The organism is Erwinia sp. Eh17-17 (assembly GCF_039675725.1).
Lineage (GTDB): Bacteria > Pseudomonadota > Gammaproteobacteria > Enterobacterales > Enterobacteriaceae > Erwinia.
This window is the reverse complement of record NZ_JBDFQT010000001.1, coordinates 172,263-228,797: the sequence shown is the minus strand read 5'-3', so window position 1 is coordinate 228,797 and position 56,535 is coordinate 172,263. Positions and strand designations below refer to the sequence as shown.

Sequence of the window (56,535 nt, the reverse complement as noted above, 5' to 3'; positions counted from 1 at the left end):
GACTGGCTGTTCTGCGAGTCATTCATCAGCAGCTGAACGCCTGGGTTGTTCTTGGCTTCTTTCTCAATATCCTTGCGCACGACGGACATAAAGTTGTCGTCGTATTTGTAAATGGTGACGCCGATACGGGTATCAGCTGCCTGAGCAGTTGCGCCAAACAGCATGGTGGCCACCAGGGCGCTGAGAGTGAAAACCTTCTTATTCATGGTATCTCCGGTTTTTGTAGGGTAGTACTCAACGCCGCGTACCGGCAGATGACCAGATACGGAGCGATCAGTTGGGTGGCGGTGACGCGAAAGGTTAATTCCAGGATCAGCGGCACCGACAATGGTTAACATCAAACCCGACTTCCCTGTACGGAATGCTTCCTGAATGCTGTGTGTGTGAAACTGTTTCACAGGGCGGCAAAAGTACCATCATAAAAGGCTCAACTGCCGTTACATAATGTTTCAAACCCTGTAGGACGCTGTCATCATAGAGAAGGCGTTGTTAATTAACTGTGAATTTACTCACAGATTGGAAACGGTTACATCTCAGATTCGCCTGAGTTAGTGACGGCCGCCACATTTTGTCGGGTTGCAACGGAATGCCGCCGTACCAGGGTGGGCATAAAGCAGTGACGGGCGCTGCTGTCCAGCTCGCCAGCGGCCCCTTTTAACGCCAGTTCGGTGGCCAGTTTAGCCATAGAAACAATCGGGTAGCGCACCGTGCTCAGCTGTGGGTCGGTGTAGCGCGAGATAGGAATGTCGTCGAAACCCACCACGGACAGCTGCTGCGGCACCGCGATGCCGTTATCTTTCAGCGCGGCCAGTGCCCCGGCCGCCATGCTGTCGTTATAGGCAAATACCGCCGTCAGATGCAGATTACGCCCCAACAGCTCGACCATGGCCGCCTCACCGCCCTGTAAATCCGGCTCACCGGCGGCACACCAGCTCTCGACTGGCGTGACGCCCTGCTCGCTCAGCGCCTGCGCCCAGCCGTCACGCCGCTGGTCGTTATCTTCAATCGGATGTACAGAACCGAGGTAACCAATGCGCTGATGCCCGTGCTGTTGCAGCATACGCATCGCCATCAGCGCACCGCTGACGTTGTCCAGACAGACGCAGCGATGGGCAAAGCCGGGCACAATACGGTTGACCAGTACCATGCCGGGAACCTGCTGCATCAGCGAGGCAAGCTCCTGGTCACCCAGGGCTTTTGCGTGGACAATCAGTGCGTTACAGCGTTGACGAATCAGCACTTCGATGGCGTGGCGCTCTTTATCCGCCTGGTGATAGGAGTTGTTGATAAGCACATGTTTTTGCAGGCGCTGGGCCACGGTATCAACCGCTTTCACCAGCGCGCCAAAGAAGGGATCGGACACGTCCATCACCACCACGCCAATGGTGTCACTGACCTGAGTGGCCAGCGCCTGCGCGTTGGCATTGGGGCGGTAGCCGAGTCGTGCAACCGTTTTCAGAACGGTCTCGCGCGTGTCACCGGTCACCGCGGCACTGTTATTCAGCACCCTGGAGACGGTCGCCACGGAAACGCCCGCCTCACGGGCGACATCACGAATGGTAATCATCGGCGATCACCACAGAAGCTTAATTTTTGCATAGCCTTTCCTGACCCAGACGCATTCTGGCGTCTATTCTGTCAGGCGGCAGCCGCAGGCTACGTGAATTCCGTCACAGGCTTGAAAACGGTTACATACAAATTTGTAACCTTTGTGACGAATATCATCTTCCGCTGAGTGTTCGATCCTCCTGTTTCACTCCGGCACCGGTAAGACGCCGCCACAACCACTCGACCGGGCCCTGGCGGAAGAAACGCAGCCAGCAGACGGAAAACAGCAGGTTACAGGCCCAGACCAGCGGGACAATCAGCAGAAGTTGCAGGCGATCGAAGTGGTTAAACAACGCGAAGTGGTTAAACAATGTGGTACAGATCAGGGTCTGTAACAGATAGTTGCTTAACGCCATGCGGCCCACTGACGTCACGGCGCGGCTCAGACGCCAGCGCTGGATCTGCGGCCACCAGCCGAAGCACAGTGCGGCATAGCCCAGCGACTGTAAGGGCGCGCTGATTTCGCGTGGGACCTGCAGGAAAAAACCGGCCCAGCGGAAGTCCCATTTGACGTGCCACTGTAACGCAATTGACGTGGCCTCAATCAGCATGCCCAGCATCACCAGCAGCGCCCCGGTGCGGCGATAGTGCTGCACGCTCCAACTGCCGCGCAGCCAGCCCGAACGCATCAGTGCGGCACCCAGCATCATCAACCCGGCCAGCTGCCAGCCATACTGTGCCGCCAGCGCCATCAGCGCCGAACCGAGCATATCAAGGCGATTTATCGCGGCTTCCCAGCCACCCTGAGTGCGCCAGAAGGTTTCATACTGTACGTCGGCGGCGCCGGGCAGCCACGAGCTGTTCGGATTCGGGCCGGACGCCATGCCCAACACCACCAGCACCGCACTGCCAATCAGATACAGCATCACCCCGGTATTGAACAACTGACGGGTAGTGGCAACATCGCGGATCATGCGCCAGGCCACCAGCCCGGTCAGACCATAGGCCAGCAGAATGTCGCCCTCCCACAGCAGCGCAGCGTGCAGAAAGCCGAAAATGACCAGCCAGGAGAGGCGCGACTGTATCCAGCGCTTGCCGCGCGGCAGCAGCAGCTGCAACCCGGCACCAAACAGGATGGCGAACAGCGTCAGGAATTTTGCCTGGGCGAAAAGGTCCATGGTCGCCCACACCAGAAAATCAGAGAGTGACGGCAGACCCTGCCAGGCAGGATTGAGGTAGGCGGCCTTCGGCAATCCGAAGGCGGTAATATTCAGCAGCAGGATGCCGAGGATCGCCATCCCACGCACAAAATCCAGCGGAACAATACGGGGCATGACGGCTATCCTGTAGGGGCCAGACATCCTGACCCTGAATATTAACGATGGCGTACCGAACGCAGGAATTCCTGACGGGTATTCTGGCTGGACTTGAACAGCCCGCCCAGCGAGGTGGTGGTGGTGGCGCTGGTCGCGTCGCGAATACCGCGCGCCTTAACGCAGTAGTGAACCGCATCAATGGATACCGCCACGTTGCTGGTCCCCAGCAGGGTCTGCAACGCCACGAGGATTTGCTGCGTCAGTCTTTCCTGCACCTGCGGGCGCGACGAGAAGAACTGCACGATACGGTTGATTTTCGACAGACCAATCACTTTCTCTTTCGGGATATAGGCCACGGTTGCCTGGCCGTCGATAATCACAAAGTGATGCTCGCAGGTGCTGGTCAGCGTAATGTCACGGACCGTCACCATCTCATCCACTTTCATCTTATTTTCGATGACGGTGATTTTCGGGAAGTTAGCGTAGTCCAGCCCGGAAAACACCTCATTGACATACATTTTCGCGATCCGCTGCGGAGTTTCAGCCAGACTGTCATCTTCCAGGTCGAGATTCAGCAGCTGCATAATCTCGGTCATATGACCGGCGATCAGCTGCCTGCGCGTGTCATCGTCCATTTCACGTACGGGTGAACGCAGTGGGGTTTCCAGGCCGCGGGCAACCAGCGCCTCGTGAACCAGTGTGGCTTCCTGACTTAACGTCGCCATATGTTTCTCTTCTCCGGCAGGGTGTGACATGCCAGGATAAACAGTCCTGGCGAATTCTGAGGCGCTATTTTGGTACACATTGCGAGTGTAATCCAGTGAATCAATTTAATTGGCGATGAAACCGTTTCATTCAGCCGGCTCCTCACGCCGCCACACCAGCAGGCCTGCGACCAGCAGCGCGACCCCCGCCACATACAGCGCCGGTTCCAGCCGGTGCGTCAGTGCGGTGGAGATCGCCGACAGCAGCGGCCCCACCAGCTGACCAATGGCATAACCGGTAGTCAGCAGTCCGGCGAGGTAACGCGTGTGCAGCGGAGCCAGCTCACGGGCATATTGCAGAGAGAGCTGCACCACGCAGAGGAACCCGCCGCCGACCAGCGCGGCCCCAAGCGCCAGCCCGCCCAGACCGGGGATGATATCTGATGCAAACACCCCGACTGCCTGTACCCACAGCACCAGCGCCAGACGACGGTTGCTGTTCCCCAGGTGACGGGTCAGGATGCCGGTGACAATCCCCACCACGGCCGCGCCGCCGAACACCGGCCAGACAAACTGGCTAATCAGGCCGGGAAAACGCGTGGTGGCCATCTGCGCCAGAAAAGTCGCGGGCAGGATGTAACCAAACCCGGCCAGGCTGTAGCTCCAGACCAGCCGCTTCAGGCCTGCGGTGAGGCGCAGCGGCTCCGGTGCCGTTTCCGGGCGATGCAGCTGCCCGCTGCGCGGCAGCGTACGGGCAATCACCAATACCAGCACCAGCGCCAGCAGGCCGTAAGCGACCCAGGCCCAGGCCGCGCTGACCTGTTCACTGTGCAGCCACACCGCCAGCATGCCGCTGAGAAATATTCCGGTGCCCGGACCGGCAAACACCGCTGCGCTCAGTCCGGGGCGCTGATGACGATGCAGCTGCTCGTTGCTCCACGCCGCAATCAGCACCATCGCCCAGCCGCTGGCCCAGCCGATAAGAAAACGTACCACACCGTGCTGCCACGGGCCGGAAACCCATGCCGACAGCAGCGTCAGCGCTACTGCCCCCCAGACGCCGGCCTGCAAACGCCATTCGACGCGGCGGGTGGCGCGCATGGCATCAAATGAACCACAGAGGTAGCCAAGATAATTCAGCGCCGCCACCACCGCCGCACTGGTGAGTGAGAGCTGGTGCTCACCAATCATCAGGGGCACCTGCGGAGTAAAAGCAAAGCGCCCGATGCCCATCGCCACCACCAGCGCCAGAAAAGCACACAACGCAACACGTACTGCCATTTTAAACTCCCGGCCGATTTTAAGTTGCCATCAGCATGAGTGATGGTTAGAATCACAAAAAGTGAATAATACTAACGAAGTTGCTTACAATAAGAGAACAAATGGATCTGACTCAACTTAAAATGTTCTGCGCGGTGGCCGACAGCGGTTCCGTGGTGCGGGCGGCGGAGCAGTTACATCGGGTGCCATCGAACCTCACCACGCGCCTGCGTCAGCTGGAAGAAGAGCTGGGCACCGATCTGTTTATTCGCGAAAAGCAACGTCTGCGCCTGTCCCCGATGGGCCACAACTTTCTCTGCTACGCGCAGCGCATTCTCGCCCTGAGCGAAGAGGCGCTGAACATGGCGCACGGCGGCAAACCCGCCGGTAACTTTGCCCTGGGGTCGATGGAAAGCACCGCTGCCACGCGCCTGCCTTTGCTGCTGGCCGAGTTTCACCAGCGCTATCCGGTCGTGAACCTGGCGCTCAGTACCGGCACCTCTGCCGAAATCATCGAAAAAGTTCGCATCGGCACGCTCGGTGCAGCGCTGGCCGATGGCCCGGTCAGCGGCGACGAGCTGAACAGCTGCGTGGCGTTTCAGGAGCAGATGATCCTGATTTCCAGCCGGGAACATGCTCCGATAGTCACCCCGGACGATGCCGCAGGCAGCACGCTGTTTACCTTTCGCCCCGGCTGCTCTTACCGCACCCGCTTTGAGAACTGGTTCCGTGAAGCGGGCGTCCAGCCGGGCAGCGTGATGGAAATTCAGTCTTACCACGCCATGCTGGCCTGCGTCGCCAGCGGGTCAGGGCTGGCGATGCTGCCTGAAGCCGTGCTGGCCCAGATGCCGGGCCATGAGCGCGTACGCCAGCACCCGCTGCCGCCTGCGCTGCGCAAGACTGACACCCGACTGGTCTGGCGGCGGGATGCGTTTACGCCCAACGTCGAGGCACTGAAGTATCTGATTATTGAACAATTTGATGAGAAGTCCAGCGATTAACTGCTGTTTTCGTCAAGCCTGGTTACGCTTATTACACAATTCCGAATGACAGGAGCAACACATGCAGATGATTAAAACACGAGCCGCCGTCGCCTGGGGCCCTGGTGAACCACTGAAAATTGAAGAACTCGACCTGATGCCCCCGCAGAAAGGTGAAGTTCTGGTGCGCATCGTCGCCACCGGCGTCTGTCACACCGATGCCTACACGCTGTCGGGCAAAGATCCTGAGGGCGTGTTCCCTGCGGTGCTCGGCCACGAAGGCGGCGGCGTGGTGGAAGCCATCGGTGAAGGCGTGACCAGCGTGGCCGTGGGCGACCACGTGATCCCGCTGTATACCCCGGAATGCGGTAAGTGTAAGTTCTGTCTGTCCGGCAAAACCAACCTGTGCCAGGCCATCCGTGCCACCCAGGGCAAAGGTCTGATGCCAGACGGCACCACCCGTTTCTTCAAAGACGGCCAGCCCATTTTCCATTACATGGGCACCTCGACCTTCTCTGAATACACCGTTATCCCTGAGATCTCGCTGGCAAAAATCAGTAAAGAAGCGCCGCTGGAAGAAGTGTGCCTGCTGGGCTGCGGTGTTACCACCGGCATGGGTGCCGTGACCAATACGGCCAAAGTGAAAGAAGGCGATACCGTGGCGATCTTCGGCCTCGGCGGCATCGGCCTGTCGGCGATTATTGGGGCAAAACTGGCGAAAGCGGGTCGTATCATCGGGATTGATATCAATACCAGCAAATACGACCTGGCCCGTAAGCTGGGTGCCACCGACCTGATTAACCCGAAAGATTTCGATAAGCCGATTCAGGACGTGATCGTTGAGATGACTGACGGCGGCGTCGACTTCTCCTTCGAATGTATCGGTAACGTCAACGTAATGCGTTCAGCGCTGGAATGCTGCCACAAAGGCTGGGGCGAATCCGTGATTATCGGCGTGGCCGGTGCCGGTGAAGAGATCGCCACCCGCCCGTTCCAGCTGGTGACCGGGCGCGTCTGGCGCGGCTCTGCCTTCGGTGGCGTGAAAGGCCGTTCGCAGCTGCCGGGCATTGTGGAGCGCTATATGAACGGAGAGTTCCAGCTCAACGACTTCATTACTCACACCATGGCGCTGGAAGAGATCAACGAGGCGTTCGACCTGATGCATGAAGGAAAGTCGATCCGTTCCGTGGTGCATTTCGCTAAAAAATAAGAGAGGAAAGGATGCCATCTACTCTGGAACTCCTGGAAGAACATCGCCTGTTTGGCGGCTGGCAGCAGCGCTATCGCCACCCGTCCGTCAGCCTGAACTGTGCGATGACCTTCAGTATCTTTTTGCCAGGGCCAAAGAGCAGTACGCCACCGCCGGTGGTGTACTTCCTGGCGGGCCTGACCTGTAGCGACGAAAACTTCAGCGTGAAGTCCGGCGCGCAGCGCGTGGCGGCCGAACTCGGTCTGGTTCTGGTGATGCCGGATACCAGCCCGCGTGGAGAAGACGTGCCCAATGACGAAGGCTACGACCTCGGTCAGGGCGCAGGTTTCTACCTGAATGCGACCGAAGCGCCGTGGGCTGAACATTTTCGCATGTATGATTACATCAACAGCGAACTCCCTGCCCTGATTGCCGGTAATTTCAACGTCAGCGATCGTCAGGCGATTATGGGGCATTCGATGGGGGGGCACGGTGCTCTGATGATTGCACTGCGTAATCCGGGCAAGTTCAGCTCCGCCTCGGCGTTCGCGCCGATTGTGAACCCGCTGGAAGTGGCATGGGGACAGAAAGCGTTCCGCGCCTATCTGGGTGACGATATCAGCAGCTGGCAGCAGTACGACAGCTGCTGGCTGATGCGCAACGGCGGCGCGCAGCTGCCGATGCTGGTCGATCAGGGGGACAGCGATCAGTTCCTTGCCGACCAGCTGCGCCCGGAGCGGCTGGAAGCGCTGGCAGAAGAGTTGAACTACCCGTTAACCGTGCGGATTCGGCCGGGGTACGATCACAGCTACTTCTTTATCGCCAGCTTTGTGGAAGACCATCTGCGTTTCCACGCCAGGCACCTGCTGGCATAAAAAAGGGCCGGGACAGAAGGCCAGTAAAGGCCGACCGAAACAGAGGGTCGGCCATGACGGGGGACCTGCTGTTTCGGTCGCCCCTGCATCAAAACGCCGGTGATTCCACCAGACCATCGATCAGCACCTGCGGCACGCCCTGCGAACAGCGCTCAATCCGCCCTTTGACGCCATACACCCGCGCCAGACTGTCCGGGGTAATCACCTCTTCCGGTAAACCATCCGCAATCAGCTCACCGTTTTGCAGCATCAGGACGTGTTCGCTGTGGCGCAGCGCGATATTAATATCGTGGACCACCACCACCGTGACAATGTTACGCAGGCGGGTTTCACGCCGCACCAGATCCATTACGTGAAACTGATAATTCAGGTCCAGCGCACTGAGCGGTTCATCCAGCAGCAGCAGCTCCGGGCGACGGATCAGCGACTGCGCCAGCCCGACCAGCTGCTTCTGCCCGCCGGAAAGCTGATCAAGATAGCTCAGCGCAAGATGCGCAATCCCCAACTGTTCCAGCAGCGCCATCACTTCGGCTTCGCTGCTGGCGTTGCTGCGCCCGCCGCTGGCGCGCTGCGCCACAATAATCGACTCCAGCACGTGCAGATGTACGCCCGCAGGCAGCGACTGCGGCAGATAGACCACGCGTGAGGCGCGGCGGGCAAACGGCAGCGTCATCAGGTCTTCACCGTTGAGCCACAGCTCGCCCTGGGCACGGTTAAGCCCGGCCAGGGAACGCAGCAGCGTTGACTTGCCGCAGCCGTTTGGCCCCAGCAGCACGGTAATTTTCCCGCGCGGCAGCAGCGGCACATTCAGGTTGCCGATCACCTGGCGTTTAGGATAACCGGCGTTAAAGCCGTTAATTTTCAGTCCCTGCATCAGACAGTCCCCCGGTGGCGCAGAATAATACTCAGGAAGAACGGTACCCCCACCAGAGAGGTCACAATACCTACCGGAATGATCACGCCAGGGATCAGGTTCTTCGACACGACCGATGCCATCGACAGCACCAGCGCGCCGGTCAGGGCGCTGGCCGGCAGATAGAAGCGGTGATCTTCACCAAAAATCATGCGGGCGATATGCGGGGCGACCAGGCCGATAAAACCAATCGGACCGACGAAGGCTACCGCCAGCGCGGAGATCACGCTGATGCGCAGCAGCGTCACCAGGCGCAGGCGGCGAACATCAATACCGAAGCTGACCGCACGATCTTCACCCAGCCGCAGCGCCGTCAGTTTCCAGCTGCTGAGCATCGAGAAAGGCACCAGAATCACCAAAGCCACGCACAGAACGCCGAGTTTGTCCCACGAGGCGCGCGCCAGGCTGCCCATCGTCCAGAACACCAGCCCCTGCAGGGTGTCTTCGCTGGCGATAAACTGCATCATCGAGACCAGCGCATTGAAGGTGAAGACCAGCGCGATACCGAACAGCACCACGCCCGATGTAGAGACCTGCGTCCAGCGCGTCACCGCATCCAGCATCAGCGCGGCCACCAGCGCAAACACAAAGGCATTAGCGGAGATAAACCACTGGTCGGGAATGCCCGGAATACCGATGCCGAGCACAATCGCCAGCGCCGCGCCAAAGGCTGCCGCAGACGACACGCCGAGCGTAAACGGGCTGGCCAGCGGGTTATTGAGGATGGTCTGCATTTCCGCACCGGCCAGGCCCAGCCCAAGACCGACCACCACCGCCATCAACGCATAGGGCAGACGAATGTCCCAGACGATGACCCGGGTTCCGGCATCCACCGACTCCGGCGACAGTAGCGTCTGCCACAGCACCGATAAAGACAGCCCGGACGGACCGAGGGTAAAGTCCAGTATCAGTGAGGCCAGGATCGCCAGTACCAGCACGGCCATAATCAACAGTCGGTGACGCAGCAGCTGGTGATAGCGCCCCATCGCCCCTTCAGGCGCGACGCTCGCAGCGTGCTGCACAGATTCCCCGGATACACTCATTATCAATACCTGCTCAATGTCTTTTTATGCCGCTTAAAATAAAGCAAATGATAATACTTATCAGTAATATTTTCAGTCTGTTTTCATAACATAAAAAAAGGCGCGGGATCCGCGCCTTTATTTTGCTATCCCGACAGGGTTACTTTTTGAACGTCGGAAATTCCATCTCGCTGTACTTCACGAAGCGCGTTTTGCGCGTCAGTTTGAAGCCAAACCAGATGATCAGGAACAGCGGGATCCCGATATAGGTCGCCGCCACGCCGCCCCAGTCGATGGTATCAGACAGGAACGCCTGATAGTTCTGACCCAGGGTAATGATCAGGCAGAGCACAAAGGCGAAAATCGGCCCGAGAGGGAAGAAGCCTGAACGGTACGGCAGGTCAGCCAGATCGCGGCCCTGGGCGGTGTACCCTTTCCGGAAACGGTAATGGCTGATGGCAATCCCTAACCAGGCAATAAAACCGGTCATCCCGGAGGTGTTCAGCAGCCACAGATACACCGTCTGGTTACCAAACATTGAGGTCAGGAAGCACAGCCCCGCGACGATGGTGGTGGCATACAGCGCGTTACGCGGTACGCCGCCTTTCGACAGCTTCGCGAAGATGCGCGGCGCTTTCCCTTCCGACGCCAGGGTGTAGAGCATACGGGTAGAGGCATACATGCCGGAGTTCCCCGCAGACAGCACGGCCGTCAGGATTACGGCATTCATCACCGCCGCTGCCGACAGCAGGCCAGCGTGCTGGAACACCAGGGTGAACGGACTGACGCTGATGTCTTTCACATCGTTGCGCAGCAGGCTTGGGTCGGTATACGGGATAATCAGGCTGATGACCAGGATGGCGAACACATAGAACAGCAGGATGCGCCAGAACACCTGGCGAACCGCACGCGGGATGTTTTTCGCCGGATCCTCTGATTCACCGGCGGCAATGCCGATCAGCTCGGTGCCCTGGAATGAGAAGCCGACAATCATCGCCACACCAATCATCGCCGCAAAACCACCGGAGAATGGCGCATCGCCAATCTGCCAGTTATGCCAGCCCGCACTTTCGCCACCGCGCATAATGCCGGTAATCATCGCCACGCCGACGATGATAAAGATAATCACGGTGGTCACTTTGATCAGCGAGAACCAGTACTCCGCTTCACCGAACCCTTTCACAGAGATGTAGTTCAGCAGGAAGATCAGTCCCAGGAACAGTGCGCTCCAGATCCAGCCCGGCGTATCCGGGAACCACCAGGTCATCACCAGCTGTGATGCCACCAGGTCAACGGCGATGGTGACCGCCCAGTTGTACCAGTAGTTCCAGCCCAGCGCGAAACCAAAGCCTTCTTCGACGTATTTTGCGCCATAGGTCGAAAAGGAACCGGATACCGGCATAAAGGCAGCCAGCTCACCGAGGCTGGTCATCAGGAAGTACACCATCAGGCCAATCAGCATGTAGGAGAGCAGCGCTCCGCCCGGACCTGCCTGTGAAATAGTCGCACCTGAAGCGACAAATAAACCGGTACCAATCGAACCGCCAATGGCGATCATGGTCAAGTGACGGGCTTTAAGAGCGCGTCTTAATCCAGGGGGTTGTGTTGTTTTTGTGTCATGATCCATGTTTTAACGCTGCGCCTTGCAAAAAATAAGGCGCGATTATAGCAACCTGCCTCAGGTCGTATAGTGATTACACCAAGTTATAAGTTAGCTTCATGATCGGCGATGAATTATTAGCAGAGCATGGGCATAACGGGCGGACCGAAACAAAAGGTCCGCCCCTAATGTAGGGGTCGACCTTCTTTTTCGGTCGACCCTGCACCGTTATTCGGTGCAATAACTGAGGAAGCGGTTCAGTGCCTTAGAGAGGTGCTTCTGGCGATGATGAATGCGGTACAGGGTACGTTTCAGTTTTGGCAGCGGGATCGCCACCTCAACCAGCGTGCCCATCTCCAGCTGCTCGGCAACCACGCGACGCGACAGACAGCTGATGCCCATACCGTGACGCACTGCATTTTTAATCGCTTCTGAATTACCCAGCTCCAGCGCCAGCTCGAACTGGGGCAGATGCGACAGCAGTAAATAATCGACAATTTCACGCGTGCCGGAACCATGCTCACGCAGGATCCACGGCGCAGCGGCCAGGCTGTGCAGCGATACCGGCTGGCTGAGGATCGCAGCCCCCGGTGCAGCAAACACCACCAGCTCATCTTCCAGCCAGGGCTCGGTTAGCAGTTCAGCCATATGGCAGGGCCCCTCAATCAGACCAATGTCCACGCGGAAATCGGCAACGGCGGTGATCACATCCTGGCTATTACCCACGCTCAGTTCCAGCGGCAGCCTGGGAAAGTCACGACGATAGCGGGCGATCATCCCCGGCAGCAGATAGTTACCGATGGTACTACTGGCCGAAACCCGCAGCGCTCCGTTGTCTTCGCGAAACAGCTGCTCAATTTCCAGCGCCTGCTCCAGTAAGCCAACGGCACGCGGGTAGAGGAGGCGGCCGTGTTCATTAATCACCAGCCGTTTTCCTACCCGGTCAAACAGCTGAACGTTGAGCTGGCCTTCAAGGTCCGCCAGCGCCGCGCTCACCGCAGACTGCGATAATGACAGCACCTGAGAGGCCTGAGTGGTTGAACCACTTTTCAGGACCTCTGTGAACACTTCGAGTTGGCGCAGGGTTATATGCATTGCTCTTCCTCTGACAAATTCATGCTTTACGGGCCCGCCGCGTCCGTGACAGTGGAGATCCCTTTAACACTTATAGTGGTTGATTATAAGTATATAATCAATTTCTCTTTTAACCGAACTCACGCCATCCTGTCCCTGTTATTTACGGAGGAAGATAATATGGCTGACATGGTTCTCAACAAGCATCATTACCCGATCGGACGTTTCATCCCCGGTCTGGTGCTGGCAGGCGGGATTGCCGCGCTGGCTATCCTGGCTGCCAGTATTCCCCGGATTGCCGCACTGGGCCTGGGCGCGCTGACCCTGGCGATTGTGGCGGGCATCATCGCGGGAAACACGCTGTACCCCAGAATTTATCAGTATTGCGACGCTGGTATCATTTTTGCTAAGCAAAAATTGCTCCGACTTGGCATCATTTTATATGGTTTCCGCTTAACTTTTCAGCAGATTGCCGATGTGGGCGTCAGCGGCGTGGTGATTGATGTCCTTACCCTCAGCTCTACATTCTTTATCGCCTGCTGGCTGGGGCGCAAGGTGTTCGGGCTGGATCGCGATACAGCCTGGCTGATTGGTGCGGGCAGCAGCATCTGCGGTGCGGCCGCCGTGCTGGCAACCGAACCGGTGCTGAAAGCGGAGGCTTCGAAAGTCACCGTCGCTGTGGCTACCGTGGTGATCTTTGGCACTGTGGCCATTTTCCTCTATCCCCTGCTCTACCCGCTGGCTGTCCACCTGTTCCCGTGGGTGACGGCGGAAAATTACGGTGTCTATACCGGCTCCACCATGCATGAAGTCGCCCAGGTGGTGGCCGCCGGGCATGCCATCAGCCCGGAGGCAGAGAATGCGGCGGTGATCGCTAAAATGCTGCGCGTGATGATGCTGGCACCGTTCCTGGTCCTGATTAGCTGGCAGATTAAACGCTCGCGGCCTGCGGCAGCAGGCCCGGTGAAGAGCGCCGTCTCTTTCCCCTGGTTTGCGCTGCTGTTCATTGTTGTGGCGCTGTTCAACTCGCTGCATCTGCTGCCGCAGTCGGCGGTCAGCATGATTAACCAGCTGGATAATATCCTGCTGGCGATGGCGATGGTCGCCCTCGGCGTAACCACGCATATCGGTCAGTTGAAGCGCGCCGGGCTGCGTCCGATTCTGCTGGGGCTGATACTGTTTATCTGGCTTATCGTCGGTGGCGGTGCCATCAACCTGCTGGTTGAGCATTTGATGGCATAATTTCCACGCTTTTCCGGTTATGATGACCTGCCTGCCATTCAGCAGGTCATCAACAGGAGAACGGCATGAAATATATCGGTGCCCACGTCAGCGCAGCTGGCGGTGTGGATCAGGCGGTACTACGCGCATTTGAACTGGAAGCTACGGCGTTCGCGCTGTTTACCAAAAACCAGCGCCAGTGGCGCGCGGCCCCGCTGACTGATGAAGTGATTTCGGCCTTCCGTTCCGCCTGTGAAAAATATCACTACACCCCCGGACAAATTCTGCCCCACGACAGCTATCTGATTAACCTGGGTCACCCGGTTTCAGAGGCGCTGGAGAAGTCGCGTGAGGCTTTTCATGATGAGGTAACGCGCTGTATGCAGCTGGGGCTGACGCTGCTGAACTTCCACCCCGGCAGCCATCTGCATCAAATCGCTGAAGACGACTGTCTCAAACGCATCGCGGAGTCGATCAACATCGTGCTGGATAAAACCGAAGGGGTGACGGCGGTGATTGAAAATACCGCCGGTCAGGGCAGCAACCTGGGGTTCCGCTTTGAACACCTGGCGGCGATCATCGACGGCGTGGAAGATAAGTCGCGCGTCGGCGTCTGTATTGACACCTGTCACGCCTTTGCCGGAGGTTATGATTTACGCACCGAAGAAGAGTGCGTGAACACCTTCGCGGAATTTGAGCGTATTGTCGGCTTCCGCTATCTGCGCGGAATGCACCTTAACGATGCGAAAAGTGAGTTCAACAGCCGCGTCGATCGCCACCACAGCCTGGGCGAAGGCAATATCGGTAAAACGGTATTTAGCTGGCTGATGAAGGATGCGCGATTTGACGGTATCCCGATGATTCTGGAAACGGTCAATCCGGATATCTGGAAAGATGAAATTGCGTGGCTGAAGTCAGAACAACACCCTTCGTAAATCAAAAAAGGGCTGACCGGAAAAAAAGGTCAGCCCCTACGCCGAAAAAGAAGGTCAGCCCCTACGCCGAAAAAGAAGGTCAGCCCCTACAGAGAGGCCGATCAATTTTTCGATCGGCCCTTTACCTGGATTATGCTTTAACCGCTTCCGCTTCCGGGCGTTTCAGCACCGCGTAAGACAGACCCGCTACCAGCGTTCCGACAATAATCGCTGCCAGATAACCGACAACCGGGGTGATTGCGCCAGGGATTAACAGCACAAACAGACCGCCGTGTGGCGCCATCAGTTTGGCACCAATCGCCATCGACATCGCACCGGTGACCGCGCCGCCGATGATGCAGCAAGGCAGTACACGCATCGGGTCACGAGCCGCAAACGGAATCGCACCTTCAGAGATAAAGCACAGGCCCAGTACCAGCGCCGCTTTGCCCCCTTCCTGCTGACCTTTGTTGAACTTGCGGCGGGCAACCAGCGTTGCCAGACCCATCGCCAGCGGTGGTACCATACCGGCCGCCATAATTGCCGCCATCGGCGCATAGGTTTGCGAGCTGAGCAGACCGACGCCAAACGCATAGGCCACTTTGTTCACCGGGCCACCCATATCCGTACACATCATGCCACCGAGGATCGCGCCCAGAACAACGGCATTCGCCGTGCCCATGTTCGCCAGCCACGCGGTCAGACCGGACATGATACCGGCTACCGGTTTGCCCACGACGTAAATCATCAGCAGACCAGTAATCAGACTCGCTACCAGCGGAATGATCAGAATCGGTTTCAGCGCTTCCATACTGGTCGGGAGTTTCACCTTCGAGCTGAGGAACTTCGCGGCATAGCCGGCGATGAAACCGGCAATGATACCGCCGAGGAACCCGGCGTTAATGCTGGTCGCCAGCATACCGCCAATCAGACCTGGGGTCAGACCCGGACGGTCAGCAATCGAGAAGGCAATAAAGCCTGCCAGCACCGGCACCATCAGCGCAAAAGCACTGCTGCCACCAATCTGCATCAGAGCCGCAGCCAGCGTACCCTGCTCTTTAAACGCGGTGATACCAAAAGCAAAGGAAAGCGCAATACTCAGACCACCCGCCACCACCATCGGCAGCATGTAGGACACGCCGGTTAACAGGTGACGATAAGCGCCTGCCTTCTCTTTTTTGTCGTCCTGTGCCGCAGACTGACCGCCCTGAGGCTGGTAAACGCGGGCTTCTGCCACGGCTTTATCCAGTTCCTGACCGGTTTTCTTCAGCGCCAGGCTGGTTGAGGTACGGTACATTGGCTTACCGGCAAATTTCGCCAGGTCCACTTCAATGTCCGCCGCCACAATCACCAGGTCAGCCGCCGCGACTTCTTCAGCGGTGATGGCATTGCCAGCGCCCACTGAACCACGGGTTTCTACCTTGACCCACCAGCCGCGTTTTTTGGCTTCGGTGTCGATGGCTTCTGCCGCCATAAAGGTGTGTGCCACGCCGGTCGGGCACGCGGTCACCGCCACTACGCGTTTCGGTCCGCTACTGACCGCAGCAGGTGCGACTGCCGAAGCAACGGCCGCAGGAGCCTGATAAGGTCGGGCGTCGGTCTGCGCTTTCGCCAGCACTTCTGCCGGTTGACGCAGCAGTTGTTCAATATCAGCCAGATAAATGGCTTTGCCGTTCAGGTTACCGTCTGCCGGAATGTTTTTGCCCGCTACAATCACCTGATCCGCTTCTGCCAGATTATCCGTCAGAGTCAGACCGGCGCTTGCCGCAGCCGCAGTGGTAATATTTTTTGCCAGATAGCCGGTTGCCAGTCCCAGCGAAGAATCAATTATCAGCAGCGTTTTCATTATGCGTCTCCTGCTGTTAGTTTGTGAAAGGTTCCAGGTCAACACGCGCCATCATTGCGGCCAACTGGGTACGATCGGTAACGCCCACATTGCTCTGGCTGACGGCCATTGCCGCCACTGCCGTTGCAAGACGCAGTGTATGCTCGCTGGACTCACGCATCAGCAGGCCATAAATCAGCCCGCCAACCATTGAATCGCCAGCACCCACGGTGCTTACAACTTCACAGGCAGGTGGTTTTGCAATCCATTCGCCTGAAGCATTCACCCACAGCGCCCCTTCGGCACCAAGAGAGATCACCACGTGAGCGATACCCTGCTCACGCAGCGCATGTGCTGCTTCAATCACATCTTGTAATGTCGGTAATTTGCGGCCAGCCCAGATCTCCAGCTCGCGGCGATTGGGTTTAACCAGCCACGGTGCGGCTTTCAGGCCCGCGACCAGCGCCTCACGGCTGCTGTCAAAAATAATGCACGGGCAGTGGGTGCGCAGCTGCGTCATCCACTCGGTAAAGGCGTCCGGGTCCACGCCTGCTGGCAGGCTGCCGCTGACGCAGACCATATCGAACTGGCCCAGCCAGGTCAGGGAGTCGGCGCTAAAGCGATCCCAGTCCTGGGCGGTAACGTCAAAACCGGAGAAGTTGAGGTCGGTGACGTCACCGTCTTTCTCGGTCAGTTTGACGTTGATACGGGTACGGCCTTCCACAACCTGGAAGCGGTTGGCAATGCCTAACTCGCTGAACAGCAGCTGGAAGCCATCCTGATTCTCTTTGCCCAGAAAACCGCCGACAGTGACATCAATACCAAGGTCTTTCAGTACCTTAGCCACGTTGATGCCCTTACCTGCAGCGTGCAGCCCGGTGGTTTTTACCAGGTTGACTTCGCCGCGTTCGATTTCCGGGGTGTATCCCACCAGATCGTAGGCAGGGTTCAGGGTAATAGTGGCGACGCGTCTGCTCATGCTGCACCCTCGCCCAGACCGGCGGCGATCGCTTCACCCACGGCATCCAGCGCCGCGCGTGCATCTTCACCGCTGGCGGTAAAGCGCAGGCGATGGCCTTTTTTCACACCCAGAGCCACGACTTTCATCAGGCTGCGACCGTTAGCCGGTTTACCGCTGCCATCGAGGTTGGTCACGGTGACGTCACAGTTAAATTGTTTGATCACGCTGACCAGTGCCGTGCCCGGTCGGGCATGCAGGCCGTGTTCGTTGCGGATGGTGAACTCTTCGGTCAGCACATCTGCCTGCTCGGAGACTTCGCTGGTCAGCAGCGCCAGGATCCCGGCGGCATCAGCACTCAGCAGGCGATCGGCTTTCTGCTGGATCAGCAGATCGCTTAAATAATTCAGCACGTTCAGCGGCTGGTCATCGGTCACCGAGACGGTGATCAGCAGGGAAGCCGTTTCGCCGTTGACGCTGAACGGCGCTGCCGCACGACTGATGGCCACCGCGCTCGCCAGGTTACCGCTGGTACTGTCGCTGAGCCAGATACCCTGCCCCAGGTTTAGCGGCTTACCGGCAATCACATTGCTGACAAAGGAAGCGTCAATCGCCCCCGCCTGCTGCAGACGACCGGCATTCAGCGCCTGAAGTGTCATCAGGTCACTGGCGGCAACATCGGTCGCAATCAGTGAGGTGTCGAACTTAAACTCTGCCGCCAGCTTCTCACCCATCAGGATGCTGCGCAGGGTTTCTGCGGAGTCGGTGGTGCGCAGCTGTTCTGCGACGCTGTCATCGCTTAACACGTGTGTCAGCTGGCGCAACAGGGCCAGATGTTCGTCGGATTTAGCGGCAATCCCGATCACCACATAAGCCGTCTGATCTTCGCCCCAGGCAATGCCCTGAGGGAACTGGAACACCTGCACACCGGTTTTCAACACCAGATCGCGGGTATCCGTGGTGCCGTGCGGAATGGCAATACCATTTCCCAGATAGGTAGAGGTTTGCTGTTCGCGCGCCAGCATACCGTTGACATAGCCTTCGCCCACGTTACCGGCAGCGGTCAGGGCTGCGGCCACCTGACGAATCGCATCTTGTTTGTCGCCAGCCTGGGCACCAGGCTTAATGGCATTAAGTTCTAACTGGAACATGGTTCTCCTCGCTGCTGAATTTGAATCGTTTCAGCTAAATTGAGAAAAAAAGCGCAGTCTCCGGACCAATGACCTGACAAGACAACGCTGAAACGTTTCAATGAGTGTGGTCCTGATAGCGGATCTGTTGCAAGTTTTACCGTGAACGATGTAGCAGATTTTTGAAGTCCCGCACATTTTATCAATCATTTTCAGAAAAACGCTCGTCGAAAATGCGCAAAAGCTGAAGGCCTGCTGAAGCCCCCCAGGTTGCTGACGCAAATGGCTGAACGGTGCAAAAAGTGCGTAAAATGAGAGTACATTCATTAACGACTGAAAAAGGATTCCCGCCTCTGATATAACAGCGTAAAATATCGCCGTTTTTCCTTATTCAGGCCTGTATAACTCATGTCACTCCCTGCTGCGCCCGCCCGTACCCTGCCAGACAATCAATCGCTGGCCTTTCTCATCGTGGCGTTTATTTCCGGACTGGCCGGCGCGCTGCAAACCCCAACGCTCAGCCTGTTTCTGAGCACCGAAGTCCACGTTCGTCCGTTTATGGTTGGGCTGTTTTTCACTCTCAGCGCGGTGATTGGTATTGTCGTCAGCCAGCTGCTGGCACGCTATTCCGACCGTAAAGGGGACCGTAAAACGCTGATCCTTTACTGCTGCCTGCTGGGAGCCATGGCCTCGCTGCTGTTTGCGTGGAACCGTAACTACTTTATTTTGCTGTTCGTCGGCGTACTGCTTTCCAGCTTCGGCACCAGCGCCACATCGCAAATGTTTGCGCTGGCGCGTGAGCACGCGGATAAGACCGGGCGTGAAAACGTGATGTTCAGTTCAGTGATGCGCGCCCAGATTTCTCTGGCCTGGATGGTTGGCCCCCCGCTGGCCTTCGCTCTGGCCCTGGGCTACGGTTTTCGCACCATGTATCTGACTGCCGCCGTGGCCTTTGTGCTGTGTGCGGTGATTGTGCGTTATCTGCTGCCTTCTATGCGCAAAACCCATGTGACGATCGGCCAGCCGCTCCAGGCTCCGCGCCGCAACCGCCGTGCCACGCTGATGTTATTTATCGCCTGTACGCTGATGTGGTCCAGCAACGGCCTGTATCTGATCACCATGCCTTTGTATGTGGTTAACGAGCTGCATCTGTCGGAAAAACTGGCCGGGATAATGATGGGGCTGGCTGCCGGGCTGGAGATCCCGGTGATGCTGCTGGCAGGTTATTATGCGAAACGCTGGGGCAAACGCCGACTGATGCGCGGCGCGGCGTTCTGCGGGCTGTTGTTTTACAGTGGAACACTGCTGTTTAACGGCGAGACAGCCATGCTGATGTTGCAGCTGCTGAATGCCCTGTTTATCGGGGTGGTAGCCGCCATCGGTATGATCTACTTCCAGGATATGATGCCAGGCCAGGCCGGAGCCGCCACCACGCTGTTCACTAACTCCACGCGTATGGGCTGGATTGTCGGCGGTTCACTGGCAGGAATGGTGGCAGAGGTGTGGAGTTTTCACGCGGTATTCTGGTTTGCCGTGGTGATGATGGCCGGGTCGCTGCTTTGTCTGCTGCGCGTGCCGGAACCCCAGGCAGCAGAGGAAGCCAGTGTATCGGGATGACTCAGGGCGCGGTCTGTGCTTCCAGGTCCAGCAGGAACACCATTGCCTGCTGGCGGGAAGTGCCGCACATCGTCACTTCCGGCTGTAATCCCGCACACACCTTTGGCCGCAGCGGTGAGCCGAAGATCATACAGCGTGACTGGCTGTCGAGCTGAATACAGGGCGTATTCGCCGGTTTGCCGAAGGGCATGCCGGGAATAGGCGATGAAATTGACGGTGCTGTACAGCAGGCACCACATCCGGCACGACATTCCATCTCTGACCCCTCGCATTAAGATCGCGACAATAGCAGTTAGCCCTGGTGAATACTATGGTTGCTGTCGTGAGGCCGATCGGGTCGACCGCAAAAGAAGCTCGCCCCCTACGGTTTGCCGGGACAACCGTGATATCACGGCCACATATTTTCTCTGCCCATCTTGCCTGACGACGCGGGCGCGAGTAACTTGTCGCGATAATTTTCTCCTCTTCAAACACGAGACCTGTTTTATGCCAAGAGCGAACGAAGTCAAAAAGGGCATGGCGATCAGCTACAACGGTAAGCTGCTGCTGGTGAAAGATATTGATGTGCAAAGCCCGAGCGCCCGTGGCGCTTCCACTCTGTATAAAATGCGCTTTACGGATGTGCGTACCGGCATGAAAGTAGAGGAACGTTTTAAGGGTGATGATATTCTCGACACCATCCAGCTGAGCCGCCGCCAGGTGACTTTCTCGTACATTGATGGCGACGAATACGTGTTTATGGATGATGAAGACTACACGCCGTACAACTTCAAACAGGAGCAGATTGAAGATGAATTGCTGTTCCTGCCAGAAGGCGGTATTCCGGGTATTCAGGTCCTGACGATGGACGGTCAGATCCTCGCGCTGGAACTGCCGCAAACCGTGGATATGGAAATTGTCGAAACCACGCCAGGCATCAAAGGCGCTTCGGCCAGCGCCCGCACTAAACCGGCAAAAATGGCTACCGGCCTGATCGTTCAGGTGCCAGAGTATCTCAGCAACGGCGATAAGATTCGCATTCATATCCCGGAACGTCGCTATATGAGCCGCGCCGACTAGCGCGAATAAAAAAGGGTGGCGCCGTTGGCGCCACCCTTTTTGTTATGTTATAACAATTTAGTTGTTACTGATATTCCATCGTCAGTATTCCCAACCGGTGTTGACCGTCCAGCCACTTGATCTGGCTGCGGCCGATATTATGGGGCATAGGCTGTGAAGCCGTGGTATTCAGCGCCAGTGTTGTGGTCTGTGTCTTTCCATTGCGCAGGCAGGAAACCTGAAGTGACCCTTGCTGAACACCGGATTCGCAGGGGGATTCCACAATGCTGCCTACAAAGAGAATAGTTCCCGAATTGACTGCTGCTTGACTATTCCCTGCCAGTGCATTGCTCGTCCATGAGGCGAAAAGCATTACGGCGATCGCCGCCAGAGTGCTGTTCATTTTTTCACCTCGTTACTATCGTGGTTGTCTTTCCCCTTTACCTTAGTCAACAACCTGCCTTCGCGTGATGAAAACAAATACGGCTAAAGAACGATAAATATCATTAAAGTTTTTTAAAGGAGCGCACATGACCCGCGTCAATCTGATCACCGGCTTTCTCGGCAGTGGCAAAACGACCACTCTGCGGCATTTACTGGCCTGTAAACCTGAGGGTGAACAGTGGGCCGTACTGGTCAATGAGTTTGGCGAAATTGGTATAGACGGTGCCCTGCTGGCGGAAAGTGGTGCCGTGCTGAAAGAGATCCCCGGCGGCTGCATGTGCTGTGTTAACGGTCTGCCAATGCAGGTCGGGCTGAATATGCTGTTGAAGCAGGCCAGGCCTGACCGTCTGCTGATTGAACCGACCGGCCTCGGCCACCCTAAACAGATCCTCGATATGCTGTCAGCCGCCGTTTATCAGCCCTGGATCGACCTGCGCGCTACGCTATGCCTGCTGGATCCCCGTCAGCTGGCTGATGCGCGCGTGCGGGAAAACGAAAACTTTCGCGACCAGCTGGCGGCGGCCGATATTATCATCGCCAATAAGCAGGATCGCTGGGCTGACGCTGATGCACAGGCGCTGAGCCAGTGGCATCAGCAGGTGGCCCCTCTGCGCCAGCTGATCGTCACCGCTCACGGCCAGATTGACACTGCACTGCTTGACCTGCCACGAGCGAATCTGGATACGCTGCCTTCCCCTTTGCACCATCATCATCCCTCTCAGTCCGGCCTCGCTGCGCTGAAGCTGAGTGAGAACGCGCGCTGGCGTCGGGCGCTTAATCAGGGTCAGGGCTATTATGCAGCAGGCTGGATTTTCGACAGTGAAACGGTATTTGATACCATCGGTCTGCTGGAATGGGCCAGACTGGCCCCGGTGTCACGGGTAAAAGGCGTCCTGCGCATTCCGGAAGGCCTGGTGAGTATTAATCGCCAGGGTGACGACTTCCATATTGAAACCCGGCAATCTCCTCCGCCTGACAGCCGGATAGAGCTGATTCACGACGAACAGGCTGACTGGAATAGTTTGCAAACCACCTTGTTGACTATTCGTTTATAATACCGGGCATACTCTACGCGCCGACTTTTCGGAAAAAGCCTTCATTCCACTATGACTATTAAACGTTTATTGCTCATCCTGCTGCTGAACTTACTCGGCCTTGCGCTGTTTTTCTCCTGGTATCTTCCGGCGCATCACGGGCTGTGGTTCACCGTGGATAAAACCATTTTTTACTGGTTCAACCAAAGGATGGCAACGGATCCTGCCCTGCTCTGGCTGGTAGCAGTGACCAACTTCCGGGCGTTTGATGGGGTTTCACTGCTGGCGATGGGCGCTTTGTACCTGCACTTCTGGCGTCGTGAGACGCCGCAGGGGCGCCGCCGTATGTTTGCTATCGGCATCACCATGCTTATCACGGCGGTGGTGCTGAATCAGCTTGGACATCAGATTCCGGTATCACACCCCAGCCCAACGAAATACTTCCCGAATGTGAATCACGTCACTAAGCTCACGGGAATTCCCACCAAGGATGCCTCCGCGGATAGTTTTCCGGGCGATCACGGCATGATGCTGATTATTTTTTCCTGCTTTATGTTGCGCTATTTCACCCGCAAATCTTTTGCGCTGGCGCTAGTGATTGTGGTGGTCTTCGCGCTTCCCCGCGTCATGATTGGTGCGCACTGGTTTACGGATATTGCCGTGGGATCGCTGTCTATCGTGCTGGTCGGTATGAGCTGGTGGTTACTGACGCCAGCAAGTGATTATCTGGTGAACTGGCTGTACCGCAATTTACCGGGAAAATATAAACCGGCGAAGTCATCCTTCTGATACCACAGGTTTGCTGTTTTTTTGTGGGTGTTATTTTTGTCGCCAGACACTCTGTTCTGGCGACACATTCATTCTTTAATATAAGAATTAATCCTCACCTGAAGATAGCCGAAAGCGCTGATTTGCCCGCCTGTCCAGACAGATAATTCTGATTTCCTTCTCGCCGGCGCTATAGCGCTGAAAAATTGCACTTAGGGGCACTCAGTTACTCTGGCAGTTGGCGATAATGTAACCGATTCGTTACTTAATGATTTCACATCACAGAAACCTACAAAAAAGTGCTTAAAACCCCTCGCCATGCGGCTTGTAATCGGGTAACCTCACTTTCGATTAGGCGAAATGGCTAAAGTATTTCGGTATGTTACATTTTAAAATGTGCTCAATAACACATTTTAACGTTTTCCGAATTGTCTTACCCTCCGGCACTAATTAATCTCGTTTCGTTTCGCAATTCTGCTAACGACCTCGTCGTTAAGGACTTCAAGGGATCACAAACATAATGGTCAAGTCTCAACCTATACTGAGATACATCTTGCGGGCGCTCCCCGCCGTCGCGTTAGCGGCACTGTTGTCAGCATGTAGTTCGAACAGCGGGCACAATGTACAAACTGATACTCATGCAGTTAAAGATCAAAATGGTTTTTTACTGCAAGCGTCTCAGGATGAATTCGAACAAATGGTTCAGAATGTGGATATTAAATCCCGCCTGATGGACCAGTATGCGGACTGGAAAGGTGTGCGTTACCGTCTTGGCGGTACCAGCAAACGAGGCATTGATTGTTCAGCCTTCGTCCAGACCACATTCCGTGAACAGTTTGGCCTGGATCTGCCGCGCTCGACTTACGAGCAGGAAGATACCGGTAAAAGTATTACGCGCACAAAACTGCGTCCCGGTGATTTAGTGCTGTTCCGTGCAGGCTCTACGGGTCGTCATGTCGGTATATATATCGGTAATGACAACTTCGTTCATGCCTCCACCAGCAGCGGTGTGATGATTTCGAACCTGAATGATTCCTACTGGAAAAACCGTTACCGCGATGCACGTCGGGTACTGAGCCGAACGCAGAGCTGATTTCATTCCCTTGAAGTCTGCGAACACGAGATAAAAAAACGCTGCCCCGGTAGCGTTTTTTTTTGCTTTTTTTCCCGCTGTTGCCCGCAGAAGCAGAGAGGCAGTATCGGCTAATAAACGGCTATGACTTCGCCCTGCTGAAAAGAAGTGATTATCATCAGGAAGATAGAGACAGAAATCCCCCTCCGTTATATGCTCACTGGCTGACACCAGAGCAGAGATGCTTGTAAACCCTCAATAATAATAAAACGGGCAAATACGGGAGAAGTCGCCGCATGCCACTATCTACTACCGTCAGGCACCCTGTTTCCCAGCCGCGCAAGATAGTCTGGCTCAGTGCATCCATTGGCTTTGCTTTTTTTCTTCTGTTCCTGATTATTATGCTGACCCTGACCTGGCATCGTCGCGCAGAAGAGCACGACCGCCTGGCCGGATATACCCAGAATTATGTAGTGAACGTTTTTGACGAGTTAAAAAGCACCCTGCTCCCACTTCAGCCAGCCACGCTGGCGGGCTGTGACGCCGTTCGCAGCGATCTGACCCAGCGCGCCGCCTTTGCCGAGAACGTGCGCGCTATTTTACTGGTCAACAACCGCAGCGCTTTCTGCTCCTCGGCTACCGGTCCGATGCAGTTAAATATCAGCGAAATCTCTCCGTTTACCGATGTCAGCCGCGCCATTGATATTCGCCTGATCCCCGGGACCCCGATGGTACAGAGTAAACCGGCTATTGTGCTGTGGCTGAAAAACGCCGGACAGGCGGGCAACGGTATTTTCACCACGCTGAACGTGAACCTGATTCCTTATCTGCTGCTCGCCTCACGGCAGCAGCAGATAAGCGGTATGGCGCTTGCGGCCGGTGATATGGCAATTGCCACGTGGAACGATCGGCTGGTCAATATCCACAGGCTACCGGCACACCCTCTGCGCCGCATCGCTATTCCCGGCTACCCGCTGACGCTCTATCTTTACGGCGAAGCCCTGCCGCATCGGGATATACTTATTATCCTGCTCACCGGGTTACTGATGAGCGTCCTGATAACCTGCGGCTGTTTTATGATGTTCACGCTGCGCATGCGCTCAGGTAAAGAAATTATGCTCGGTATTAAGCGCGGGGAGTTCCACGTGGAATATCAGCCGGTCATTGAGACTCATAGTGGAAAAGCCTGTGCCCTGGAAGCTCTGTTACGCTGGACGCATCCAACAGAAGGCGACATCCCCCCGGATTCTTTTATCAGTTACGCTGAAGGCCAGAATCTGATCGTGCCGTTAACCCGCCATCTGTTTACGCTGATTGCCCACGATGCTCACCGGATGCGCGAAACTATTCCTGCCGGAACGCAGATGGGAATTAACCTTTCCCCCAGCCATCTTATACATCCGACGTTCCGCCAGGATGTACTTGACTGGCTGGCGATGATGCCGGCCGGACATTTTCATTATGTATTTGAAATTACGGAACGGGCGATGGTCGCAGAACACAACGCCGACGAGATATTTGACTGGATAAGAAAGCAAAATATCAAAATAGCGATTGATGACTTTGGCACCGGCCACAGCGCACTCATCTATCTGGAGAAGTTTAAGTTTGATTACCTCAAGATCGATCGTGGGTTTATTCAAAGTATCGGGTTAGAAACGGTAAATTCCCCCGTGCTGGATGCCGTTGTGACGCTGGCGAAAAAGCTGGGTCTGAGCACCGTCGCCGAAGGCGTGGAGACCGGTGAACAGGCGCTGTGGTTGATTAATCGTGGCGTCACACATTTACAGGGTTATCTGTTCAGCCGCCCGCTCACCGTTATACAGCTGATTGACTACTTTATTGAACAGAAGACACCTGCCCTCAGCCTCAGGGTTGAAAGTTAAACCATTAATATTTAATCAGTAGAAAAAAATTCAATATGATTGTGCCGCATGAATTTTACTGTCAGGCTGGCGTCATTAACTGATTCATCACCGGTGGGAGGCTGTTGAAAACATGATCGTGCGTCTTGTAGCCCTGACATTACTCGCTCTATTTACGGCCAGCGTGCAGGCTGAAAATATTCATGAGAGCTACAGTTTTGCCCAGCTCGGCACGCCCAAATATGCCGCTGGTTTTACCCACTTTGATTATACCAATCCCGCTGCGCCCAAAGGCGGCAGCGTCACGTTGTCGGCGATCGGTACTTTCGACAATTTCAACCGCGCGGCGATGCGCGGAAATCCGGCCATCGGCACCGAAAACGCCTATGACCGCCTTTTTACCTCATCGGATGATGAAACCGGTAGCCTGTATCCCTTAATTGCTGAATTCGCCCGTTATCCCGACGATTATCGCTGGTTCGAAGTCGTCATCAATCCCCAGGCGCGATTCCATGACGGTAGCCCCATCACCGCTGAAGATGCCGCTTTCACCTTCAACATGTTTATGACCCAGGGTGTCCCCCAGTATCGTGTGATTTACAAAGGGGTTACAGCAAGAGCGATTTCACGCCTGAGAGTACGTTTTGAACTGCCTAAATCTGACCGCGACATGATGATGTCGCTGCTGTCGTCACCGGTTTATCCCAGGAGCTTCTGGAAAGATCATAATCTCAGCGATCCCCTGCGTACCCCACCTCCGGGCAGCGGCCCCTACCGCATCAGCGCCTATAAAATGGGCCAGTCCGTCACCTGGTCACGGGTGAAAGATTACTGGGCGGCGAATCTGCCGGTCAATAAGGGGCGTTTCAATTTCGATACCATCCGCTACGACTACTATCTGGAGGATAACGTCGCGTTTGAGGCCTTTAAAGCCGGTGCCTTTGATTTTCGCAGTGAAGGTTCGGCTAAGAAGTGGGCCACTCAGTACACCGGGAATAATTTTTCACGCGGTTATATCGTGAAAGATGAGGTCCCCAACACCGTCGCGACCGATACTCAGTGGCTGGCGTTTAATATCCAGAAGCCGCAGTTCGCCGATCGCCGGGTGCGCGAGGCGCTATCGCTGCTGTTTGATTTTGAATGGATGAACAAGGCGCTGTTCTACAGTGCGTACAAGCGGGTAGACAGCTACTTCCAGAATACGGAATATGCCGCACAGAATTATCCTGATGCGCAGGAGCTGAAAATTTTAGCGCCTTTAAAAGGACAGTTTCCCGAAGAGGTGATTGATAAAGTTTATCAGCCGCCAAAATCCGACGGCTCAGGCTACGACCGCCAGAAGTTGATGGAGGCCCTGGACCTGCTCAAACAGGCGGGCTGGGAACTGAAAAATCAGCGGCTGGTTAACATCAAGACGGGGCAGCCCTTCGCCTTTGAATTGCTGCTGCGCAGCGGCGGTAACTACGAGTGGGTACTTCCGTTCCAGCACAATCTGGCGCGTATCGGTATTACCATGGAGCTACGCCAGGTGGACAGCTCCCAGTATCTGGCCCGGCTGCGCAAACGTGATTTTGACATGCTGCCCTCACGCTATCTGGCCTTTGCCACGCCCGACACCAACCTGAAAATTGTCTGGGGGTCTGCCTATATCAATTCATCGTGGAACACCCCCGGCGTTACCAGCCCGCTGGTGGATAACCTGATTGAGCAGATCGACCAGCATCAGGGTGACAAAGAGGCGCTGTTACCGCTGGGGCGGACGCTGGACCGTATACTGCTGTGGAACTATTACATGATCCCGATGTGGTACACCGCTAACGACCGCTATGCGTACTGGAATAAGTTTTCAATGCCCGCCACGCGTCCAACCTACGCGCAGGGTTTTGATAACTGGTGGTACGATGTCAATAAAGCCGCACAGTTGCCGGCGCAACGTCGCTAAGGAGCCTGACGGTGGGTGCTTATTTAATTCGTCGTTTACTGCTGATCGTCCCCACGCTGTGGGCGATTATCACTATCAACTTCCTTATCGTGCAGATTGCACCGGGTGGTCCGGTGGACCAGGCGATTGCTAACATTGAGTTCGGCCAGACCACCGGTATGCCTGGTGCCGCCGGGGAAGGTTCCTCTCACGGCCGCAGTTCGCTGAATGCCCAACCGGGCGAGGGGCAGTATCGCGGGTCCCGCGGGCTTGACCCGGAAGTGATTGCCGAAATCACCAAACGCTACGGCTTCGATAAACCACTGCATGAGCGCTACTTCACCATGCTGTGGAACTATGCGCGTTTCGATTTTGGTGACAGCCTGTTCCGCAGCAGTTCGGTGGTCCAGCTGATTAAAGAGAGCCTGCCGGTTTCCATCACCCTCGGACTGTGGAGTACCCTGATTATTTACCTGGTGTCGATACCGCTGGGAATTAAAAAGGCGGTGCGCAACGGCAGTGCTTTTGATCTCTGGAGCAGTACGCTGATTATCGTCGGTTATGCCATCCCGTCATTCCTGTTCGGTATCGTACTGATTGTGCTGTTTGCCGGGGGCAGCTATCTCGACTGGTTCCCGCTGCGCGGGCTGGTGTCGACGCAGTTCGACAGCCTGCCGTGGTACGGCAAAGTGACCGACTATCTCTGGCATATCTGCCTGCCGGTGCTGGCTAATGTGATCGGCGGCTTCGCCACCCTCACCATGCTGACCAAAAACTCGTTTCTGGATGAAATCCGTAAACAGTATGTGGTCACCGCCCGTGCCAAAGGGCTGGATGAGAAGAAAATCCTCTACCGCCACGTCTTTCGCAACGCCATGCTGCTGGTGATTGCCGGATTCCCGGCCATGTTTATCGGTATGTTCTTCACCAGTTCGATGCTGATAGAAGTGATGTTCAACCTGAACGGTCTGGGGTTGCTGGGGTATGATGCTATGTTACAACGCGACTATCCGGTGATGTTCGGTACGCTGTATATCTTCACCCTGATCGGCCTGTTGCTGAATGTTCTCAGCGATATCACCTATACGCTGGTCGACCCGCGCATTGATTTTGAGGGCCGCCAATGAGCCGTTTAAACCCGATTAATCAGGCGCGCTGGGCGCGTTTCAAACACAACCGTCGCGGCTACTGGTCGCTGTGGATCTTCGCCGTTATTTTCATCCTCTGTCTGGGGGCCGAGCTGCTGGCCAATGACAAACCGCTGGTAGTGCACTATCAGGACCGCACCTACTTCCCACTGCTGGTGAATTATCAGGAGAGCGATTTTGGCGGTCCGCTGACGACCCTGGCTGACTACCAGGATCCGTGGCTGAAGTCACGCCTTGATAAGGACGGCTGGGCACTGTGGGCGCCGATTCGTTTTGGCGATGATACGATTAATTTTGCCAGCTCAGTGCCCTTCCCTTCTCCGCCGTCAGCGCAGAACTGGCTGGGAACAGATGCCAACGGCGGCGATGTGATGGCGCGTATTCTTTACGGCACCCGCATATCCCTGCTGTTTGGCCTGACGCTGACCCTGATTTCAAGCGTCATCGGCATTTTTGCCGGCGCGGTACAGGGCTATTTCGGCGGGCAGGTGGATCTGTGGGGACAGCGCTTTATCGAAGTCTGGTCAGGCATGCCACAACTGTTCCTGCTTATTCTGCTCTCCAGCGTGATACAGCCCGGTTTCTGGTGGCTGCTGGGGATTACCGTGCTGTTTGGCTGGATGGGCCTGGTCGACGTGGTGCGAGCTGAATTTCTGCGCGCGCGTAATTTAGACTACATTCGGGCCGCACAGGCGATGGGCGTCAGCGACTGGCGCATTATGTCACGGCATATGCTGCCGAACGCCATGGTGGCGACCCTGACCTATCTGCCCTTTATTCTCTGTGGTTCCATCACCACCCTGACCTCTCTGGATTTTCTCGGTTTTGGCCTACCGATGGGTTCACCTTCGCTGGGTGAACTGCTGCTCCAGGGCAAGAATAATCTGCAGGCACCGTGGCTCGGACTTACCGCTTTCTTCTCGCTGGCGATCCTGCTGTCGCTGTTAATCTTTATCGGTGAAGCGGTACGCGACGCCTTTGACCCCAGCAAGGTACATTGATATGCCGCTACTTACGATTCAGGATCTCAGTATCGCTTTTCGTCAGGGCGGCGAAGAGCGCCAGGTGGTCGATGGGCTGTCGCTGTCGGTGGATGCCGGTGAAACGCTGGCGCTGGTCGGCGAGTCCGGTTCAGGAAAAAGCGTGACCGCGCTGTCGGTGATGCGCCTGCTGCCTACCCCACCGGTGGTTTATACCCAGGGTGACATCATTTTTGACGGGCAGAGCGTGCTGCGCGCCGATGAGCGAACGCTGCGAGGGCTGCGTGGTAACCGCATCGCGATGATCTTCCAGGAACCGATGGTGTCGCTCAACCCGCTGCACACCATTGAGAAGCAGCTGTATGAGGTGCTGTCGCTGCACCGCGGCATGCGTCGTGAAGCCGCACGTGCTGAAATGCTGACCTGCCTGGACCGCGTAGGCATCCGTCAGGCCGCCAGCCGGCTGAATAACTTCCCGCACCAGCTCTCCGGCGGTGAGCGCCAGCGTGTGATGATTGCGATGGCGCTGCTGACCCAGCCTGAACTGCTGATTGCCGATGAGCCAACCACCGCGCTGGACGTCACGGTACAAGCGCAGATCCTGACGCTGCTGAAAGAGCTGAAGCAGGAGCTGAATATGGGCCTGCTGTTTATCACCCATAACCTGAATATTGTGCAGCGCCTGGCGGACAACGTTACCGTGATGCGTAACGGACAGGCGGTGGAGCATAACAGCACTCGCCAGCTTTTCAGCGCCCCGCAGCACCCGTATACCCAACAGTTGCTGAATGCCGAACCTGAAGGGCAGCCGGATCCGGCAGATGAACAGGCTGAGCCGCTGCTGCGCGTGGAGAATTTACAGGTCGCCTTCCCGATTAAACAGGGTTTGATGAAGCGCACGGTCGGCTACCACCACGCGCTGAAGTCACTGAGTTTTACGCTAAGGCCGGGGGAAAGTCTGGGTCTGGTCGGCGAATCAGGATCCGGCAAAAGCACTACCGGGCTGGCGCTGCTGCGCCTGCTGCACTCTGAAGGGGAAATCTGGTTTAACCAGCAGCCTCTGCACCTGATGAACCGCAGAAAAATGCTGCCCGTGCGCCGCCAGATTCAGGTGGTGTTCCAGGATCCGAACTCATCGCTCAATCCACGCCTGAATGTTTTACAGATTATCGCCGAGGGTTTGCAGGTACATCATCCGGAGCTGAATGAAGCCGCACGTGAGGCGCGGGTGATCACCGCCATGCACGAAGTGGGGCTGGACCCGGAAACGCGCCAGCGATATCCGTCAGAATTTTCCGGCGGCCAGCGCCAGCGTATCGCCATTGCCCGTGCCCTGATCCTGCAACCGCAGCTGATCGTTCTGGATGAACCAACCTCTTCACTTGACCGTTCGGTGCAGAAGCAGATCCTCGCGCTGCTGAAAAAGCTTCAGCAACAGCACCGTCTGGCCTATATCTTTATCAGCCACGATCTGCGCGTCGTGCGTTCACTGTGTCATCAGGTGGTGGTGCTGCGTCAGGGGGAAGTGATCGAACAGGGCAAGTGCGAACAGGTGTTTAACGCGCCGCAGCAGAGTTACACGCAGCAGTTACTGGCGTTAGCGTAGCGGGTAACATCGTCAGGCACGGCGATCGATAAGGAAAGGTTCGGCAATCCCCACGCCGAAGCTTTTCAGCCGGCAGGTGGTGGCGCTCTCATCTTCACGCTGTACGAACAGGCAGGGCTCACCTTCCCATTCGACCACCGAACAGGCTAGCTGGATCTCCGCCAGGGCCGCTTCGATTTTTTGCATGATTTCCCACGCCGGTGCGCCGCTGTGACTCAGCAGGCGCAGACCGATCAGGTCATCCTCGCTGCTCAGCCCGTTAAGCGTCTGCGCTTCGATCACCAGCCCGACCGGACCGGTGCCCCAGCGATAGCTTAGCGGCAAACGATGTACCACTGAATGTTGTAACGTATTCAACAGAATTCCCCAGAACAAATTTTAAACAATATTTTCACAATTACTTCACAAGGTAAATCATCAATTGCCGGGTGCAGGTTAACCTGTTAATAAACGGCACTATTTACCCTGCGAGCAAGCTCAGCCTGGCGGCAGGAAGTGCGCCACAGACCAATTTTTGAGAGTTAGCTCTCATTTATTCGTTATATTTACCGCGTTAACCGGGGGATAACAACCGTTTTTGCTGCAATATCGTTACTTTTTTAGGGATAGTTATTTACAAAAAAGCAACATCACAGCGGTATTTAAAGGCGGGAATAATGCCGGGCAGGGTCGGGGCATGCCCCGACCGGGTCAGATATAGCTGGCGCGCTGTCAGCCTGCTGTCGCGGATTTACGTGGCCGTGACGCGTAGGTAAACAGGGCAATCGACACCGTGGCACAGATGAAGATGGCGCAAACCATCGGCCACGCGCTGCTGAAGGTAATGGTGGACAGTATCGCCCCGGCCAGCGCACCCACGCCAAAGCGCAGCGTACCCGCCAGCGATGAGGCCGTCCCGGCCATATGAGGAAACTCTTCCAGAATCACGGCCATCGCATTCGACGACACCATCGCCACGCAGCCGATAAACATCGCCACCCCGAACACCAGTGGATAGAACCCGAGATTGAGCGCGCTGACCAGCACCAGCCAGATCCCCATTGAGAACTGAATCAGCAGACCCAGGCGGAACATCACCAGCGGCCCGAAGCGGCGCACGCAGCGGCTGTTCAGCAATGTCATCAGGAAAAGAAACACCACGTTCAGAGCAAAGTAGTAGCCAAAATCCTGCGGAGAAATGTGGTTCAGCTCAATATAAACAAATGGCCCGACGTTAAGGAACGAGAACAGCCCGGCAAAGGAGAAGCCGCTTGCCAGCATATAGCTGAAAACGCGCTTATGGCGGAACAGAGAGAGGAAGTTGCGCAGCGTGGTGCGCAGGCTGAACGGCTGCCGCTTCTCTTTCGGCAGCGTCTCTTTAATCTGGGTTACCACCAGCAGCGTGGTCACAACCGCTGCGGCAGAAATGGTCCAGAATATGGCGTGCCAGCTCCATATCAGCAGCATCCAGCCACCGATAATCGGTGCCAGCAGCGGCGCAATGGTGGTCACCAGCATCACGAAGGACATCATGCGTGAAAACTCCTCTTTCGAGTAGCTGTCACGCATCAGAGCGCTAATCACCACGCTGCCTGCCGCCGCCGACAGGCCGTGCAGAAAACGCAGATTGATCAACTGGTCGATGGTTTGCGCCATCGCACAGGCGGCCGCGGCAATGGCAAAAATCAGCGTTCCGGCGGCGATCACCGGCTTACGACCAAAACTGTCGGCCAGCGGCCCGTAGATCAGCTGGCCGAGGGCAAAACCGAGGATGTAAGCGTTGAGCGTCATCTGCACGCTGCCCGCCGACACCGCGAATTCCCGCGCGATCTGTGGCAGAGCCGGAAGATACATATCGATAGACAGCGGCATGAGCATCGCCAGCAGCCCGAGGATCACCACCAGCCCGGTAGAGGAATTCTTATCTTTTGCCACGCACCGCCCCTTTACCCCTTGCCGCTTCAGGCGGCGAGAACACCGTCCCGCCCTCCGCAGCATCAGGGTTTTTATGGTATGAAAGTCTGATTAACGCGCCAGGCCAACGCTGGCAATTTCTTCTGCGGTCAGCGGACGATAGTCGCCGGGTTCCATTTCTGCATCCAGCGCAATGGCACCGATACGTTCACGATGCAGCCCCACCACGTGGTTGCCCACGGCGGCAAACATGCGTTTTACCTGATGGTAACGACCTTCACTGATGGTCAGACGGACCTGGTGCGGGTCAATCACCTCCAGCGTTGCGGGTTTGGTCAGCGTTTTTTCATTGTGCAGCTGTACCCCATCTGCAAACTGCTGTGCGGTATCGTCACTGAGCGGTGATTCCAGCGTAACCAGATAGGTTTTCTCACAGTGATGGCGCGGAGAAGTGATGCGGTGTGACCACTGACCATCATCGGTCATCAGCACCAGACCGGTGGTATCAATATCCAGGCGGCCGGCAGCATGCAGCTTGTAAGCGGAAGGCTCTTCAAGGAAGAACAGCACGGTCGGGTGATCCGGGTCTTCCGTCGAGCAGACATAGCCCACGGGCTTATTCAGCATAAAATAGCGCGGTCCGAGCTGCTGTTGCAGCGGAGTGCCATCATATTCCACCGCACTTTCCGGGCTTAATTTAAACGCCCCTTCGCGCACCACTTCACCGTCAACGGTGACTTTTCTTGCACGCAGCTCACGCCCGGCGATGGCACGGCTGACTTCCAGTTGCTGGGATAAAAATTTATCAAGTCGCATTAACTCTGCACTGCCTGTTTTGGTTTGGAATGAAAACTGACGAAATCGTCTTGTTGATGTGGCGCAGAACGCCCATCAGGAATGGATATCTTATTAGATGCTAAGAGTATAGCGGCAGAAACCACTGAGGCACAGAGGGTAGCGTATTCTTATGGCGCTTTCGTGGCATAATAGCCCTTTGTTGCTGCTTTACAGGTCTTCATGTTGTTTACCCTACGCCCTTACCAGCAGGAAGCAGTCGATGCCACCATCGGCTACTTCCGCCGTTCATCACAACCTGCGGTGATCGTCCTGCCCACCGGCGCCGGAAAAAGCCTGGTGATTGCCGAACTGGCGCGGGTGGCCCGTGGGCGTGTACTGGTGCTGGCCCACGTGAAAGAGCTGGTGGCGCAGAACCAGGCAAAATATCAGGCCTACGGGCTGGATGCGGATATCTTCGCCGCCGGATTACAGCGTAAAGAGAGCCGTGCCAAAGTGGTCTTTGGCAGCGTTCAGTCGGTCGCACGCAATCTGGAGCAGTTCAGCGCAGAATTTTCTCTGCTGATCATTGATGAATGCCACCGCATCAGCGATGCCGCAGACAGCCAGTACCAGCAGATTATTGACCATCTGCGCCAGCACAATCCTCAGCTGCGGCTACTGGGCCTGACGGCCACCCCCTATCGTCTGGGGAAAGGCTGGATTTATCAGTTTCATTATCACGGCATGGTCCGGGGCGACGAACGCGCCTTCTTCCGCGACTGCATCTATGAGCTGCCGCTGCGTTATATGATCAAACACGGCTTTCTGGTGCCGCCGGAGCGGCTGGATATGCCGGTGGTGCAGTACGACTTCAGCCGTTTGCAGGCGCAGGAAAACGGTCTGTTCCGCGAAGCGGATCTCAATCGCGAGCTGAAACAGCAGCAGCGCATCACGCCACATATTATTCAGCAGATTGTCGAGTTTGCTCAGCAGCGTGAGGGGGTGATGATCTTCGCCGCTACGGTCGAACACGCCCGCGAAGTGCTCGGCCTGCTGCCGGACAGTAAGGCGTTGATCAGCGCCGGGACGCCTGCTGCCGAGCGCGACGCGCTGATCACCGCCTTTAAGGCGCGTGAACTGCGCTATATGGTCAACGTCGCGGTGCTGACAACCGGCTTTGATGCGCCGCATGTCGATCTGATTGCTATCCTGCGCCCGACCGAATCGGTCAGCCTGTATCAGCAGATCGTCGGGCGCGGGCTGCGTCTCAGTCCGGGTAAAACCGACTGCCTGATCCTCGACTACGCCGGGAACCCGCACGATCTGTTCACCCCGGAAGTGGGCTCACCGAAGGGAAAAAGCGACAATCAGCCGGTGCAGGTCTTCTGCCCCGGCTGCGGTTTTGCCAATACCTTCTGGGGAAAAACCACCCAGGACGGTACCCTTATTGAGCACTTTGGCCGACGCTGTCAGGGCGTGCTGGAAGATGATGACGGCCTGCGCGAACAGTGCGACTACCGCTTCCGCTTCAAAAACTGCCCGCACTGTCACGCTGAAAACGATATTGCCGCCCGGCGCTGTCGCGAGTGTGATGCCATCCTGGTTGACCCGGACGATATGCTGAAAGCCGCGCTGAAGCTGAAAGATGCACTGGTGCTGCGCTGCGCTGCCATGGTGCTGGAGAGCGGAAGCGACGGGCACGGTGAATGGCTGAAGGTGCGCTACTTCGACGAAGAAGCCACCGAAGTCAGCGAGCGTTTCCGCTTAACATCTCCGGCACAGCGCACCGCGTTTGAGCAGCTGTTTCTGCGCCCGCACCAGCGTGCACCCGGCGTGCCGCTGGGCTGGAAAAATGCCGCTGACATCATCGCGCTTCAGCCGCTGCTGCGCCATCCCGACTTTGTGGTGGCGCGTAAACAGCGCCATTTCTGGCAGATCCGTGAGAAGGTGTTTGATTACGAGGGGCGTTTCCGGCGCGCTAACGAATTACGCTGAACCCAGCTGCGCTGCGGTTATCTGACTATTTCATTGCCTGCCATGGCAAACCCGGCTATAATCCCGCCCGCTTTTGCCTGGCTCTGCCGGGTGAAAGCTGAACAATCTACCTGCTGCTGGGTCGCCTGTAGCAGGAATAAACCTGAAGAGACTTAAAAATGTTCACTATTAATGTTGAAGCTCGTAAAGAGCAGGGCAAGGGTGCGAGCCGCCGCCTGCGTTTAGCTAACAAATTCCCGGCCATCATCTATGGCGGAAATGAAGCAGCTATTGCTATCGAAATGGACCATGACTCCGTACTGAACCTGCAGGCTAAGCCTGGTTTCTACGACGAAGTTCTGACCCTGGTTGTTGATGGCAAAGAAACTAAAGTAAAAGTGCAGGCTGTTCAGCGTCACCCGTTCAAGCCAAAACTGCACCACATCGACTTCGTTCGCGCTTAATTGCCCGTTCGTTACTGATGTGAAAGAAACGCCGCTTAATGCGGCGTTTTTTTTCGTCTGAATGGTGCAGGAAAACCGAATATCGGCGCGGAGGCAGCGCAGTTATTTACCGCTGGTACGGCGCTGTAACTGATCGCGCAGGTTAGGTGGTGTGCCTTTGATGGTCAGGGTGTCCGTGGCCGGATCCCAGAAGATACGCTCGCCTAACAGCATCGCGTCAAAGTTGAGCGTCAGCCCCCCGCCGCTTCCGGCGAATTTAGTCAACTGACGCAGCGTGCTGCGGTCTGCCGGGAAGCTCTCTTCCAGCTCATAGCCCTGTTCCTGAGTAAACGCCTGGAAGGTTTTATCCCCCAGCGGGGCCAGCTCGTTTGACAGCCCTTCCAGCTCAATCTCTTCGCCGGACTTAAGCTGCTCGTTACAGTAGGTGGAAACCTGCTGACGATAATTCTGCCGCTCATGTTTATCCAGACTGGCCTCTTCGCAGTAGTCGTCCACCGCCTGTAACAGGCCACGGTTCTGCGCTTTGGTATCCAGACCGACGCTGGCACCGAGGAAGTCCATAAAGAAGTCAGACACCTTGCGCCCTACCCGCCCACGCAGGAAGGTCAGGTAACGGGTAGATTCAGGATTGGTTTCCCATTCGGTGAGGTCGATGCGCGCCACGATATCGGCATGGCTGATATCCAGATAGTGAGTGCTGCTGATATCCAGCTCTTCGTTGACGCGCATACTGTTCTGACTGCTGAGCACTGCAACCAGCAGGTACTCAACGGCCAGGTAGCGATAGTGACCAAATAACACCACGCCGCTTTCGGCAAACGGATATTTACCCAGCTCATCGCGCAGTCGCGCGCTGGCGGCACGGCTGAAGGCCAGGAAGTCATTTTCACCCTTACGGCAGTTGCGCAGTGCGTCGGCCAGCTCGCTCTCTTCATTGAACAGGCCGTAGGCTTTGCTCTTGGCACTGTAGACGCGATGCAGCTCTTCCATCATTTCCGTCACCGGCGCGTTGGACGGCAGCAGTGAATCACGCAGGACCAGTTCCAGCGTCTGTTCGTCACGCTTGATCATCTGGTGAAGGGCAATCTGGGTAATATCCAGACTCATGGTAAACTCTCCTTTAAGCACAGGCGCGTATTCAATCACTGCGCGCCATTACGATCAACTGTCACAACGATGCACTGTTCATTCGTGTTGCTTTGCGATAAAAAAGCAGAAAAAAGCGCTTCCTTACGGTAAGATAGCGCCCTTTAAACCTCAGTATAAATTTGACGTTATGGCACAATCATCCCGCTACAGCAACGAGCGCGTGGAGAAGATCCTCGCAGAAATGGTCCAGGTACTGGAATCAAACCAGACCCCAACCGATCTTTCCCTGATGGTCCTGGGAAATATGGTGACCAATTTACTAAATACCAGCGTGGCACCGGCACAGCGCCATGCAATGGCCCGTTCGTTTGCCGATGCCCTGCAGGCGTCGGTACGCGATGACAAAGCCCACTGATGAGATGACCCTGATCCCGATATGGTAACAAATCAACAGCGCTACCGTGAAAAAGTCTCCCAGATGATAAGCTGGGGGCACTGGTTCGCCCTGTTTAATATCATTTTCGCTTTCATTCTGGGTAGCCGCTACCTGTTTGTCTCCGACTGGCCGGCATCGCTGGCTGGTCGTCTCTATTCGTTCAGCAGCTGGATTGGTCATTTCAGCTTTATTGTTTTCGCCGCCTATCTGCTGATTATTTTCCCGCTGACGTTCGTGGTGATGTCGCAGCGGCTGCTGCGCTTCCTCTCCGCCATCATCGCCACCGCCGGGCTGACGCTGATACTGGTGGACAGCGCCGTATTTTCCCGCTTCCACCTGCACCTGAACCCGGTGGTCTGGGAACTGGTGGTTAACCCCGACCAGAGCGAGATGGCACGTGACTGGCAGCTGATGTTTATCAGCGTACCGGCTATCTTCCTGGTTGAAATGCTGTTTGCCACCTGGAGCTGGCAGAAGCTGCGCAGCCTGAACCGCCGCAGCTTTGGCAAGCCGCTGGCCGGGCTGTTTATCACTGCCTTTTTCGCCAGCCATCTGATGTATATCTGGGCAGATGCGAATTTCTATCGCCCGATTACCATGCAGCGCTCTAACCTGCCGCTCTCCTATCCGATGACGGCACGCCGCTTTCTGGAGAAACACGGCCTGCTGGATGCACAGGAGTATCAGCGCCGTCTGGTACAGCAGGGGAATCCTGAAGCGGTCTCCGTCGCCTATCCCCTGAACGACATCAACTTTGCTGATAAAGGTACGCGCAACAACCTGCTGGTGATTACGGTGGACGGTCTGAACGAGGCGTCGATGGCAAAATCATTGCCTAATCTGACGCGTTTTGCCGAGGGCAACGTGCGCTTCAGCCAGCATTTCAGCTCAGGCACCAGCGAAGACACCGGCCTGTTTGGCCTGTTCTACGGTATTTCGCCAAGCTATATGGACGGCGTGCTGTCGTCGCGTATTCCCTCTGCCCTGATTAATGCGCTGGGGCAGCAGGGTTATCAGTTTGGCCTGTTTGCCAGCGACGGTTTCAACTCGCCGCTGTACCGGCAGGCGCTGCTGACCGACTTCTCGTTACCGGCCTCTGAAAACCAGTCGAACGCCGACACCACCAGCCAGTGGCAGCGCTGGCTGGACGGACATAAAGGCGGATCGGCACCGTGGTTCTCCTACCTGTCACTGTCAACGTCCGATAACAGCGATACTGCGGATAAGCAGAACCCGCGCCGCTACGCCCGCGCCGCCGCCAGCGTGGATCAGCAGATTCAGACGGTGCTGAATACGCTGGATCAGAAAGGGCTGCTGGAAAATACGGTGGTGGTGATTACAGCCCAGCACGGCGTGGTGCTGGAAGGTGAAGCTGACGAAGGAAATCGTCAGATGCTGCAGGTGCCGCTGGTTGTGCACTGGCCGAATACCCCGGCGCAGACGGTGAACAAGCTTACCGATCATCAGGATATTATGGCGACGCTGATGAAGCGCCTGCTGCACGTCAGTACGCCAGCGATTGATTACTCACAGGGTGAGGATCTGTTTGCCGCTCAGCGCCGCCACAACTGGGTTGCCAGCAGCACCAATCATCAACTGCTGATCACCACCCCGCAGGAGACGCTGGTGCTGGACAATAATGGCAGCTATGCCGCATGGGATTTACAGGGTCAGCCCCTGAAAAATCATAAGCCGCAGCTGGCGCTACTGTTACAGGTACTGACAGACGAAAAACGCTTTATCGCTAATTAACTGTATAAATCTAGAGCAGTCAAGACGTTAGCGGCTTGCAATCAGCGCATAGTTCAGTAAGATAGTTTTATTCGTCGGCGCGTAGCGCAGCCTGGTAGCGCATCGTCATGGGGTGGCGAGGGTCGAGAGTTCAAATCTCTCCGTGCCGACCAAAATACTCTGACAGGTCAAGGGGTTAATCGTGAGATTAGCCCCTTTACTTTATGTACATTTTTGCATATGCCCTCTCCAGCTGACCCTGACCCAAAATCCTGCTCCACTCAGAAACAGAATTCCGGCATGATAAACACTTCCCTGAACGGAGGTGGTGCCGATGAAAAAGTCACGATTCACCGAAGAGCAGATTGTCTTTGCCCTCAGGCAGGCTGCCCACTTGTCTTCGTTGCCGCCCCAGGCTTTTCATTCAACTTAACGGGTGTACTCCAATGAGCCAGCTTTACAACTACAAAAATCCGCCTGCAAGTGCAGAAGACATCGCTATGGCTATGCAGAAGTGCGATATAAAACCGGACGCATGGATAATCGGATTCTGGGCGCAGTGCGACGGCGCGATGATCGAAGACCTTGTGCTTATTCATTCCACGGTATCCATCGCTGAACGGCAACAGGCCTACGACATATCGGCGTCGTTTCCTGATCACCTGCTGATTGGTGACGACTCTGGCGGCCGCTTAGTATTAATGGAGCGCTCGGCAGAGCCTCGATTTTACCTACAGGACTCGGGAAATCCTTTCATCGACAATGCAAAGGTTTTTTCATCCCTTGATGCATTGATCAAAGCAGTTGTTGAAGAGGACTGAGCATAACCACAGGGTAGCGGGTGCCCACCTGGCGTCCTTCCCAGCGGTCATGTGCGGCCTGGATATTAATCCAGAAATCATCGATTCTTGTATCCATAAAAAACCTCCGCTTGTTGGTAGTACTCACTGGCACGAGACGCAAATACGTAAAAGTCAATACCTTGGCAGGCACGAATTTGCACCATCTTTAAAACGTGAACTAGATATCACTTCAGGGGCACTTAGGAAAAGTGGAGTTCCTAAATCTAGAGTAAAAGGATTAAGAAGAATGGCTAAAAAATTCCATAGTAGTCTTAACGGATATGGGTGAATATATGACTCTGGTTAAAGAAATTATATTATCTGATGACTTTAAAAGCTCTGGCATTGTCATAGGTGGTGACTCAGTAAAATTAAATAACTGGCCCACGAATCCTGATGGAGAGGCTTTAGTACTAATTGCAACTATAATGTGTGCAAGCCTAAAGAAGACTCACAATTGCAGGTCGATACCCCAGGAAGGCATACTGTATGTTTTTTCAACCTACAGCAGCTCTGATTATTTTCTCGACAAAGTTACTTATAGCGGCAACGCCTCCGAACTGGGATCGATATCGAGTGGTTACACTCTGGTAATCATGAAAAACTCAGAATTGGAAATTATTAGTCCAGATAATATAATTCCGAAAATCAATACAACATTTAAAGATAAAAAAGTGCAGGAGGACGATTACCCAGTATTCTCTATGCTTACGAACACTCCACCTAATGGAGTAAAGTTACCCTCAGATTTGCTGAAGGAATACGAATTTATTATGCAGCTATACTCATCAGACTTTCCGGATCCATTTAAAGATATATTTTATTTGACAGATGCTGTTGGCTGCCTTCTCTTGAAAAGAGACGGCTCAGGTGATGGGTTGTTTTTTGTGCATACGGCATAAATAAAAACATACTTTAGCAATTAAATAATCTCAGCCTAAATAGGCGCACTGTAGTACTGTTTTTTAAAAACTCATAGATGTAACAGCTATATTCGGATGCCACCTCCTCGTGCGGTGACATACCGCCCTGTTCCATGCCCTTTAGTGAAGCCAGCGATCGCAGAAGCACTGGCCATTAATGCCGCTCAGCCACCGTCATCGTGAAGACAAGCAGGCTGCTGTCAGCATTGGTGTAATGGTGAGGCCTGTCCGTTCTGGCCACCGCCGAACAGCCCTTCTGCACAATCAGCGTGGTGCTGTCCACCTGGAGAGTGAGCACGCCTTCCTCAACGTGCAGCAGTTCAAATGTCCCCGCGGGGTGGCCTGATGAGGCGAATAATTCTCCGGGATGCATCTCCCAGCGCCACAGTTCGACCATATCCGGACCGCTGTTACCCGCCAGTAAACGCGCGGTGCCGCCCTGCTCCCCTGTCCAGAGAACGGGAATATCCTTCTGCGCGACAAGATGCACCACGGGTTTACCCGCCACATCGACAATATCCGCAACTGAGACCCCCATCGCCGCAGAGATCTTACACAGGATGGCAATACTGGGATTCGCCGCGCCTTTTTCGATCTCAACCAGCATGCCTTTGCTGACGCTGGCCCGGCGTGACAGTTCATCGAGGGTGAGCTTCTGCTGTCTGCGGAAATCTTTTATTCTCGCGGCAAGCGCGAGGCTGACAAAGTTCACATCAGCACCCGTTTCAGTCAGTATATTGACTTTATGCGTCATCAGTCATTACCATGGAATAAAATAGTCATTAAAGGATTATCTGATGCTTACCGTTTGTCCGTCAATCCATCCCGCTATCACCGCCCTTGCCCCTGGGTTCAGGGCGCTGAGCATTGTGGTTGAAGCCGCCCCGCTCAGGCATGCTGAAGTGGGGGCTGAAGCGTTAAAGGCCGCCTGTGAAGGTATCTCCGCAGACTCCCCCGCGTGGGCTGAGGCGCATCTCGCCGCATGGGGCGAGGTGTTCAAAGCCTTTGGCGCCAAACCCAAGCGCACACCCTGTTCAGCAGAAGCGTTACGCAAACGCGTGCTGCGCGACGGCGCGCTGTCGGCTATCGATCCGGTGGTAGACCTGTATAACGCGGTCAGCATTAAGTATGCGATCCCGGTTGGCGGTGAAAACATCGCTGCCTACATTGGTACGCCACGGCTGATGGTGGCCGACGGTTCTGAATCGTTTGACACAATAAAAGAGGGGGAAGTGGTACTGGAAACCGTGGACGCCGGGGAAGCGATCTGGCGCGACGATAAAGGAGTCACCTGCCGCCGCTGGAACTGGCGCCAGGGGGTCAGAACCCGTTTAGATTCCAGCGCCCGTCAGATGTGGTTTATCCTGGAAAGCCTGCCCGCCATGCCGCTGGACGCCTTACACGCTGCCGGTGACGAGCTGATTGACGGCCTGCAACGGATGATGCCGGGTGCGAAGATTGAAAAACAGCTGCTGAACGCCCTCTGACGTCAGGGCAGTCAGGACGGGTTACCTGCCCTGCTGCCATCCTTCCCCGTCACCCGCTCACCGTCTTCCTTAATAAACTCTGCCTGCTGGGGATCGGGAAGAATATCAAGCACTCTCTCTGACGGGCGGCACAGCCGGGTGCCCAGCGGCGTCACGACAACAGGACGATTGATAAGGATCGGATGCATCAGCATAGCCTCTGTCAGCGCTTCATCGCTGAAAACGTCCTGCGCCAGTCCCAGGGTCTCATAGGGTTCAACGTTAGTGCGCAATAAATCACGCGCGCTTATTCCCATCGCGGCAATCAGCGCTTTCAGTTCTTCCCGGTCGGGCGGCGTTTCCAGGTAAAGAATAATTGTGGGTTCGACGCCGCTGTTACGTATCAGTGCCAGCGCGTTGCGTGAAGTGCCACAGGCGGGATTATGGTAAAGAGTGATATTCGTCATGGTCGCTCGCAGGTGAGTGTCACGGGCAGGTACAGGAACGACAGTTCGCCTCCAGTATCTGCGGGTAAAAATCGGTTATATATGATAATACGAATAAGTTATTACCCACCGCATGACGTAGCGACAATATGGTCGAGTGCGCTACGCACCTCGTCATGCCGCCGTAAAACGTGGCGAAAGTCTCAATCTTCGTCTCTGCAACAAAAGTGTCACAGTAATATCATACGCTGTCGCTACACTTTCACCGCACTGTCCAGACAGAGATAACTCAAATGGCAATTATCAAAGCAAAGAACTTTAAAGACGCGGAAGAACTGCTCCATTCCGGTATCAATAAAGTGGAACTGGCTTATGACATCGGCAGCGACGATTTTTTCCGTCTTGCCAGCCAGTGGTGTGAGCGCGGAGCGAAAATCTCCAAAGGTCACGATCACTTCGTGGTCTCACTGAAAAGCTTCGCCATCCCACCGAATCATTAATCAAAAGCGTTTATTTTGATATCCGGCCACTAACCTGTTTAAAATAATTCATCTTATTTGCACAGGTTAGTGGCTATGTCTGCGCTGAACATTCCGTCCTGCCCCCCCTTTATTTCGCACTGCTCCCTGCAACCGCTGGCAGAAGCGCCGGATATCCATCTGATGAATGCGCGCTACGATGCGGCTCATTTCACGGAGTCGCTGTTCGCTGACCTGAATATCCCTGCCCCTGCCCATTTGCTGCGCGCGGTCAAAAAGCGCCGTGCGGAATATCTGGCCAGCCGCTACTGCCTGCAACAGACGCTGGCAACCTGGGGGATAACGGGATTTTTACTGAGCAACGGCCCGGACCGCGCCCCTGTCTGGCCGCAGGGAATTATCGGGTCGCTGTCGCATACGCATCAGCAGGTGTGCGCACTGCTGACACGGCGTCAGGACCTGGTGCTGGGGGTTGACTGTGAAAAGATGATGACGGCAGAGGTCGCCCGTGATACCCACAAAATGCTGGTCAGCCCCGCAGAAAAACAGCGGCTGGAGCAGTGTGGGCTGCCGTTCACCACGGCGCTGACGGTGGCTTTTTCGCTCAAGGAGAGTCTGTATAAGGCGCTTTACCCGCAGGTGAAGCAGTTTATGGATTTCAGCGGCGCGGAAATTATGGCGTTCAGTGCGGATTTAAACCACATCAGTCTGCGTCTGACACAGACATTCTCCGCAAGGCTGGTCGCGGGAAGCCTGTTTTCAGGAAGAGTGCTGCTGCAACCCGATCGGGTCATTACCTGGGTAACCGGGCCACAGTAGCCTGAAAATTAACGGGATTCGTCCGGGTAGTGCTGCTGCACGGGCGGCAAATCGTGTAAAGCCACGCCATACAGCTCGACCATCGGTATCATTGCCTCGATCACCCGACAGCTGTCGAGCGTTGCCATGCCAGAGGGTGCCTGAAAGAATCGCGTGAAGTGCAGCCAGAGACCATTCATCGTGTTATTCCTCTGTTAAGTGAATCACTATTAAACCTGAATTGCCCCACCAGACAAAATACCCATTTTGCACAGCCTTTGCCGTTTCGCGGCATTACTTCGCTATCCCATTTCACGACTGATTTAAGCCAGATTTGTTGTTTTACAGCAGCGGGCCTGCCTCCAATAATCGCCGGTAACCGATACCGTTCAAGGATGCATTATGGCTTACCGACTGAGCTTACTGGATAAAAGCCCGCTGGCTGAGGGCGAAACCGCTGCGGCAGCGCTGGCCCGCACCCTGACCCTGGCACAGCGGGCGGAAGAGCTGGGATATCACCGTATCTGGCTGGCAGAGCACCACAACACCCCCGCACTGGCCAGCCCGTCGCCGGAAGTGCTGATCGCCTGGATTCTGGCGCATACCCGCCGCATCCGCGTCGGTTCGGGTGGCGTGATGTTGCAGCACTACAGCCCATATAAAGTGGCGGAAAACTTTAACCTGCTGGCCTCGCTGGCCCCGGATCGCGTCGATCTCGGCGTGGGTAAAGCACCGGGCGGCCTGCCGCTGTCCACCAGAGCCTTACAGCAGGGCATCAATCAGCTGGAGAAAGGCGATTTTGCCAGCCAGCTTCGTGCGCTGGATCAGTGGCTGACGGGCTCCCCTGCCGCCGACGGCGCAGATCAGCTGCTCGCCACCCCGCTGCCGCCACGTCCGGCAGCGCGCTTTCTGCTGGGGGCCAGCGAAGCCAGCGCGAAGCTGGCCGCCGGGCTTAACTGGCAGTTCGTTTTTGCCGCTCACCTGAACGGTGACAGGCAGGAGCTGGAGCGTGCGCTGACGGCCTATCGTCACGACAGCAACGGGCAGTCTGCCCTGCTGGCAGTCCAGGCGATTGTGGCGGATACCCCTGCCGAAGCCGACCGGCTGGCCGCTGATTTGCAGCAATTCCGCGTGCACGTGGACAACGGCCAGAGCGTAACGGTGGGTAATCTGGCACAGGCCGAAGCCTTTATTCGTCAGTCCGGTGCCGTGCAGCACCGCATTGAACCGCGTGAATCTTCCGTACTGAAAGGGACAGCGGCACAGGTTCATGCCGGGCTGGAAGCCCTGCATCAGCGCTACGGCGTGGAAGAATTCATCATTGATACGCCGATAAGTGCAGGCGTTCCGCGCCTGAAATCCCTGCAACTGCTGGCCAGCCATCAGCTGGTCGCCGCATAAGGAGCCGAATGATGAACGCATCTCTTGCCCAACAGCTGGTGGCATGGCGACGTGAACTGCACCAGTACCCGGAACTTTCTAATGAGGAGTTCGCCACCACGGAGCGTATCACCGGCTGGCTGAACGAGGCCGGTATCCGGCTGTTACCCTTCGAACTGAAAACCGGCGTAGTGGCGGAGATCGGCCAGGGCGACACGCTGATTGCCCTGCGCGCCGATATTGATGCCCTGCCGATTGACGAGATCGCTCCGGTCACGTTCCGTTCACAGCAGCAGGGCGTGATGCACGCCTGCGGTCACGACGTCCACACCTCGGTGATGCTGGGCGCCGCCAGGTTGCTGAAAGCACGCGAAAAAAGCCTGCCTGGCCGCGTCCGCCTGCTGTTCCAGCCTGCTGAAGAGCGTTTTGGTGGCGCGAAAACGCTGATTGCAGCGGGCGCGCTGCAGGAGGTGGCGGCGATCTTTGGTATGCACAATGCCCCCGAGCTGCCGGTGGGCACTTTTGCCACGCGCGGCGGTCCGTTCTATGCCAACGTCGATCGCTTTGACATTGAGGTACAGGGTAAAGGCGCACACGCCGCCCGTCCGCAGGAAGGCGTGGATGCGATTGTGATTGCCAGCCAGATCGTCAGCGCCCTCCAGACGCTGGTCAGCCGCAGCTACAGCCCGCTGGAGTCAGTGGTGGTAAGCGTGACGCGTATTGAAGGCGGCAACACCTGGAACGTGTTACCGCAGAAGGTGGTGCTGGAAGGCACGGTGCGCACCCATAACGCTGACATTCGCAGCGAGCTGCCGCAGCGTCTGCGTCAGCTTATCGCCGGTATTGCCAGCGGCTTCGGCGCTCGCGCCGAACTGAACTGGCACCCCGGTCCCCCCGCGCTGATCAACACCGAACGCTGGGCGGAGTTCAGCAAGCAGGTAGCCGCCCGTCAGGGTTACGACGTGCAGCACGCCGAACTGCAAATGGGCGGCGAAGATTTTGCATTCTATCTGCACGACACCCCAGGCACCTTCGTCAGCATTGGCAGCAACAGTGAATTTGGTCTGCATCATCCCGGTTTTAACCCCGATGAAGCCCTGCTCTATCCCGCCGCAGAGTATTTCAGCCAGCTGGCTGAAGCGGCACTGAACGACATCGCTTAACGGGCAGTGACCTGCCTTTTTCATCTGCAGCTTGATCATAATAAGAGTGCGTCATCATGAAAAAAACATCCGTATTACTGGGGCTGCTCAGTGCCTCTCTGTGGCTTGGCAGCACGGCAAAGGCAGAAACCGTCAAGATTAATGGTACCGGCATCAGCGTGGAGGCTAACGCCGCACCGGTTCACGCCCCGCTGAATCCGCAGGCGGTGGCGCTGCTGCCGAAAGACCTCAAGCTGGCGGTGCCGGGTAAATTCACCGTGGCAGTCGCCGCGCTGAATTCGCCACCGCTGACGCTGTTTTCTGATGACAATAAAACGCTACAGGGCAGCGAAGTGGATATCGCGCGCCTGGTGGCTGACAGTCTCGGACTGGAGCTGAACGTGGTGCCCACCTCGTGGGAAGACTGGCCGCTGGGCGTCAGCTCCGGCAAATATGACGCCGCTATCACCAACGTCACCGTGACCAAAGCACGTAAAGAGAAGTTTGATTTCGCCACCTACCGCAAAGACTCCCTCGGTTTCTACGTAAAATCTGACAGCAAAATCACCTCACTGACTAAAGCGGAAGACATTGCCGGACTGCGGATTATTGTCGGTTCCGGGACCAACCAGGAAGCGATCCTGCTGGCGTGGGATGAAGAAAACCAGAAGAAAGGGCTGAAACCTTTTATCCCTAACTACGTAAAAGATGACGCCGCGCAGACGCTGGCCCTGCAGTCCGGACGCGCCGATGCTTATTTCGGTCCGAACGTGATTGGCGCATGGAAAGCCGCGCTGACCGGTAAAACCAGACTGGTCGGCAGCGTGGACGGCGGCTGGCCAAAAGCGGCGCATATTGCGGTGACGCTGAAGAAAGGTAACGGGCTGGTGACGGCGGTTAACGCCGCGCTGAATGGCGTGATTAAAGGCGGCGAGTACGACAAAGTGCTCAACCGCTGGGGCGAAGGCGTTGAGCGCCTCGATCGTTCTGAAATCAACCCTGAAGGCCTGGGCGACTAAAGGAGGTCAGCATGAGCCATGAACATTTCCGCCAGCTATCGCCGGAGGCACCGGAGCTGGAGCCGATTATCGACGGGTTGTTTGGTGAGTACAGCGCACGCTACGGCGACTTCTTCGCGCGGGATGCTGAAGTCGAGCTGACCGAATGGTATCTGCCACCACGGGGTATGTTTGTGGTGCTGGAGCGCGACGGGGAAATTATCGCGATGGGTGCCTGGAAAGCATTCGACGCCGACACCGCCGAACTGAAACGCATCTGGACGCGCAGCGACCTGCGTCGTCAGGGGCTGGCGCTGAAGGTGCTGGTCGAGCTGGAACGCCGCGCGCTGCTGGCCGGCTATCGCCAGGTGTACCTGACGACCGGTTTCCGCCAGCCGGAAGCGGTACGCCTCTATCTGTCGCACGGCTATCAGCCGCAGTTTGATACGCAGCGTGACCCGGAGGAGTACAGCCTGCCCCCTTACGACGGTCGCCTGCGCTTTACCAAAACGCTGCATCACGATGCTGACGCAGGAGCCGCCCATGAAATCCGCTGAAACCCTGCGCGTGGTACCCGCCCGCTATCCGCTGCGGCTGGTCGGGGCGGTGATTGCGCTGTTTATTCTTGCCGTAGTGATCCAGTCGGTGGCGTTCAACCCGCGCTGGGAGTGGTCGGTGTTTGCTCAGTGGTTCTTCGCCCCGGCCATTCTCAGCGGTCTGGGCCAGACGCTGCTGCTGACGCTGATCGCCAGCCTGCTGAGCATTCTGCTGGGCGTAGGGCTGGCGCTGGCCCGTCTCTCTCCGTCCTGGCTGCTGTCCGGGCTGGCATTCGGCTATATCTGGCTGTTCCGATCGCTGCCGCTGATCGTGGTGCTGATTATTCTCTACAACTTCTCTTATCTTTACGACACGCTTTCTCTCGGCATTCCATTTACCCCGCTGACGCTGGTTGAGTATAAAACCATTGATGTACTCGGGCAGTTCAGCACAGCCGTGATCGGGCTGACGCTGGTGCAGGCCGCCTATACGGCAGAAATTATTCGCGGCGGTATTTTAGGGGTCGATCAGGGGCAGTTTGAAGCGGCTGCCGCGCTTGGGCTGCCGTCATCGCGCCGTACTCTGCGCATTATTCTGCCGCAGGCGCTGCGATCGATTATTCCGACCGGTTTCAACGAAATCATCAGCCTCGCCAAAGGGACCGCTATGGTTTACGTGCTGGCGATGCCGGAGCTGTTTTATACCATTCAGATGGTTTACAACCGCACGCAGCAGGTGATCCCGCTGCTGATGGTGGCGGCGGTCTGGTATCTGCTGATCACCACCGTACTGTCGGTATTCCAGCACTACGTCGAACGCTGGCTGGCACGCGGTGCCACACGTGAACCTGTTCGCTTGCCGTCACAAAGGCTGCGCGCAGCCATCACGCCCGTCAGGAGCTAATCATGTCTGAAGCTATCGATCTGCACAGCGATATCACCCCCGGTCATATTTCGATTGCCGGAGTCAGCAAAAGCTATGGCCGTTTTAAGGCGCTGGACAACGTCTCGCTGGAGCTGGCTCCGGGTTCGGTAACGGTGATCCTCGGCCCGTCCGGTTCAGGGAAATCGACGCTGCTGCGCGCCATTAACCATCTGGAACGCGTCGATGAAGGATTTATCCGCATTGATGGCGACTACATTGGCTACCAGCGCAAGGGCAATAAGCTGTATGAGCTGAAGGAGAAAGCGATCCTCAGGCAGCGCATCGGCGTGGGCTATGTCTTTCAGAATTTCAATCTGTTCCCTCACCTCACGGTGCTGGAAAATATTATCGAAGCCCCGCTGGCCCACAAGCAGTTTTCACGTGCGGTGGCCGAAACGCGCGCCCTGCAGCTGCTGGATACCGTTGGCCTGCGCCATAAAGCCAATGCCTGGCCACGCCATCTTTCCGGCGGCCAGCAGCAGCGCGTGGCGATCGCCAGAGCGCTGGCGCTGAACCCGAAGGTGATTCTGTTTGATGAGCCCACGTCGGCGCTTGACCCGGAGCTGGTCGGAGAGGTGCTGGACACTATTAAGCAGCTGGCACGTTCCGGAACAACGCTGGTGGTGGTGACGCACGAAATCGGATTCGCCCGTGAGGTAGCGGATAATGTGGTGTTTATGGTTGAGGGTAAGATCGTGGAACAGGGCAGCGCCAGGCAGGTGCTGAACCAGCCGCAGCATCCGAGGACCCGGCGTTTTCTGGCGAAGGTGCTGTAAGGCGGACGCCGGTTCCACCCCGGTGGCAATAGCCGTATCCCGATTTTGTAGGGGATCATCACGTTTGCCGGAAACCTTCGGCACGGGGCGATCGGAAAAGAAGGTCTTCATTACGTTTGCCGGAAATCTTCGACACGGGGCGACCGGAAAAAATGGTCGCCCCCTACGACGGGGACATCAACATCGGTACGCGGCGATCGGAAAAATGGTCTTCATCACGTTTGCCGGAAACCTTCGGCACGGGGCGACCGGAAAAAATGGTCGCCCCCTACGACGGGGACATCAACATCGGTACGCGGCGATCGGAAAAATGGTCGCCCCGACGACGGGGACATCAACATCGGCACCGGGCGACCGGAAAAATGGTATTCATCACGTTTGCCGGAAACCTTCGGCACGGGGCGACCGGAAAAAATGGTCTTCATCACGTTTGCCGGAAATCTTCGGCACGGGGCGACCGGAAAAGAAGGTCGCCCCCTACGACGGGGACATCAACATCGGCACGCGGCGACCGGAAAAATGGTCGCCCCTACGGTAACAATATCAGGTAGGGGTTGACCTTCTTTTTCGGTCAACCCGCTGCGGTATCGGTGCGTTTTACTGCGTCGAGCGTGGCGGCTTCGCGCTCGATACCCGTCAGCTCTGTCAGCGTCCCGTCGCGCATCTCCAGCAGGCGGTCAGCATGCAGGAAATAGTGGTCGTCATGGCTGATGGCAAACACTGTTTTCCCCAGTGACTGTAACCACGGCAGCAGCTCGCGGTAGAAGATACGGCGGAAGTGCGGATCCTGGTCGGCCGCCCACTCGTCCAGCAGCAGAATGTCGCGCTGCTCCGCCGTCGCCAGCAGCAGCGCCAGACGCTTGGTCTGCCCTTTCGACAGCTTCAGGTTCAGCACGCGGTTGCCTTCCAGCTTGATTTTATCCTGCATTTTCAGGCGTTCCAGCCAGCTTTGCACCAGCGCCGGATCGACAGCCTGCCCCTGGTCGTCAATCAGGCGGTCAAACAGGTGTACATCAGTAAACACCGCAGAGAACAGGCGACGGTAGCTGTCCATTGACGTCGCCTCCACCACCTTCCCGTCCAGCAGGATCTCACCGGAGACCGGCTGATACAGCCCGGTCAGCAGCATCGCCAGCGTGGATTTTCCACTGCCGTTACCGCCAATCAGGAACACCAGCTCGCCGCGCTTCAGCGTCATATTTACCGGACCGACCCTGAAACCGTTATCCCCGTAGTGAAACATCAGATTGTGCAGTTCCAGCGTCTGCCAGTTTTTCGCCGCCGGGAGCTGCGGGAATTCTGCCTGATAAGGCGTCAGATCAAAGGTATTCAGCTTGTCGAAAGCGACCTGAGCCGTCAGTAGCGTAGGGAGTGCGCCCACCGCCGACAGCATCGGCGTGCGCAGGAACAGCAGGGTCAGTGAATAGGTCGCTGCCACCGCGGTATTCGCCCAGCCGAGGCTGTTCGCCAGCCAGAACGCCAGCCCGATGGCCCCCAGCATCATGATATTCGACCAGTTTACGGCGCTGAGGTGGTAGGTATCGGCGCGCACAATATGGTGGCGGTAGGTCCTGGCGTCTTCGCTGTAGACATTTTCAAAGATCTGCTGCGCACGCTGACGGTTCAGCGCCAGCTCTTTGCGCCCTTCGATAATAATCTGGAAGTCGTGGTACAGACGGTCTTCCGTCTCACGCAGCACCGCCATATGCTGGTAAACCCGCGCCACCAGCAGCCAGCCGCCGATGATGGTGACTGCCACCCAGACCGAGGTGACCACCATCATTTTCGGTGACAGCCAGGCAAGATAAGCCGCTGAACCCAGGGTCAGGATAATCCCCTGGATCAGTTCCGGCAGGCGCACAAAGGCAATGGTGATATTGCGCACGTCGCTGGTCAGGCTGGCCAGCAGCTGGGCATTGCCAATCTGCTCAATGCGCTCGACCCGCGTATCGAGAATTCGTTTGATAAACTCGCCGCGCAGACGATAAACAAAATGGTGGCCCAGCAGGGTCAGCGCCAGCTGCGAGCCAAGGGTGACGGCCATTAACAGCAGCAGCAGCCCGAGGAACTGCGGTAATACCATCACCGAGGAATTAAGGGTAACGATCAGTTCGCGGTTGATAAAGGCAATCAGGCCAATCCCCAGCGCGGCGCTGAGCAGGCTGAGCAAGATGACCAGAATAAAAGGCCAGCGATACTGCTTGTAGACAACGTGAAGCAACTCCATGAAAACATCCCGGCAGGTAAAAAGCAGCTTGCAGTTTAATGAGAAGCAAGACGAGATCAATACTAATTCTCATTCTGGACAGAGGGGTCCCGGACTAGCGTGCGCGGCGGAACGTCAGATTAAAGCGGAAGGGCCCGGTCAGCGGGTGAATACCCGGCTTCAGCGGCAGAATACCGTGATAGCGCAGCCGGGACGGCCCTCCCCAGACCACCACATCCCCCTGCTCCAGCAGGACGCGCTGACAGGCGTCAGCACGGTCGAAGCCGCCGAATAAAAACACCGCAGGCAACCCCAGCGACACCGACACAATCGGCTGACGCAGGTCACGTTCGTCTTTGTCCTGATGCAGCGTCAGCTTAGCGCCGGGTTCATAGCGGTTGATCAGGCAGGCGTCAGGATTGAAACCGCGAAAACCGGCTTCGGCGGCGCAGGCTACCGCCAGCTCGCGAAACGTCTCAGGCATGGCCGGCCAGCGCTGACCGCTGGCCTGATCCTGTTCGCTATACTGGTAACCGCGTGAGTCAGTGGACCAGCCGAGGTCGCCACAGTTGGTCATCGCCACCGACATACGGTGCCCGCCCGGAGTGATGCGGTGTTCAAAAGGATTCAGCGCGGCAATCTGCCCGACCTGCGCCATCAGATCGCCGGCGCTGTCGCGGGCGCGGCGGCGCAGGATCACCGCCCCTTCGGTGAGAGGCTCCTGCCAGGGGGCATCGTCAGCAAACAGATCGAGCATCGCGACTCCTCAGGTTATCAGTGTGCGGAAGAGGGCTGAATAAATGCGGCAAACTGCGGCGACATCCAGCTGGTGAAATGGTCATCCTGCTTGAAAATCAGATAGACCGCCAGCTTATCGCGCAGCGCCAGCGCTTTGGCTTTCTCAGCCCCCAGTACCATCAGACCGGTGTCCCAGCCATCCGCCTCCAGCGCGGTCGTGGCGATCACCGTCGCCGACACCAGCTTGTGCTGGATCGGCCGGCCAGTCGCCGGGTCAATCACGTGTGAGATACGCTTACCGTCCAGTTCATAATAGTTGCGGTAGCTGCCGGAGGTGCTGATACCGTGCCCCTGCAGGTCAACTATCGCCTGCACCGCATTTTCCTGGTCGGTGGGTTTCTGGATCGCCACCTGCCATGGATTGCCCTGCGCATTATTACCGCGCGTCAGCACCGCGCCGCCCACTGACACCAGATAGTGGTTAATCCCCTCCTGTTCCATCAGGCGCGCCAGATGATCGGTCGCAAAACCTTCGCCAACGGTGGAGAGGTCTACATACAGTCCCGGCAGATCTTTTTGCAGCCACGACCCATCAGCGCGCTCAATCACCTGTAAATGGGACAGTCCGGTCAGCGCGCGCGCCGCATCAATCTGCTGCTGTGTCGGCGTTTTTACCGGCTGTTTATCCGGGCCGAAGCCCCACAGGTTCACCAGCGGTCCGACGGTGATATCCATTGCGCCGGCAGTCTGCTGACCGATGCGCAGTGACAGCGTGACAATGTCCGCCATATTGTTGCTGACCGGCTGTGGCGCCGTGCCGCGATACTGGTTAAAACGTGACAACACAGAGTCACTTTTCCAGGTGGAGAGTTCGTGGTCGTCATTATCCAGCTGCTGTTGTATGGCTTTTTGCAGGGCTTCCCGGCGTTCTGGTGCCACGCCAGCCAGGCTGACCCTCCAGAATGTTCCCATTGTGCGCCCTTCCAGCACCATCCCTTCAGATCCCGCTGAGGGCTGAGGATCGTCACAGGCTGCCAGCAAGCAAACCACCATTAAACCTAAAAAATACCGCCATTTACTCTTCATTTGTGCCTGTTATCTTGATTATAAACTGGTCCGAACCGGCCCTTGCCGCAGAGAAAACTCAGATTCGACGCCTTGATCTTACCGTCATAGCTCACCAGGATGGTGGCTGTACAGGGCACTTTCGGCGCTCATCATTCACTATTAAAGGAGAGCCATAATGATCTATTACGCGCTTCTCATGGTTTCAATTGCACTAATTATCTTTGCAGGCTTTAAGCATTACAAGCAGACGAACACCCGACAGCTACCAAGACCACGCCACCGCTAACGGCAGCTTTCCCTCCCCCGGTCTCACCGTGGGGAGGCCTTCTGGCACCCTGATGGTGCAACCGCTCTTCCGGCTGACCCGCACACCCTGCCACATCGCCCCTGAATCGCCATACAACAGCCGCAAGTGACCTGGCACGTTTTCTGCAACAGCAATCTTACTGTTCACTCCGGGGAATAACCAATGCGCAATAAACACTCAGTTAAAGAGAACCAGGCACGCCGCCGTCTGCTGCGCTTTTCACTGTTTACACTTGGTGGGATGGGGCTGGAAGGCAGTTACCTGCCAATGAAAGAAAAGAACAGCGAGGAGAAGCCGGGCGTGATTGCGGCTTAAATCTGTTGGAAAAAGGACCGATCGAAACAGACGATCGATCCTATCGTAGGGGCTGACCTTCTTTCTGTAGGGGCTGACCCTTTTTATCAGAACTGGTAAACCAGGCCTACACCCACCACGTCGTCAGTATTGATACCGGCAGCGCGGGTGAAGTCGTTGTCATCCAGCAGGTTGATCTGATAATCCACGTAGGTGGACATGTTTTTGTTGAAGAAGTAAGTCGCGCCCACATCCACGTACTGTTTCAGGTTCTGGGTGCCCCAGTTCTGAATGTCAGTCCCGCGTGACGTCACGTATGCCAGAGATGGACGCAGGCCAAAGTCGAACTGATACTGTGCCACCAGCTCCCAGTTCTCTGCTTTATCCGCAAAGCCATAGGCCGCCGGGTTGTCCGTGCTGCCAAAGCGCGTCGCGTTGTACGATTTGGTGTACATTGCCGCCAGGTAAACATTGTTGGCGTCATATTTCAGACCACCGGAGTACGCTTCTGCTTTGTCGCCATTGCCCAGCAGCGCATTGCTGTTCTGGGTGTTGGTACGATCGGAAGAGAACATCGCGGCACCGGCGCTGAAGCCTTCACCGATGTCATAGGTCGCAGACAGACCATAGCCGTCACCGTTCTGCGCGGTTGCGCTGCGGTTGCCGGCCACTTCGGCATCGCTGTCATTTTTACCCTGGTACTGAATGGCAAAGTTCAGACCGTCAACCAGACCAAAGAAGTTATTGTTACGGTAGGTGGCGACACCGGTGGCGCGCTGGAACATGAAGTTGTCAGCACCGTATGTATCACCACCGAACTCTGGC

General features: G+C 56.3%; 56 protein-coding genes, 1 tRNA gene and 1 pseudogene (2 of these 58 running past the window's edge). 33 read left to right on the top strand and 25 right to left on the bottom strand.

Going from position 1 to position 56,535, the window contains the following annotated elements:
• From mglB to ABEH87_RS00965, 5 genes are all read right to left on the bottom strand, one after another.
• Positions 1-206, bottom strand: the beginning of a protein-coding gene (mglB, locus tag ABEH87_RS00985; protein WP_062742875.1) for a galactose/glucose ABC transporter substrate-binding protein MglB. Its footprint begins 790 nt before the window's first position; 206 of the gene's 996 nt are visible here — the first part of the coding sequence; it begins with the start codon at positions 204-206; its stop codon lies beyond the left edge, outside the window.
• A 320-nt stretch (positions 207-526) separates the two neighbouring features.
• A complete protein-coding gene (gene galS / locus ABEH87_RS00980) occupies positions 527-1,567 on the bottom strand; it encodes an HTH-type transcriptional regulator GalS (protein WP_346573110.1) in 1,041 nt (346 codons plus the stop codon).
• Positions 1,568-1,721: 154 nt separating this feature from the next.
• Positions 1,722-2,882, bottom strand: a complete 1,161-nt coding sequence (gene yeiB / locus ABEH87_RS00975) for a DUF418 domain-containing protein YeiB (RefSeq protein ID WP_346573108.1) — start codon at positions 2,880-2,882, stop codon at positions 1,722-1,724.
• A 41-nt stretch (positions 2,883-2,923) separates the two neighbouring features.
• The gene (gene folE, locus ABEH87_RS00970) at positions 2,924-3,589 is read right to left on the bottom strand and encodes a GTP cyclohydrolase I FolE (RefSeq protein WP_346574535.1); all 666 of its coding nucleotides are present in this window, start codon (positions 3,587-3,589) and stop codon (positions 2,924-2,926) included.
• Positions 3,590-3,715: 126 nt separating this feature from the next.
• Entirely contained in the window at positions 3,716-4,849 is a 1,134-nt protein-coding gene (locus ABEH87_RS00965; protein ID WP_346573106.1) for a YbfB/YjiJ family MFS transporter, read from the bottom strand.
• A 101-nt stretch (positions 4,850-4,950) separates the two neighbouring features.
• On the opposite strand from ABEH87_RS00965, the gene ABEH87_RS00960 reads away from it, so the two are divergent.
• From ABEH87_RS00960 to fghA, 3 genes are all read left to right on the top strand, one after another.
• A complete protein-coding gene (locus ABEH87_RS00960; protein ID WP_346573104.1) occupies positions 4,951-5,829 on the top strand; it encodes a LysR family transcriptional regulator in 879 nt (292 codons plus the stop codon).
• Between the two features lie 61 nt (positions 5,830-5,890).
• A complete protein-coding gene (locus ABEH87_RS00955) occupies positions 5,891-7,018 on the top strand; it encodes an S-(hydroxymethyl)glutathione dehydrogenase/class III alcohol dehydrogenase (protein ID WP_346573102.1) in 1,128 nt (375 codons plus the stop codon).
• An 11-nt stretch (positions 7,019-7,029) separates the two neighbouring features.
• On the top strand, positions 7,030-7,872 hold the full coding sequence (gene fghA / locus ABEH87_RS00950) for an S-formylglutathione hydrolase (RefSeq protein WP_346573100.1): 843 nt from the start codon (positions 7,030-7,032) through the stop codon (positions 7,870-7,872).
• An 88-nt stretch (positions 7,873-7,960) separates the two neighbouring features.
• Here fghA and ABEH87_RS00945 read toward each other — a convergent pair whose 3' ends face one another.
• From ABEH87_RS00945 to yieE, 4 genes are all read right to left on the bottom strand, one after another.
• The gene (locus ABEH87_RS00945) at positions 7,961-8,746 is read right to left on the bottom strand and encodes an ABC transporter ATP-binding protein (RefSeq protein WP_346573098.1); all 786 of its coding nucleotides are present in this window, start codon (positions 8,744-8,746) and stop codon (positions 7,961-7,963) included.
• Positions 8,746-9,828 carry an iron ABC transporter permease gene (locus ABEH87_RS00940; RefSeq protein ID WP_346573096.1) on the bottom strand — a complete coding sequence of 361 codons (1,083 nt, stop codon included), beginning with the start codon at positions 9,826-9,828 and terminating at the stop codon, positions 8,746-8,748. Before ABEH87_RS00940 ends, ABEH87_RS00945 begins: the two co-directional genes overlap by 1 nt.
• A gap of 139 nt (positions 9,829-9,967) precedes the next feature.
• Positions 9,968-11,434, bottom strand: a complete 1,467-nt coding sequence (locus ABEH87_RS00935; RefSeq protein ID WP_346573094.1) for an amino acid permease — start codon at positions 11,432-11,434, stop codon at positions 9,968-9,970.
• 201 nt (positions 11,435-11,635) lie between these two features.
• Complete coding sequence (yieE, locus tag ABEH87_RS00930; RefSeq protein WP_346573092.1) at positions 11,636-12,502, bottom strand: DNA-binding transcriptional regulator YeiE; 867 nt, start codon at positions 12,500-12,502, stop codon at positions 11,636-11,638.
• A gap of 159 nt (positions 12,503-12,661) precedes the next feature.
• On the opposite strand from yieE, the gene ABEH87_RS00925 reads away from it, so the two are divergent.
• Positions 12,662-13,723, top strand: a complete 1,062-nt coding sequence (locus tag ABEH87_RS00925) for a YeiH family putative sulfate export transporter (protein WP_346573090.1) — start codon at positions 12,662-12,664, stop codon at positions 13,721-13,723.
• A 65-nt stretch (positions 13,724-13,788) separates the two neighbouring features.
• Positions 13,789-14,637, top strand: coding sequence for a deoxyribonuclease IV (nfo, locus tag ABEH87_RS00920; RefSeq protein WP_346573088.1), 849 nt, complete (start codon positions 13,789-13,791; stop codon positions 14,635-14,637).
• 130 nt (positions 14,638-14,767) lie between these two features.
• Here nfo and fruA read toward each other — a convergent pair whose 3' ends face one another.
• Genes fruA through fruB form a run of 3 tightly spaced genes read right to left on the bottom strand, consistent with a single transcriptional unit; the run spans position 14,768 to position 18,550 of the window.
• Complete coding sequence (gene fruA, locus ABEH87_RS00915; protein WP_346573086.1) at positions 14,768-16,462, bottom strand: PTS fructose transporter subunit IIBC; 1,695 nt, start codon at positions 16,460-16,462, stop codon at positions 14,768-14,770.
• Positions 16,463-16,478: 16 nt separating this feature from the next.
• A complete protein-coding gene (gene fruK / locus ABEH87_RS00910; protein ID WP_346573084.1) occupies positions 16,479-17,420 on the bottom strand; it encodes a 1-phosphofructokinase in 942 nt (313 codons plus the stop codon).
• Positions 17,417-18,550: a fused PTS fructose transporter subunit IIA/HPr protein gene (gene fruB / locus ABEH87_RS00905; protein WP_346573082.1), complete on the bottom strand. Its 1,134-nt coding sequence runs from the start codon at positions 18,548-18,550 to the stop codon at positions 17,417-17,419. The genes fruK and fruB overlap by 4 nt, the downstream gene beginning before the upstream one ends.
• Positions 18,551-18,937: 387 nt before the next feature.
• Here fruB and ABEH87_RS00900 point away from each other — a divergent pair, with 387 nt between their 5' ends.
• Positions 18,938-20,146: a sugar efflux transporter gene (locus tag ABEH87_RS00900; protein WP_346573080.1), complete on the top strand. Its 1,209-nt coding sequence runs from the start codon at positions 18,938-18,940 to the stop codon at positions 20,144-20,146.
• A gap of 1 nt (position 20,147) precedes the next feature.
• Here the strand turns inward: ABEH87_RS00900 and ABEH87_RS00895 are convergent, their stop codons facing one another.
• Positions 20,148-20,402, bottom strand: coding sequence for a YkgJ family cysteine cluster protein (locus ABEH87_RS00895; protein WP_346573078.1), 255 nt, complete (start codon positions 20,400-20,402; stop codon positions 20,148-20,150).
• Positions 20,403-20,632: 230 nt separating this feature from the next.
• On the opposite strand from ABEH87_RS00895, the gene yeiP reads away from it, so the two are divergent.
• Entirely contained in the window at positions 20,633-21,205 is a 573-nt protein-coding gene (gene yeiP / locus ABEH87_RS00890; protein WP_346573076.1) for an elongation factor P-like protein YeiP, read from the top strand.
• 64 nt (positions 21,206-21,269) lie between these two features.
• Here yeiP and ABEH87_RS00885 read toward each other — a convergent pair whose 3' ends face one another.
• On the bottom strand, positions 21,270-21,587 hold the full coding sequence (locus tag ABEH87_RS00885; protein ID WP_346573075.1) for a hypothetical protein: 318 nt from the start codon (positions 21,585-21,587) through the stop codon (positions 21,270-21,272).
• Positions 21,588-21,714: 127 nt separating this feature from the next.
• On the opposite strand from ABEH87_RS00885, the gene ABEH87_RS00880 reads away from it, so the two are divergent.
• From ABEH87_RS00880 to yejF, 8 genes are all read left to right on the top strand, one after another.
• Positions 21,715-22,683 carry a GTP-binding protein gene (locus tag ABEH87_RS00880; RefSeq protein WP_346573073.1) on the top strand — a complete coding sequence of 323 codons (969 nt, stop codon included), beginning with the start codon at positions 21,715-21,717 and terminating at the stop codon, positions 22,681-22,683.
• Between the two features lie 51 nt (positions 22,684-22,734).
• A complete protein-coding gene (locus ABEH87_RS00875; protein ID WP_346573071.1) occupies positions 22,735-23,451 on the top strand; it encodes a phosphatase PAP2 family protein in 717 nt (238 codons plus the stop codon).
• Between the two features lie 499 nt (positions 23,452-23,950).
• Positions 23,951-24,523 carry a bifunctional murein DD-endopeptidase/murein LD-carboxypeptidase gene (mepS, locus tag ABEH87_RS00870; RefSeq protein WP_346573069.1) on the top strand — a complete coding sequence of 191 codons (573 nt, stop codon included), beginning with the start codon at positions 23,951-23,953 and terminating at the stop codon, positions 24,521-24,523.
• A 275-nt stretch (positions 24,524-24,798) separates the two neighbouring features.
• Entirely contained in the window at positions 24,799-26,388 is a 1,590-nt protein-coding gene (locus ABEH87_RS00865) for a cyclic di-GMP phosphodiesterase (RefSeq protein WP_346573067.1), read from the top strand.
• Positions 26,389-26,500: 112 nt separating this feature from the next.
• Positions 26,501-28,309 carry an extracellular solute-binding protein gene (locus tag ABEH87_RS00860; RefSeq protein WP_346573065.1) on the top strand — a complete coding sequence of 603 codons (1,809 nt, stop codon included), beginning with the start codon at positions 26,501-26,503 and terminating at the stop codon, positions 28,307-28,309.
• 11 nt (positions 28,310-28,320) lie between these two features.
• Entirely contained in the window at positions 28,321-29,415 is a 1,095-nt protein-coding gene (locus ABEH87_RS00855) for a microcin C ABC transporter permease YejB (protein ID WP_346573063.1), read from the top strand.
• Complete coding sequence (locus ABEH87_RS00850; protein ID WP_346573061.1) at positions 29,412-30,437, top strand: microcin C ABC transporter permease; 1,026 nt, start codon at positions 29,412-29,414, stop codon at positions 30,435-30,437. The genes ABEH87_RS00855 and ABEH87_RS00850 overlap by 4 nt, the downstream gene beginning before the upstream one ends.
• Position 30,438: 1 nt before the next feature.
• Positions 30,439-32,022: a microcin C ABC transporter ATP-binding protein YejF gene (yejF, locus tag ABEH87_RS00845; protein ID WP_346573059.1), complete on the top strand. Its 1,584-nt coding sequence runs from the start codon at positions 30,439-30,441 to the stop codon at positions 32,020-32,022.
• A 12-nt stretch (positions 32,023-32,034) separates the two neighbouring features.
• Here the strand turns inward: yejF and ABEH87_RS00840 are convergent, their stop codons facing one another.
• The 3 genes from ABEH87_RS00840 to rsuA form a co-directional block, all read right to left on the bottom strand.
• Complete coding sequence (locus ABEH87_RS00840) at positions 32,035-32,379, bottom strand: YejG family protein (RefSeq protein WP_346573057.1); 345 nt, start codon at positions 32,377-32,379, stop codon at positions 32,035-32,037.
• A 354-nt stretch (positions 32,380-32,733) separates the two neighbouring features.
• Positions 32,734-33,936: a Bcr/CflA family multidrug efflux MFS transporter gene (locus tag ABEH87_RS00835; RefSeq protein ID WP_346573055.1), complete on the bottom strand. Its 1,203-nt coding sequence runs from the start codon at positions 33,934-33,936 to the stop codon at positions 32,734-32,736.
• A 90-nt stretch (positions 33,937-34,026) separates the two neighbouring features.
• Positions 34,027-34,731, bottom strand: a complete 705-nt coding sequence (rsuA, locus tag ABEH87_RS00830) for a 16S rRNA pseudouridine(516) synthase RsuA (protein WP_346573053.1) — start codon at positions 34,729-34,731, stop codon at positions 34,027-34,029.
• Between the two features lie 201 nt (positions 34,732-34,932).
• Between rsuA and ABEH87_RS00825 the strand changes: the two genes are divergently transcribed.
• Positions 34,933-36,687, top strand: coding sequence for a DEAD/DEAH box helicase (locus ABEH87_RS00825; protein ID WP_346573051.1), 1,755 nt, complete (start codon positions 34,933-34,935; stop codon positions 36,685-36,687).
• Positions 36,688-36,845: 158 nt separating this feature from the next.
• Positions 36,846-37,130, top strand: coding sequence for a 50S ribosomal protein L25 (rplY, locus tag ABEH87_RS00820; protein ID WP_346573049.1), 285 nt, complete (start codon positions 36,846-36,848; stop codon positions 37,128-37,130).
• 102 nt (positions 37,131-37,232) lie between these two features.
• Here the strand turns inward: rplY and yejK are convergent, their stop codons facing one another.
• On the bottom strand, positions 37,233-38,237 hold the full coding sequence (yejK, locus tag ABEH87_RS00815; protein WP_346573047.1) for a nucleoid-associated protein YejK: 1,005 nt from the start codon (positions 38,235-38,237) through the stop codon (positions 37,233-37,235).
• A gap of 169 nt (positions 38,238-38,406) precedes the next feature.
• Between yejK and ABEH87_RS00810 the strand changes: the two genes are divergently transcribed.
• The 5 genes from ABEH87_RS00810 to ABEH87_RS00790 all read left to right on the top strand — a co-directional run bounded on the left by ABEH87_RS00810 (position 38,407) and on the right by ABEH87_RS00790 (position 42,130).
• Positions 38,407-38,634 carry a YejL family protein gene (locus ABEH87_RS00810; RefSeq protein WP_346573045.1) on the top strand — a complete coding sequence of 76 codons (228 nt, stop codon included), beginning with the start codon at positions 38,407-38,409 and terminating at the stop codon, positions 38,632-38,634.
• A 21-nt stretch (positions 38,635-38,655) separates the two neighbouring features.
• Positions 38,656-40,407, top strand: a complete 1,752-nt coding sequence (yejM, locus tag ABEH87_RS00805) for an LPS biosynthesis-modulating metalloenzyme YejM (protein WP_346573043.1) — start codon at positions 38,656-38,658, stop codon at positions 40,405-40,407.
• A 75-nt stretch (positions 40,408-40,482) separates the two neighbouring features.
• Positions 40,483-40,559 (top strand) — tRNA-Pro (locus ABEH87_RS00800).
• Between the two features lie 273 nt (positions 40,560-40,832).
• Entirely contained in the window at positions 40,833-41,207 is a 375-nt protein-coding gene (locus ABEH87_RS00795) for a hypothetical protein (RefSeq protein ID WP_346573041.1), read from the top strand.
• Between the two features lie 314 nt (positions 41,208-41,521).
• Complete coding sequence (locus ABEH87_RS00790; RefSeq protein WP_346573039.1) at positions 41,522-42,130, top strand: DUF1963 domain-containing protein; 609 nt, start codon at positions 41,522-41,524, stop codon at positions 42,128-42,130.
• 175 nt (positions 42,131-42,305) lie between these two features.
• Here ABEH87_RS00790 and ABEH87_RS00785 read toward each other — a convergent pair whose 3' ends face one another.
• Entirely contained in the window at positions 42,306-42,905 is a 600-nt protein-coding gene (locus ABEH87_RS00785; RefSeq protein ID WP_346573037.1) for an XRE family transcriptional regulator, read from the bottom strand.
• Between the two features lie 43 nt (positions 42,906-42,948).
• Between ABEH87_RS00785 and ABEH87_RS00780 the strand changes: the two genes are divergently transcribed.
• The gene (locus ABEH87_RS00780; RefSeq protein ID WP_346573035.1) at positions 42,949-43,638 is read left to right on the top strand and encodes a B3/4 domain-containing protein; all 690 of its coding nucleotides are present in this window, start codon (positions 42,949-42,951) and stop codon (positions 43,636-43,638) included.
• Between the two features lie 11 nt (positions 43,639-43,649).
• Here ABEH87_RS00780 and arsC read toward each other — a convergent pair whose 3' ends face one another.
• Positions 43,650-44,084, bottom strand: coding sequence for an arsenate reductase (glutaredoxin) (arsC, locus tag ABEH87_RS00775; protein ID WP_346573033.1), 435 nt, complete (start codon positions 44,082-44,084; stop codon positions 43,650-43,652).
• 272 nt (positions 44,085-44,356) lie between these two features.
• Here arsC and ABEH87_RS00770 point away from each other — a divergent pair, with 272 nt between their 5' ends.
• A complete protein-coding gene (locus ABEH87_RS00770) occupies positions 44,357-44,563 on the top strand; it encodes a hypothetical protein (RefSeq protein WP_346573031.1) in 207 nt (68 codons plus the stop codon).
• A gap of 75 nt (positions 44,564-44,638) precedes the next feature.
• Complete coding sequence (locus tag ABEH87_RS00765; RefSeq protein WP_346573029.1) at positions 44,639-45,361, top strand: 4'-phosphopantetheinyl transferase superfamily protein; 723 nt, start codon at positions 44,639-44,641, stop codon at positions 45,359-45,361.
• A gap of 8 nt (positions 45,362-45,369) precedes the next feature.
• Here the strand turns inward: ABEH87_RS00765 and ABEH87_RS00760 are convergent, their stop codons facing one another.
• On the bottom strand, positions 45,370-45,540 hold the full coding sequence (locus ABEH87_RS00760; protein WP_346573027.1) for a hypothetical protein: 171 nt from the start codon (positions 45,538-45,540) through the stop codon (positions 45,370-45,372).
• Between the two features lie 202 nt (positions 45,541-45,742).
• Here ABEH87_RS00760 and ABEH87_RS00755 point away from each other — a divergent pair, with 202 nt between their 5' ends.
• From ABEH87_RS00755 to ABEH87_RS00725, 7 genes and pseudogenes are all read left to right on the top strand, one after another.
• Positions 45,743-46,741 (top strand): MsnO8 family LLM class oxidoreductase, encoded by a 999-nt coding sequence (locus tag ABEH87_RS00755; protein ID WP_346573026.1) that lies wholly within the window; start codon positions 45,743-45,745, stop codon positions 46,739-46,741.
• 11 nt (positions 46,742-46,752) lie between these two features.
• Positions 46,753-47,883 carry a M20 peptidase aminoacylase family protein gene (locus tag ABEH87_RS00750; protein WP_346574533.1) on the top strand — a complete coding sequence of 377 codons (1,131 nt, stop codon included), beginning with the start codon at positions 46,753-46,755 and terminating at the stop codon, positions 47,881-47,883.
• A gap of 56 nt (positions 47,884-47,939) precedes the next feature.
• A pseudogene (locus ABEH87_RS00745) lies at positions 47,940-48,881 on the top strand (ABC transporter substrate-binding protein); the annotation flags it as partial.
• 11 nt (positions 48,882-48,892) lie between these two features.
• A complete protein-coding gene (locus tag ABEH87_RS00740; protein WP_346573024.1) occupies positions 48,893-49,417 on the top strand; it encodes a GNAT family N-acetyltransferase in 525 nt (174 codons plus the stop codon).
• Positions 49,404-50,300 (top strand): amino acid ABC transporter permease, encoded by an 897-nt coding sequence (locus ABEH87_RS00735; RefSeq protein WP_346573022.1) that lies wholly within the window; start codon positions 49,404-49,406, stop codon positions 50,298-50,300. Before ABEH87_RS00740 ends, ABEH87_RS00735 begins: the two co-directional genes overlap by 14 nt.
• Positions 50,301-50,302: 2 nt before the next feature.
• Entirely contained in the window at positions 50,303-51,097 is a 795-nt protein-coding gene (locus ABEH87_RS00730) for an amino acid ABC transporter ATP-binding protein (RefSeq protein ID WP_346573020.1), read from the top strand.
• 64 nt (positions 51,098-51,161) lie between these two features.
• Positions 51,162-51,635 (top strand): hypothetical protein, encoded by a 474-nt coding sequence (locus ABEH87_RS00725; RefSeq protein WP_346573018.1) that lies wholly within the window; start codon positions 51,162-51,164, stop codon positions 51,633-51,635.
• Between the two features lie 33 nt (positions 51,636-51,668).
• On the opposite strand, the gene ABEH87_RS00720 is transcribed toward ABEH87_RS00725, so the two are convergent.
• From ABEH87_RS00720 to apbE, 3 genes are all read right to left on the bottom strand, one after another.
• Positions 51,669-53,324, bottom strand: coding sequence for a multidrug ABC transporter permease/ATP-binding protein (locus ABEH87_RS00720; protein ID WP_346573016.1), 1,656 nt, complete (start codon positions 53,322-53,324; stop codon positions 51,669-51,671).
• Positions 53,325-53,418: 94 nt separating this feature from the next.
• Positions 53,419-54,060: a DNA oxidative demethylase AlkB gene (gene alkB / locus ABEH87_RS00715; RefSeq protein WP_346573014.1), complete on the bottom strand. Its 642-nt coding sequence runs from the start codon at positions 54,058-54,060 to the stop codon at positions 53,419-53,421.
• A 17-nt stretch (positions 54,061-54,077) separates the two neighbouring features.
• The gene (gene apbE / locus ABEH87_RS00710; RefSeq protein ID WP_346573012.1) at positions 54,078-55,127 is read right to left on the bottom strand and encodes an FAD:protein FMN transferase ApbE; all 1,050 of its coding nucleotides are present in this window, start codon (positions 55,125-55,127) and stop codon (positions 54,078-54,080) included.
• 451 nt (positions 55,128-55,578) lie between these two features.
• Between apbE and ABEH87_RS00705 the strand changes: the two genes are divergently transcribed.
• On the top strand, positions 55,579-55,731 hold the full coding sequence (locus tag ABEH87_RS00705) for a hypothetical protein (protein WP_346573010.1): 153 nt from the start codon (positions 55,579-55,581) through the stop codon (positions 55,729-55,731).
• An 86-nt stretch (positions 55,732-55,817) separates the two neighbouring features.
• Here the strand turns inward: ABEH87_RS00705 and ompC are convergent, their stop codons facing one another.
• On the bottom strand, positions 55,818-56,535 hold the 3' portion of the coding sequence (gene ompC, locus ABEH87_RS00700) for a porin OmpC (protein ID WP_346573008.1). The gene runs 389 nt beyond the window's last position; only the last 718 of its 1,107 coding nucleotides appear in the window; the start codon falls outside the window, past its right edge — the gene reads right to left on this strand; its stop codon occupies positions 55,818-55,820.

Excerpts from the sequence above, each read along its gene's own strand:
- galS (WP_346573110.1), bottom strand. The coding sequence starts at position 1,567 with ATGATTACCATTCGTGATGTCGCCCGTGAGGCGGGCGTTTCCGTGGCG.
- yeiB (WP_346573108.1), bottom strand. The coding sequence starts at position 2,882 with ATGCCCCGTATTGTTCCGCTGGATTTTGTGCGTGGGATGGCGATCCTC.
- folE (WP_346574535.1), bottom strand. The coding sequence starts at position 3,589 with ATGGCGACGTTAAGTCAGGAAGCCACACTGGTTCACGAGGCGCTGGTT.
- ABEH87_RS00965 (WP_346573106.1), bottom strand. The coding sequence starts at position 4,849 with ATGGCAGTACGTGTTGCGTTGTGTGCTTTTCTGGCGCTGGTGGTGGCG.
- ABEH87_RS00960 (WP_346573104.1), top strand. The coding sequence starts at position 4,951 with ATGGATCTGACTCAACTTAAAATGTTCTGCGCGGTGGCCGACAGCGGT.
- ABEH87_RS00955 (WP_346573102.1), top strand. The coding sequence starts at position 5,891 with ATGCAGATGATTAAAACACGAGCCGCCGTCGCCTGGGGCCCTGGTGAA.
- fghA (WP_346573100.1), top strand. The coding sequence starts at position 7,030 with ATGCCATCTACTCTGGAACTCCTGGAAGAACATCGCCTGTTTGGCGGC.
- ABEH87_RS00945 (WP_346573098.1), bottom strand. The coding sequence starts at position 8,746 with ATGCAGGGACTGAAAATTAACGGCTTTAACGCCGGTTATCCTAAACGC.
- ABEH87_RS00940 (WP_346573096.1), bottom strand. The coding sequence starts at position 9,828 with ATGAGTGTATCCGGGGAATCTGTGCAGCACGCTGCGAGCGTCGCGCCT.
- ABEH87_RS00935 (WP_346573094.1), bottom strand. The coding sequence starts at position 11,434 with ATGGATCATGACACAAAAACAACACAACCCCCTGGATTAAGACGCGCT.
- yieE (WP_346573092.1), bottom strand. The coding sequence starts at position 12,502 with ATGCATATAACCCTGCGCCAACTCGAAGTGTTCACAGAGGTCCTGAAA.
- ABEH87_RS00925 (WP_346573090.1), top strand. The coding sequence starts at position 12,662 with ATGGCTGACATGGTTCTCAACAAGCATCATTACCCGATCGGACGTTTC.
- nfo (WP_346573088.1), top strand. The coding sequence starts at position 13,789 with ATGAAATATATCGGTGCCCACGTCAGCGCAGCTGGCGGTGTGGATCAG.
- fruA (WP_346573086.1), bottom strand. The coding sequence starts at position 16,462 with ATGAAAACGCTGCTGATAATTGATTCTTCGCTGGGACTGGCAACCGGC.
- fruK (WP_346573084.1), bottom strand. The coding sequence starts at position 17,420 with ATGAGCAGACGCGTCGCCACTATTACCCTGAACCCTGCCTACGATCTG.
- fruB (WP_346573082.1), bottom strand. The coding sequence starts at position 18,550 with ATGTTCCAGTTAGAACTTAATGCCATTAAGCCTGGTGCCCAGGCTGGC.
- ABEH87_RS00900 (WP_346573080.1), top strand. The coding sequence starts at position 18,938 with ATGTCACTCCCTGCTGCGCCCGCCCGTACCCTGCCAGACAATCAATCG.
- ABEH87_RS00895 (WP_346573078.1), bottom strand. The coding sequence starts at position 20,402 with ATGGAATGTCGTGCCGGATGTGGTGCCTGCTGTACAGCACCGTCAATT.
- yeiP (WP_346573076.1), top strand. The coding sequence starts at position 20,633 with ATGCCAAGAGCGAACGAAGTCAAAAAGGGCATGGCGATCAGCTACAAC.
- ABEH87_RS00885 (WP_346573075.1), bottom strand. The coding sequence starts at position 21,587 with ATGAACAGCACTCTGGCGGCGATCGCCGTAATGCTTTTCGCCTCATGG.
- ABEH87_RS00880 (WP_346573073.1), top strand. The coding sequence starts at position 21,715 with ATGACCCGCGTCAATCTGATCACCGGCTTTCTCGGCAGTGGCAAAACG.
- ABEH87_RS00875 (WP_346573071.1), top strand. The coding sequence starts at position 22,735 with ATGACTATTAAACGTTTATTGCTCATCCTGCTGCTGAACTTACTCGGC.
- mepS (WP_346573069.1), top strand. The coding sequence starts at position 23,951 with ATGGTCAAGTCTCAACCTATACTGAGATACATCTTGCGGGCGCTCCCC.
- ABEH87_RS00865 (WP_346573067.1), top strand. The coding sequence starts at position 24,799 with ATGCCACTATCTACTACCGTCAGGCACCCTGTTTCCCAGCCGCGCAAG.
- ABEH87_RS00860 (WP_346573065.1), top strand. The coding sequence starts at position 26,501 with ATGATCGTGCGTCTTGTAGCCCTGACATTACTCGCTCTATTTACGGCC.
- ABEH87_RS00850 (WP_346573061.1), top strand. The coding sequence starts at position 29,412 with ATGAGCCGTTTAAACCCGATTAATCAGGCGCGCTGGGCGCGTTTCAAA.
- yejF (WP_346573059.1), top strand. The coding sequence starts at position 30,439 with ATGCCGCTACTTACGATTCAGGATCTCAGTATCGCTTTTCGTCAGGGC.
- rsuA (WP_346573053.1), bottom strand. The coding sequence starts at position 34,731 with ATGCGACTTGATAAATTTTTATCCCAGCAACTGGAAGTCAGCCGTGCC.
- ABEH87_RS00825 (WP_346573051.1), top strand. The coding sequence starts at position 34,933 with ATGTTGTTTACCCTACGCCCTTACCAGCAGGAAGCAGTCGATGCCACC.
- rplY (WP_346573049.1), top strand. The coding sequence starts at position 36,846 with ATGTTCACTATTAATGTTGAAGCTCGTAAAGAGCAGGGCAAGGGTGCG.
- yejK (WP_346573047.1), bottom strand. The coding sequence starts at position 38,237 with ATGAGTCTGGATATTACCCAGATTGCCCTTCACCAGATGATCAAGCGT.
- ABEH87_RS00810 (WP_346573045.1), top strand. The coding sequence starts at position 38,407 with ATGGCACAATCATCCCGCTACAGCAACGAGCGCGTGGAGAAGATCCTC.
- yejM (WP_346573043.1), top strand. The coding sequence starts at position 38,656 with ATGGTAACAAATCAACAGCGCTACCGTGAAAAAGTCTCCCAGATGATA.
- ABEH87_RS00795 (WP_346573041.1), top strand. The coding sequence starts at position 40,833 with ATGAGCCAGCTTTACAACTACAAAAATCCGCCTGCAAGTGCAGAAGAC.
- ABEH87_RS00790 (WP_346573039.1), top strand. The coding sequence starts at position 41,522 with ATGACTCTGGTTAAAGAAATTATATTATCTGATGACTTTAAAAGCTCT.
- ABEH87_RS00785 (WP_346573037.1), bottom strand. The coding sequence starts at position 42,905 with ATGACGCATAAAGTCAATATACTGACTGAAACGGGTGCTGATGTGAAC.
- ABEH87_RS00780 (WP_346573035.1), top strand. The coding sequence starts at position 42,949 with ATGCTTACCGTTTGTCCGTCAATCCATCCCGCTATCACCGCCCTTGCC.
- arsC (WP_346573033.1), bottom strand. The coding sequence starts at position 44,084 with ATGACGAATATCACTCTTTACCATAATCCCGCCTGTGGCACTTCACGC.
- ABEH87_RS00770 (WP_346573031.1), top strand. The coding sequence starts at position 44,357 with ATGGCAATTATCAAAGCAAAGAACTTTAAAGACGCGGAAGAACTGCTC.
- ABEH87_RS00765 (WP_346573029.1), top strand. The coding sequence starts at position 44,639 with ATGTCTGCGCTGAACATTCCGTCCTGCCCCCCCTTTATTTCGCACTGC.
- ABEH87_RS00760 (WP_346573027.1), bottom strand. The coding sequence starts at position 45,540 with ATGAATGGTCTCTGGCTGCACTTCACGCGATTCTTTCAGGCACCCTCT.
- ABEH87_RS00755 (WP_346573026.1), top strand. The coding sequence starts at position 45,743 with ATGGCTTACCGACTGAGCTTACTGGATAAAAGCCCGCTGGCTGAGGGC.
- ABEH87_RS00750 (WP_346574533.1), top strand. The coding sequence starts at position 46,753 with ATGAACGCATCTCTTGCCCAACAGCTGGTGGCATGGCGACGTGAACTG.
- ABEH87_RS00740 (WP_346573024.1), top strand. The coding sequence starts at position 48,893 with ATGAGCCATGAACATTTCCGCCAGCTATCGCCGGAGGCACCGGAGCTG.
- ABEH87_RS00735 (WP_346573022.1), top strand. The coding sequence starts at position 49,404 with ATGAAATCCGCTGAAACCCTGCGCGTGGTACCCGCCCGCTATCCGCTG.
- ABEH87_RS00730 (WP_346573020.1), top strand. The coding sequence starts at position 50,303 with ATGTCTGAAGCTATCGATCTGCACAGCGATATCACCCCCGGTCATATT.
- ABEH87_RS00720 (WP_346573016.1), bottom strand. The coding sequence starts at position 53,324 with ATGGAGTTGCTTCACGTTGTCTACAAGCAGTATCGCTGGCCTTTTATT.
- alkB (WP_346573014.1), bottom strand. The coding sequence starts at position 54,060 with ATGCTCGATCTGTTTGCTGACGATGCCCCCTGGCAGGAGCCTCTCACC.
- apbE (WP_346573012.1), bottom strand. The coding sequence starts at position 55,127 with ATGAAGAGTAAATGGCGGTATTTTTTAGGTTTAATGGTGGTTTGCTTG.
- ABEH87_RS00705 (WP_346573010.1), top strand. The coding sequence starts at position 55,579 with ATGCGCAATAAACACTCAGTTAAAGAGAACCAGGCACGCCGCCGTCTG.